This is a genomic window from Streptomyces sp. NPDC048664, from assembly GCF_040650555.1.
Classification (GTDB): Bacteria; Actinomycetota; Actinomycetes; order Streptomycetales; family Streptomycetaceae; genus Streptomyces.
The window spans coordinates 56,028-110,067 of the sequence record NZ_JBEZHK010000027.1 but is presented as its reverse complement, the minus strand read 5'-3'; the positions used below and the strand labels follow the sequence as shown (position 1 = coordinate 110,067).

General features: G+C 73.3%; 58 protein-coding genes, 1 pseudogene and 1 riboswitch (2 of these 60 only partly in view). Of the genes and pseudogenes, 33 read left to right on the top strand and 26 right to left on the bottom strand.

All coding sequences use genetic code 11. From position 1 onward, the window contains the following. From AB0C59_RS26270 to AB0C59_RS26255, 4 genes are all read right to left on the bottom strand, one after another. Window positions 1–1,203, bottom strand: the 5' portion of a protein-coding gene (locus AB0C59_RS26270) for an urease subunit alpha (protein ID WP_363008695.1). Its footprint begins 519 nt before the window's first position; the window shows 1,203 of its 1,722 coding nt (coding positions 1–1,203); the start codon lies at window positions 1,201–1,203; its stop codon lies beyond the left edge, outside the window. Further along, window positions 1,196–1,507, bottom strand: coding sequence for an urease subunit beta (locus AB0C59_RS26265; protein WP_363008693.1), 312 nt, complete (start codon window positions 1,505–1,507; stop codon window positions 1,196–1,198). Before AB0C59_RS26265 ends, AB0C59_RS26270 begins: the two co-directional genes overlap by 8 nt. A gap of 13 nt (window positions 1,508–1,520) precedes the next feature. Then, on the bottom strand, window positions 1,521–1,823 hold the full coding sequence (locus AB0C59_RS26260; protein WP_363008691.1) for an urease subunit gamma: 303 nt from the start codon (window positions 1,821–1,823) through the stop codon (window positions 1,521–1,523). A 68-nt stretch (window positions 1,824–1,891) separates the two neighbouring features. After that, entirely contained in the window at window positions 1,892–2,530 is a 639-nt protein-coding gene (locus AB0C59_RS26255; protein ID WP_363008689.1) for a TetR/AcrR family transcriptional regulator, read from the bottom strand. Window positions 2,531–2,630: 100 nt separating this feature from the next. Between AB0C59_RS26255 and AB0C59_RS26250 the strand changes: the two genes are divergently transcribed. Beyond that, entirely contained in the window at window positions 2,631–3,686 is a 1,056-nt protein-coding gene (locus AB0C59_RS26250; RefSeq protein WP_363008687.1) for an ABC transporter permease, read from the top strand. A 125-nt stretch (window positions 3,687–3,811) separates the two neighbouring features. Here AB0C59_RS26250 and AB0C59_RS26245 read toward each other — a convergent pair whose 3' ends face one another. Further along, entirely contained in the window at window positions 3,812–4,087 is a 276-nt protein-coding gene (locus tag AB0C59_RS26245) for a type II toxin-antitoxin system Phd/YefM family antitoxin (protein WP_363008685.1), read from the bottom strand. A gap of 164 nt (window positions 4,088–4,251) precedes the next feature. Here AB0C59_RS26245 and AB0C59_RS26240 point away from each other — a divergent pair, with 164 nt between their 5' ends. From AB0C59_RS26240 to AB0C59_RS26225, 4 genes are all read left to right on the top strand, one after another. Continuing rightward, window positions 4,252–4,890 (top strand): ATP-dependent Clp protease proteolytic subunit, encoded by a 639-nt coding sequence (locus tag AB0C59_RS26240; protein WP_363008683.1) that lies wholly within the window; start codon window positions 4,252–4,254, stop codon window positions 4,888–4,890. A 7-nt stretch (window positions 4,891–4,897) separates the two neighbouring features. Further along, on the top strand, window positions 4,898–5,212 hold the full coding sequence (locus AB0C59_RS26235; protein WP_363008681.1) for a hypothetical protein: 315 nt from the start codon (window positions 4,898–4,900) through the stop codon (window positions 5,210–5,212). Between the two features lie 343 nt (window positions 5,213–5,555). Further along, window positions 5,556–5,751: riboswitch (cyclic di-AMP (ydaO/yuaA leader) on the top strand. Window positions 5,752–5,754: 3 nt separating this feature from the next. Continuing rightward, entirely contained in the window at window positions 5,755–6,228 is a 474-nt protein-coding gene (locus AB0C59_RS26230) for a C40 family peptidase (RefSeq protein ID WP_363008679.1), read from the top strand. A 92-nt stretch (window positions 6,229–6,320) separates the two neighbouring features. Next, entirely contained in the window at window positions 6,321–6,857 is a 537-nt protein-coding gene (locus AB0C59_RS26225; RefSeq protein ID WP_363008677.1) for a DUF6328 family protein, read from the top strand. 9 nt (window positions 6,858–6,866) lie between these two features. Here the strand turns inward: AB0C59_RS26225 and AB0C59_RS26220 are convergent, their stop codons facing one another. Both AB0C59_RS26220 and AB0C59_RS26215 read right to left on the bottom strand, forming a co-directional pair. Further along, window positions 6,867–7,406 carry an ATP-binding protein gene (locus tag AB0C59_RS26220; protein WP_363008675.1) on the bottom strand — a complete coding sequence of 180 codons (540 nt, stop codon included), beginning with the start codon at window positions 7,404–7,406 and terminating at the stop codon, window positions 6,867–6,869. Between the two features lie 188 nt (window positions 7,407–7,594). After that, window positions 7,595–8,722 (bottom strand): 8-amino-7-oxononanoate synthase, encoded by a 1,128-nt coding sequence (locus tag AB0C59_RS26215; RefSeq protein ID WP_363008672.1) that lies wholly within the window; start codon window positions 8,720–8,722, stop codon window positions 7,595–7,597. A 147-nt stretch (window positions 8,723–8,869) separates the two neighbouring features. Between AB0C59_RS26215 and bioB the strand changes: the two genes are divergently transcribed. The 4 genes from bioB (at window position 8,870) to AB0C59_RS26195 (ending at window position 13,116) form a co-directional block, all read left to right on the top strand. Next, entirely contained in the window at window positions 8,870–10,129 is a 1,260-nt protein-coding gene (gene bioB, locus AB0C59_RS26210; protein ID WP_363008670.1) for a biotin synthase BioB, read from the top strand. Then, window positions 10,122–11,402 carry an adenosylmethionine--8-amino-7-oxononanoate transaminase gene (locus AB0C59_RS26205; RefSeq protein ID WP_363008668.1) on the top strand — a complete coding sequence of 427 codons (1,281 nt, stop codon included), beginning with the start codon at window positions 10,122–10,124 and terminating at the stop codon, window positions 11,400–11,402. Before bioB ends, AB0C59_RS26205 begins: the two co-directional genes overlap by 8 nt. 1 nt (window position 11,403) lies before the next feature. Then, window positions 11,404–12,120: a dethiobiotin synthase gene (gene bioD, locus AB0C59_RS26200; RefSeq protein ID WP_363008666.1), complete on the top strand. Its 717-nt coding sequence runs from the start codon at window positions 11,404–11,406 to the stop codon at window positions 12,118–12,120. A 345-nt stretch (window positions 12,121–12,465) separates the two neighbouring features. Further along, the gene (locus AB0C59_RS26195) at window positions 12,466–13,116 is read left to right on the top strand and encodes a class I SAM-dependent methyltransferase (protein WP_363008664.1); all 651 of its coding nucleotides are present in this window, start codon (window positions 12,466–12,468) and stop codon (window positions 13,114–13,116) included. A gap of 22 nt (window positions 13,117–13,138) precedes the next feature. Here AB0C59_RS26195 and AB0C59_RS26190 read toward each other — a convergent pair whose 3' ends face one another. Both AB0C59_RS26190 and AB0C59_RS26185 read right to left on the bottom strand, forming a co-directional pair. Next, window positions 13,139–13,513, bottom strand: a complete 375-nt coding sequence (locus AB0C59_RS26190) for a fic family toxin-antitoxin system, toxin component (RefSeq protein ID WP_363008662.1) — start codon at window positions 13,511–13,513, stop codon at window positions 13,139–13,141. Between the two features lie 4 nt (window positions 13,514–13,517). After that, window positions 13,518–13,781 (bottom strand): toxin-antitoxin system HicB family antitoxin, encoded by a 264-nt coding sequence (locus tag AB0C59_RS26185; RefSeq protein ID WP_363008660.1) that lies wholly within the window; start codon window positions 13,779–13,781, stop codon window positions 13,518–13,520. Window positions 13,782–13,919: 138 nt separating this feature from the next. On the opposite strand from AB0C59_RS26185, the gene AB0C59_RS26180 reads away from it, so the two are divergent. The 10 genes from AB0C59_RS26180 to AB0C59_RS26135 all read left to right on the top strand — a co-directional run bounded on the left by AB0C59_RS26180 (window position 13,920) and on the right by AB0C59_RS26135 (window position 24,950). Then, on the top strand, window positions 13,920–14,765 hold the full coding sequence (locus tag AB0C59_RS26180; RefSeq protein ID WP_363008658.1) for an ABC transporter ATP-binding protein: 846 nt from the start codon (window positions 13,920–13,922) through the stop codon (window positions 14,763–14,765). A gap of 7 nt (window positions 14,766–14,772) precedes the next feature. Then, the gene (locus AB0C59_RS26175) at window positions 14,773–17,340 is read left to right on the top strand and encodes an ABC transporter permease (RefSeq protein WP_363008656.1); all 2,568 of its coding nucleotides are present in this window, start codon (window positions 14,773–14,775) and stop codon (window positions 17,338–17,340) included. Between the two features lie 64 nt (window positions 17,341–17,404). Next, the gene (locus AB0C59_RS26170; protein ID WP_363008654.1) at window positions 17,405–17,833 is read left to right on the top strand and encodes a GNAT family N-acetyltransferase; all 429 of its coding nucleotides are present in this window, start codon (window positions 17,405–17,407) and stop codon (window positions 17,831–17,833) included. A gap of 198 nt (window positions 17,834–18,031) precedes the next feature. Further along, the gene (locus AB0C59_RS26165; protein WP_363008652.1) at window positions 18,032–19,363 is read left to right on the top strand and encodes a hemolysin family protein; all 1,332 of its coding nucleotides are present in this window, start codon (window positions 18,032–18,034) and stop codon (window positions 19,361–19,363) included. Beyond that, a complete protein-coding gene (locus AB0C59_RS26160; protein ID WP_363008650.1) occupies window positions 19,360–20,373 on the top strand; it encodes a hemolysin family protein in 1,014 nt (337 codons plus the stop codon). Before AB0C59_RS26165 ends, AB0C59_RS26160 begins: the two co-directional genes overlap by 4 nt. 54 nt (window positions 20,374–20,427) lie before the next feature. Further along, window positions 20,428–21,210, top strand: a complete 783-nt coding sequence (locus tag AB0C59_RS26155) for an SGNH/GDSL hydrolase family protein (protein ID WP_363008649.1) — start codon at window positions 20,428–20,430, stop codon at window positions 21,208–21,210. Between the two features lie 56 nt (window positions 21,211–21,266). Further along, complete coding sequence (locus tag AB0C59_RS26150; RefSeq protein WP_363008647.1) at window positions 21,267–21,614, top strand: DUF4326 domain-containing protein; 348 nt, start codon at window positions 21,267–21,269, stop codon at window positions 21,612–21,614. A 73-nt stretch (window positions 21,615–21,687) separates the two neighbouring features. Then, window positions 21,688–23,130 carry an adenylosuccinate lyase gene (gene purB / locus AB0C59_RS26145; protein ID WP_363008645.1) on the top strand — a complete coding sequence of 481 codons (1,443 nt, stop codon included), beginning with the start codon at window positions 21,688–21,690 and terminating at the stop codon, window positions 23,128–23,130. Beyond that, window positions 23,127–23,687 (top strand): G/U mismatch-specific DNA glycosylase, encoded by a 561-nt coding sequence (gene mug, locus AB0C59_RS26140; RefSeq protein ID WP_363008706.1) that lies wholly within the window; start codon window positions 23,127–23,129, stop codon window positions 23,685–23,687. Before purB ends, mug begins: the two co-directional genes overlap by 4 nt. A 105-nt stretch (window positions 23,688–23,792) precedes the next feature. Then, window positions 23,793–24,950, top strand: a complete 1,158-nt coding sequence (locus AB0C59_RS26135; RefSeq protein ID WP_363008643.1) for an ROK family protein — start codon at window positions 23,793–23,795, stop codon at window positions 24,948–24,950. 101 nt (window positions 24,951–25,051) lie between these two features. On the opposite strand, the gene AB0C59_RS26130 is transcribed toward AB0C59_RS26135, so the two are convergent. Next, window positions 25,052–25,813, bottom strand: coding sequence for a GntR family transcriptional regulator (locus AB0C59_RS26130; RefSeq protein ID WP_363008641.1), 762 nt, complete (start codon window positions 25,811–25,813; stop codon window positions 25,052–25,054). Window positions 25,814–26,050: 237 nt separating this feature from the next. Here AB0C59_RS26130 and AB0C59_RS26125 point away from each other — a divergent pair, with 237 nt between their 5' ends. Then, a complete protein-coding gene (locus AB0C59_RS26125) occupies window positions 26,051–26,881 on the top strand; it encodes an alpha/beta fold hydrolase (RefSeq protein WP_363008639.1) in 831 nt (276 codons plus the stop codon). A 134-nt stretch (window positions 26,882–27,015) separates the two neighbouring features. Continuing rightward, window positions 27,016–28,320, top strand: coding sequence for a GNAT family N-acetyltransferase (locus tag AB0C59_RS26120; RefSeq protein ID WP_363008637.1), 1,305 nt, complete (start codon window positions 27,016–27,018; stop codon window positions 28,318–28,320). Window positions 28,321–28,480: 160 nt separating this feature from the next. On the opposite strand, the gene AB0C59_RS26115 is transcribed toward AB0C59_RS26120, so the two are convergent. After that, entirely contained in the window at window positions 28,481–29,671 is a 1,191-nt protein-coding gene (locus AB0C59_RS26115) for a PLP-dependent transferase (protein WP_363008636.1), read from the bottom strand. A gap of 60 nt (window positions 29,672–29,731) precedes the next feature. Here AB0C59_RS26115 and AB0C59_RS26110 point away from each other — a divergent pair, with 60 nt between their 5' ends. Continuing rightward, a complete protein-coding gene (locus AB0C59_RS26110) occupies window positions 29,732–30,226 on the top strand; it encodes an Lrp/AsnC family transcriptional regulator (protein ID WP_363008634.1) in 495 nt (164 codons plus the stop codon). 64 nt (window positions 30,227–30,290) lie between these two features. After that, entirely contained in the window at window positions 30,291–31,982 is a 1,692-nt protein-coding gene (locus AB0C59_RS26105; RefSeq protein ID WP_363008632.1) for a DUF885 domain-containing protein, read from the top strand. 91 nt (window positions 31,983–32,073) lie between these two features. On the opposite strand, the gene AB0C59_RS26100 is transcribed toward AB0C59_RS26105, so the two are convergent. From AB0C59_RS26100 to AB0C59_RS26090, 3 genes are all read right to left on the bottom strand, one after another. Further along, on the bottom strand, window positions 32,074–35,073 hold the full coding sequence (locus AB0C59_RS26100) for an SMC family ATPase (RefSeq protein WP_363008630.1): 3,000 nt from the start codon (window positions 35,071–35,073) through the stop codon (window positions 32,074–32,076). After that, window positions 35,070–36,233, bottom strand: coding sequence for an exonuclease SbcCD subunit D (locus tag AB0C59_RS26095; RefSeq protein ID WP_363008628.1), 1,164 nt, complete (start codon window positions 36,231–36,233; stop codon window positions 35,070–35,072). The genes AB0C59_RS26100 and AB0C59_RS26095 overlap by 4 nt, the downstream gene beginning before the upstream one ends. A 105-nt stretch (window positions 36,234–36,338) precedes the next feature. Further along, entirely contained in the window at window positions 36,339–36,965 is a 627-nt protein-coding gene (locus AB0C59_RS26090) for a YigZ family protein (protein WP_363008626.1), read from the bottom strand. 190 nt (window positions 36,966–37,155) lie between these two features. Here AB0C59_RS26090 and AB0C59_RS26085 point away from each other — a divergent pair, with 190 nt between their 5' ends. After that, window positions 37,156–39,147: an amino acid transporter gene (locus AB0C59_RS26085; RefSeq protein ID WP_363008624.1), complete on the top strand. Its 1,992-nt coding sequence runs from the start codon at window positions 37,156–37,158 to the stop codon at window positions 39,145–39,147. A 114-nt stretch (window positions 39,148–39,261) separates the two neighbouring features. On the opposite strand, the gene AB0C59_RS26080 is transcribed toward AB0C59_RS26085, so the two are convergent. Together AB0C59_RS26080 and AB0C59_RS26075 are read right to left on the bottom strand one after the other, a co-directional pair. Further along, complete coding sequence (locus tag AB0C59_RS26080; RefSeq protein ID WP_363008622.1) at window positions 39,262–39,795, bottom strand: histidine phosphatase family protein; 534 nt, start codon at window positions 39,793–39,795, stop codon at window positions 39,262–39,264. Next, window positions 39,792–40,487, bottom strand: coding sequence for a hypothetical protein (locus tag AB0C59_RS26075; protein WP_363008620.1), 696 nt, complete (start codon window positions 40,485–40,487; stop codon window positions 39,792–39,794). The genes AB0C59_RS26080 and AB0C59_RS26075 overlap by 4 nt, the downstream gene beginning before the upstream one ends. Window positions 40,488–40,620: 133 nt before the next feature. On the opposite strand from AB0C59_RS26075, the gene AB0C59_RS26070 reads away from it, so the two are divergent. After that, window positions 40,621–41,034 carry a CoA-binding protein gene (locus tag AB0C59_RS26070; protein WP_363008618.1) on the top strand — a complete coding sequence of 138 codons (414 nt, stop codon included), beginning with the start codon at window positions 40,621–40,623 and terminating at the stop codon, window positions 41,032–41,034. Window positions 41,035–41,070: 36 nt separating this feature from the next. Here the strand turns inward: AB0C59_RS26070 and AB0C59_RS26065 are convergent, their stop codons facing one another. From AB0C59_RS26065 to AB0C59_RS26050, 4 genes are all read right to left on the bottom strand, one after another. Beyond that, window positions 41,071–41,931: an ABC transporter permease gene (locus AB0C59_RS26065; protein ID WP_363008616.1), complete on the bottom strand. Its 861-nt coding sequence runs from the start codon at window positions 41,929–41,931 to the stop codon at window positions 41,071–41,073. Beyond that, entirely contained in the window at window positions 41,891–42,760 is an 870-nt protein-coding gene (locus AB0C59_RS26060) for an ATP-binding cassette domain-containing protein (protein WP_363008614.1), read from the bottom strand. Before AB0C59_RS26060 ends, AB0C59_RS26065 begins: the two co-directional genes overlap by 41 nt. Continuing rightward, window positions 42,757–43,212 (bottom strand): MarR family transcriptional regulator, encoded by a 456-nt coding sequence (locus tag AB0C59_RS26055; RefSeq protein WP_363008612.1) that lies wholly within the window; start codon window positions 43,210–43,212, stop codon window positions 42,757–42,759. The genes AB0C59_RS26060 and AB0C59_RS26055 overlap by 4 nt, the downstream gene beginning before the upstream one ends. Window positions 43,213–43,284: 72 nt before the next feature. Continuing rightward, window positions 43,285–43,944, bottom strand: a complete 660-nt coding sequence (locus AB0C59_RS26050; RefSeq protein ID WP_363008610.1) for a helix-turn-helix domain-containing protein — start codon at window positions 43,942–43,944, stop codon at window positions 43,285–43,287. A 179-nt stretch (window positions 43,945–44,123) separates the two neighbouring features. Between AB0C59_RS26050 and AB0C59_RS26045 the strand changes: the two genes are divergently transcribed. The 4 genes and pseudogenes from AB0C59_RS26045 to ppk2 all read left to right on the top strand — a co-directional run bounded on the left by AB0C59_RS26045 (window position 44,124) and on the right by ppk2 (window position 47,227). Then, window positions 44,124–44,681: an NAD(P)H-dependent oxidoreductase gene (locus AB0C59_RS26045; protein ID WP_363008608.1), complete on the top strand. Its 558-nt coding sequence runs from the start codon at window positions 44,124–44,126 to the stop codon at window positions 44,679–44,681. 188 nt (window positions 44,682–44,869) lie between these two features. Continuing rightward, a pseudogene (locus AB0C59_RS26040) lies at window positions 44,870–46,023 on the top strand (inorganic phosphate transporter). Window positions 46,024–46,045: 22 nt separating this feature from the next. Then, entirely contained in the window at window positions 46,046–46,279 is a 234-nt protein-coding gene (locus AB0C59_RS26035; RefSeq protein ID WP_363008606.1) for a hypothetical protein, read from the top strand. 60 nt (window positions 46,280–46,339) lie between these two features. Further along, window positions 46,340–47,227, top strand: coding sequence for a polyphosphate kinase 2 (ppk2, locus tag AB0C59_RS26030; protein ID WP_363008604.1), 888 nt, complete (start codon window positions 46,340–46,342; stop codon window positions 47,225–47,227). A 15-nt stretch (window positions 47,228–47,242) separates the two neighbouring features. On the opposite strand, the gene AB0C59_RS26025 is transcribed toward ppk2, so the two are convergent. Beyond that, window positions 47,243–47,641, bottom strand: coding sequence for a metalloregulator ArsR/SmtB family transcription factor (locus AB0C59_RS26025; RefSeq protein WP_363008602.1), 399 nt, complete (start codon window positions 47,639–47,641; stop codon window positions 47,243–47,245). A gap of 63 nt (window positions 47,642–47,704) precedes the next feature. Between AB0C59_RS26025 and AB0C59_RS26020 the strand changes: the two genes are divergently transcribed. Beyond that, window positions 47,705–48,838: a cation diffusion facilitator family transporter gene (locus AB0C59_RS26020; protein ID WP_363008600.1), complete on the top strand. Its 1,134-nt coding sequence runs from the start codon at window positions 47,705–47,707 to the stop codon at window positions 48,836–48,838. Window positions 48,839–48,861: 23 nt separating this feature from the next. On the opposite strand, the gene AB0C59_RS26015 is transcribed toward AB0C59_RS26020, so the two are convergent. Both AB0C59_RS26015 and AB0C59_RS26010 read right to left on the bottom strand, forming a co-directional pair. Then, on the bottom strand, window positions 48,862–49,416 hold the full coding sequence (locus AB0C59_RS26015) for a YbaK/EbsC family protein (RefSeq protein ID WP_363008598.1): 555 nt from the start codon (window positions 49,414–49,416) through the stop codon (window positions 48,862–48,864). A 19-nt stretch (window positions 49,417–49,435) separates the two neighbouring features. Then, window positions 49,436–50,008 carry an XRE family transcriptional regulator gene (locus AB0C59_RS26010; RefSeq protein WP_363008596.1) on the bottom strand — a complete coding sequence of 191 codons (573 nt, stop codon included), beginning with the start codon at window positions 50,006–50,008 and terminating at the stop codon, window positions 49,436–49,438. A gap of 93 nt (window positions 50,009–50,101) precedes the next feature. On the opposite strand from AB0C59_RS26010, the gene AB0C59_RS26005 reads away from it, so the two are divergent. Further along, window positions 50,102–50,959 (top strand): DMT family transporter, encoded by an 858-nt coding sequence (locus tag AB0C59_RS26005; protein WP_363008594.1) that lies wholly within the window; start codon window positions 50,102–50,104, stop codon window positions 50,957–50,959. A gap of 28 nt (window positions 50,960–50,987) precedes the next feature. Here AB0C59_RS26005 and AB0C59_RS26000 read toward each other — a convergent pair whose 3' ends face one another. After that, window positions 50,988–51,824, bottom strand: coding sequence for an acyltransferase (locus AB0C59_RS26000; protein ID WP_363008592.1), 837 nt, complete (start codon window positions 51,822–51,824; stop codon window positions 50,988–50,990). Between the two features lie 134 nt (window positions 51,825–51,958). Here AB0C59_RS26000 and AB0C59_RS25995 point away from each other — a divergent pair, with 134 nt between their 5' ends. Then, entirely contained in the window at window positions 51,959–52,492 is a 534-nt protein-coding gene (locus tag AB0C59_RS25995; protein WP_363008590.1) for a gamma carbonic anhydrase family protein, read from the top strand. 49 nt (window positions 52,493–52,541) lie between these two features. Here AB0C59_RS25995 and AB0C59_RS25990 read toward each other — a convergent pair whose 3' ends face one another. Both AB0C59_RS25990 and AB0C59_RS25985 read right to left on the bottom strand, forming a co-directional pair. Next, the gene (locus AB0C59_RS25990; RefSeq protein WP_363008588.1) at window positions 52,542–53,192 is read right to left on the bottom strand and encodes a DedA family protein; all 651 of its coding nucleotides are present in this window, start codon (window positions 53,190–53,192) and stop codon (window positions 52,542–52,544) included. 277 nt (window positions 53,193–53,469) lie between these two features. Next, window positions 53,470–53,922, bottom strand: a complete 453-nt coding sequence (locus tag AB0C59_RS25985; protein ID WP_363008586.1) for a DUF4442 domain-containing protein — start codon at window positions 53,920–53,922, stop codon at window positions 53,470–53,472. A gap of 72 nt (window positions 53,923–53,994) precedes the next feature. Here AB0C59_RS25985 and AB0C59_RS25980 point away from each other — a divergent pair, with 72 nt between their 5' ends. Then, window positions 53,995–54,040: the start of a hypothetical protein gene (locus AB0C59_RS25980; RefSeq protein ID WP_363008584.1), read on the top strand. It continues 968 nt past the right edge of the window; the window shows 46 of its 1,014 coding nt (coding positions 1–46); it begins with the start codon at window positions 53,995–53,997; its stop codon lies off the right edge, out of view.

The following is a 54,040-nucleotide window of genomic DNA, read 5'->3' as shown; positions in this document are numbered from 1 at the left end:
CGCACGGCCGTCGCCCGGCAGCGCTCCCCGGCTCCGCTTCATCACATGAGCCGTCTGCCAGGTGCGCATCACGACCTCGCCGACCCGGCCCATGGCCTGGGAGTCGGAGGAGATGATCGAGATCGCGCCGAGGTCGTGCAGGATGTCCTCCGCGCCGATCGTGGAGGGCCTGATCCTGGACTCCGCGAAGGCCAGGTCCTCCGGCACCGCCGGGTTCAGGTGGTGGCACACCATCAGCATGTCGAGATGCTCCTCGACGGTGTTCACCGTGAACGGCCGGGTCGGGTTGGTGGAACTGGGCAGGACGTGCGGCTGCGACACCACGGTCATGATGTCCGGCGCGTGTCCACCGCCCGCGCCCTCGGTGTGGTACGCGTGGATGCCGCGCCCCTTGATGGCGGCGAGGGTGTCCGCGACGAATCCGGCCTCGTTGAGGGTGTCCGTGTGGATGGCGACCTGGACGCCCGTGCGATCGGCGACGGTGAGGGCGGCGTCGATGGCGGCCGGCGTGGAGCCCCAGTCCTCGTGCAGCTTCAGGCCCAGGGCGCCGCCGCGGATCTGGGAGAGCAGCGCCTCGTGCGAGACGGTGTTGCCCTTGCCCAGGAAGCCGATGTTCAGCGGGTGCTGCTCCATCGCCTCCAGCATGCGGGCCAGATGCCAGGGACCGGGGGTGACGGTGGTCGCCTTCGAGCCCTCCGCGGGGCCGGTGCCGCCGCCGACCAGGGTGGTGATGCCCGCGGCGAGCGCCTCGTCGGCGATCTGCGGGCAGATGAAGTGGACGTGCGCGTCGATGGCGCCGGCGGTGAGGATCCGGCCGTTGCCCGCGATGATCTCCGTCTCCGGTCCGATCACCAGGTCGGGATGGACACCGTCCATGGTGTCCGGGTTGCCCGCCTTGCCGAGGGCGACGATCCGTCCGTCGCGGATCCCGACGTCGGCCTTGACGATCCCCCAGTGGTCGATGACGACGGCGCCGGTGACGACGGTGTCGGGGGTGCCCTCCGCCCGGGTGGCCCGCGACTGGCCCATGGACTCGCGGATGACCTTGCCACCGCCGAACACGGCCTCGTCACCGGCCAGTCCGGGGCCGCCGCAGCGGTCCTCCTCGATCTCCACGAGCAGATCGGTGTCGGCGAGCCGGATCCGGTCCCCGGTGGTCGGGCCGAACAGGTCCGCGTACGCGGCACGGGAGAGCTCAGGCATCGAGGGCACCTCCGGTCTCCCCGCGCAGCCCGGGCACCACGCGGGCGCCGGCCAGCGGGACGAGTTCGACGTCGACGGGGATGCCCGGCTCGAAGCGGACCGCGGTGCCGGCGGCGATGTTCAGCCGCTTGCCTCGCGCGGCGGCCCGGTCGAGGTGCAGGCCGGGGTTGGCCTCGGCGAAGTGGTAGTGGGACCCGACCTGGACGGGCCGGTCGGCGGCGTTGAGCACGGTCAGCGTGGTGACCTCGCGGCCCTCGTTGAGGACGACCGCGTCGTCGGCGAACAGGATCTCTCCGGGAATCACGGCGCGGCCCCCGTCAGACGATCGGGTCGTGGACGGTGACGAGCTTGGTGCCGTCCGGGAAGGTCGCCTCGACCTGCACGTCGTGGATCATCTCGGGGATGCCCTCCATGACGTCGTCACGGGTGAGCAGTTCCCGTCCGGAGACCATGAGTTCGGCGACGGTGCGACCGTCCCGCGCGCCTTCGAGGAGGTGCGAGGTGATGAGCGCGACCGCCTCGGGGTGGTTCAGCCTGAGACCGCGGGCCCGCCGCTTCTCGGCCACGTCGGCGGCCACGTGGATCAGCAGCCTCTCTTGCTCGTGCGGAGTCAGGCGCACGTCCCACCTCACAGTCCTCGTCCCTGGCGGCTGGGTGGGCAGGCTAGTTGTGCCGCGTTTCCAGGACGTTAACCAACCTGTGACCGATCCAGGGGGTACCGCATGCTCATCAGCGCCCGCAGGCCCTCCCGCAGGGATTCCATGGGCACCTCGCCCACGACGGCCGACTGCGCGGCGAACCCCTGGGCGAGGGCGATCATCACCCGGGCCATGGCGTCGGCGTCGGCGTCGGCCGGGATCAGGCCCGCGTCCTTGTAGCTCTCCACCACCCGCTGCCAGGCGCCCCGGATGCGCTCGTAGCCCGTGTGCACGACGTCCCTGAGGTCCTCATTGCGCAGGATCTCCGTCCAGACCTGGATCAGCAGGCGGGAGAACACCCACTCGCCCTTGTCCAGGACGCCCGGCCTGATCTCCTTGAGGCGCTCCAGCGCGCGCGAGACCAGCGCGTCGGGCAGCGGCGGCGGGGACTCCACCGCCGCCGCCTCGTAGGTCTCGGTCAGCACGTCGAGCACCTCGCCGACGACCGCGGCGATCAGCTCCTCCTTGCCGCTGAAGTAGCGGTACACCGCACCCGCGGAGAGGCCGACCTCCTTCAGCACGTCCTGCATCGAGGTGGCGTGAAAACCGTTGCGGGCGAAGCAGAGCGCCGCGCCTTCGAGGATCTGCCGGCGTCGTGCGTCGAGGTGTTCCTGGGATACGCGGGCCATGGCCCCAACGTAGAACGAACATTCTTTCTTGACAAGCGGCACCGGACCCAGGACCGTGGGGGCGAATCCAAAACGAACGATCCTTCTTTTTTCCGAGGAGATGCCCCGCCTGCCCGCAGCCCCCGCCGCACCCACGCGGTCGCCCGTCCCGGAGGTCCGGCACGGCCGCCGCGTGGTCGCGATCGTCGTACTGATACCCGCGCTCGTCGCCCTGGCCCTGTGGTCGTTCGCCTGGCCCGCCGCCCGCACGGCACCGCACCACCTGCCGCTCGGCGTGGCCGGCCCGCCCGCGGCGGCCGCGCAGGCGGAGCAGGGGCTGACGCGGCACGAGGGCGCGTTCGAGATCCATCGCTACGCCGACGAGGCCGCCGCCCGGGACGCGATCGAGCACCGGACCGTGTACGGCGCGGTCGTCGTCACCGCGCGGGGGCCCGAACTGCTGACGGCGTCGGCGGCCGGTCCGGTCGTCGCGCAGGCGCTCCAGCAGGCGGTGACCCGGCAGGCCGCGAGCGAGGGCTCCCCGGTCCGGGTCCGCACGGTGGACGTGGTGGCCGCGCCCCCGACCGACCCTCGCGGCTCCGCCTTGGCGGCGAGCGTGCTGCCGATGGCGATGGTCGGTATCGGCGCGGGCGCGGCGGTCACCCTGCTCGGGCTGCGCGGCCGGCGCGCGGTCACGGCCCTGGTCGGCGCCTCGGCCCTGGTCGGCGTGGTCGCCGCCGCGATCGCGGACAGCTGGCTGGGGGTCGTCACGGGCGACTGGTGGGTCGAGACGGGGGCGCTCGGACTGTCGACGCTGGCGGTGGGGGCGGCGGTCGCCGGCGTGGCGGCGCTGGCCGGGCAGCGCGGTGTCGCCCTGGTGTCGCTGGTCGTCATGCTGCTGGGCAACCCGTTCTCCGGGGCGGCCTCGGCCCCGCAGATGCTCCCCGAGCCGGTCGGAACGATCGGTCAGTGGCTGCCGCCGGGCGCGGGGGCGTCCCTGCTCAGGTCGGTGGCGTTCTTCGACGGCGCCGCGGCGTCCGGGCCCGCCTTGACGCTGGCCTGGTGGGCGGTCATCGGTCTGGGCCTGGTGCTCCTGGGAAGCACGCTGCCCCGGCGCCGCCCGGCCGACACCCCCCGCCCCGCCGACGCCGAGCGGGCACCGGCCCTGGCCGGTTGATCACACGGTCGACTGATCACGCGGTCGACGCCCGCGCGAGGTCGCGCGATCGATCCGTACTCCGGTCCATGCGCCCGTCCCGCAGCGGCCACGGGCGCATGGAAGCGCTCTCCCGGCCCCCGCCGTCAGGGCGCGCCGGGGCCTCGGTGCTCGGCCGTGATCCCGAAACCGCTCCGGTCCCGCGGGCCGGAGGAGACGTCACGGATGCCGGAGACCGTGCTGACCACCTGGCCGTCGGCGGCGTCCAGCTCGGCGAGGCGCTCCAGGTCCGCTGCGGAGACCAGGGCCACGAGAGGCTTTCCGTGCCGCGTCACGACGACGCGTTCGCCGCCGTAGACCACGCGGTTGATCAGATCGGCGAGCTCAGCCCTGGCTTGCGTCACCGGAATCTCGTAGGCCATGCCGTCCAGCTTAGACCGCGGGTGCGACGGCCCCTCCGGAAGATCCCGGTTCGCCCCGGGTTGCCGACACGCCGCACCGCGACCTCGTTCGCTCTCAGCGGGACACCCTCCCCTTGTTACGTACGTCCTGTACATTTTTTACAGAGCGATCAAGAGGAGACGCCGTGCCGAAACGACCGTCCGCCCGTCACGTCCTGCCCGAGTCCACCGAACGCACCGACCACGGAGAGCGGGCGCACGATCCGTACGCGAAGCTGCTGGAGGAGCGGATCGTGCTCCTGGGCACCCGGGTCGACGACACGTGCGCGAGCGATGTGGCGGCTCAGCTCCTGCACCTCGAACACCTGGCCCCGGACCGGGACGTCTCGCTGTACATCAACTCGCCCGGCGGCTCCTTCACCGCGATGACCGCCATCCACGACACGATGCGCTACATCGCCTGCGACGTGGAGACGGTCTGCCTCGGCCGGGCGGCGTCCGCCGCGGTGGTGCTGCTCGCCGGCGGCACACCGGGCAAGCGGTTCGCGCTTCCCGGCGCGCGCGTGCTGATCGGTCAACCCTGCCTGCCCGAGCCCGTGCGGGGACAGAGCAGCGATCTCGTGATCCAGGCCGAGGAGTTGAACCGGACACGGGAGCGCCTGGAGGAGATGCTCGCGGAGCACACCGGGCAGAGCCGCGAGCGGATCAGCGCCGACATCGAGCGGGACACCGTCTTCGACGCGCCGGCCGCGCGGGCGTACGGGCTGGTGGACGGCATCGTCGCGAACCGCGGGGCCGGGCGCGGCGCGCCCGGCGCGAGGTGAGCCCCGGATGCTGCCGCCCGAGCTTCCCCCGCTGCCCGCACTGACCCGCGCCGAAGGTGAGCTGATCGACCGGTACCTCGAGGTGGTCGACCTCCTCGGCCGTATCAATCCCGCCGGATACGACGGCACCCACGGCACCTACCGCGGGCTGCGAGCCGCCCAGGCCCTGGTGGGCAGGGCGACGGCCCTGCGGGACGCGCTGGCGCTGATGCACCGGCGCGGCGAGAGCGAGTTGCACGGCCGCACGCTCGGCCGCGCGCTGCGCGTGCTGGACGGGGAACGCCGCACGGCCCGGATCGCCCTGCCGCCGGGAGCGGACTGAGAACCGTCCGGGCTCACCGTCACTTCCGGGTCCGGCACCGTGTGTTGACGCGTCCACCGCGACACGAACGGACCGAATGGTGGACCGTCGCGCGGAGTAGCCGCTGCGCCGTTCGAGGCCCGGATGCGGCCGCCCAACACGCCTGCCCGCAGGGCGCGATGAGGCCCTTCCGCGCAGGTCCGAGCCTCGGACGGTGCGTCAACATCCCTCGAACGCAGCACCGTCCACCCGAACGAGTGAGTGGTGAGTAACACCACAAATCACCGGTTCCATTGTGATTTTCCCATACCCGTAGGTGAAGATCCGGTGCTGACGACAAGCCCCCGCCACCGCGGCGGGGCGGTCCGGGCGGACGCCGAATCCTGCCGCTGCCCGGATGACCGGTCGACAGAAGTGGATCGGCAGGAGTGGAGGACCCAGCACGGCGGGCCGCCGGAGAGATCCGGGCGGTCCTTGGGGTGAAGCCGCGACAGCGGCCGGGCTACTTCGCCAGTCCGAATCCGACAGGTCATCCTTCACAGGCGGCTGACGAAGGGTTGCGCATGACTGCGCTCAATCGTGTCCCGTCGCTGCTGACCCGGGCCGGCACCGCCTCGGCCCTCACCCTCGCCGCCGTGGGCGGCAGCATCGTGGTCCCGGGCATGTCCAGTGACGCCTCCGCCGCGACCATGGCGTACAAGGCACTTCAGGTCGCCGCAGCCAAGAAGGGATCCCCCTACCAGTACGGCGCCACCGGACCGCGTCGCTTCGACTGCTCAGGGCTGACGCTCTACGCGTTCAAGAAGGTGGGCAAGCGCCTGCCGCGCACGGCCGCGGCCCAGTACAACCGGACGCACCACATCTCCTCCTCGCACCGCAGGGCGGGCGACCTGGTGTTCTTCCACTCGGGCCGGTACGTGTACCACGTCGGCATCTATGCCGGGAAGGGAAAGATCTGGCACTCCCCGCGGACCGGGTCCGTGGTCAGACTGGAGAGGATCTGGACGAAGTCCGTGTGGTACGGCAGGGTCGGCTGACCCGTGCGGCGGGGTGAGGCCCGGCCCTGCGGGCCGTCACCCCGCCGCACGCACGGGGCGTGAGGGCGCGCGGGATCGGATACTGGTACTCCATGGCCGACCGAGGACCCGACCGGGCACGCAACGAGACACCTCTGGAGCGCGCCGACCGCAACTTCGCCGAACTGCTCCAGGAACTGCGCGTCACCCAGACCGGGGTGCAGATCCTCTTCGCGTTCCTGCTCACCCTGGCCTTCACGCCCCGCTTCCCGTCCCTGGACACGGTGCAGCGCGCCACCTACGTCACCACGCTGCTGCTGGCGGTGCTGGCGGCCTCCCTGTTCACGGCACCGGCCGCACTGCATCGCACGCTCTTCCAGCAGCACGCCAAGCCCGCCGTCGTGCAGGTCTCCTCCCGCCTCGCCGGGCTCGGGATGGCCGTGCTGACGCTGGCGTTCACCGGATCCGTGCTGCTGGTGGTGGACGTGTCGCTCGGCCGGACGGCCGGCATCGCGGCGGGCGCCGCCACCCTCGCCGTGTGCGTCGGCCTGTGGGTGGTCCTGCCCCGGTTGGTGCGGCGGGCCGTCGTCACCGCGCCGGGGGCCGAGGGGGAGGCGGCGGGCCGGGAGCGGTCGGAGGGCTCGCGCTGACCCCGGGCCTCACGGCTCCTGGTGTCCGGCCGCCGCGCACGGGGGCACCGGAGTCGGCGGGTTCAGCGGGTCCACCGCGACCGTCGCGGTCACCGGAGTCGGGGCGGTCACCGGAGTCGGCGCGGCCGTCGGACCGGGCCACGGGAGCTCGATCTGGACCGTCTTGCCGCCCTCCCGTGTCGGCCGCACCCGCAGGGTGCCGCCCCGCTCCGCGGTCAGCCAGCGGATGATGACCATGCCGCGGCCGTTGTCCTGCTGCACCGCCGCCGGCAGGCGCTTGGGGAAGCGGGGATGGCTGTCGGTGACCCCGACCCGCAGTAACGCGTCGCGCTCCAGGGCGATGTCGACGGTGAACGTGGGCGACTGCCCCAGTGTGTGCTGCACGGCGTTGGTGGCTAGTTCGGACACGATCAGCCGTACGGCGTCGGTGACGTCGGCGTCGCCCGGCAGGCCCCACTCGGTGAGCACGTCGGACACGTACCTCCGGGCTGCGGCGACCGAGGCGGGATCGCTCGGCAGAGTGACGGAGGCTTCCTGGCGGTCTGCCATGGCGACGTCGTCCCCTTCCCACGGGACCGGGGTCCGACACGGAGCGAGCCGGTGCGCGTGACGGTCCCGGACTTGGTGCTGACGTCAGCCTGCCACCACCGGCGCCCGACCGGGTGCGATCCCCCGAGATATGCATATATCTGTCGCCCGAAGCGGTGAACTCTCCGGCGGCGGCCGCCGGGCGCGACTCAGGGCCTCGTCCGGCCGATCACCTCCACGGCGTGCCCGATCTGCTCGTCGCCGAGGTCGGCGCGGGCGGTCAGCCGCAGTCGGGAGATCCCATCGGGCACCGACGGGGGACGGAAGCACCCCACGGCCACGCCCGCGGCGCGGCAGTCCGCCGCCCATCGCACGGCGTCCTCGGGTGAGGGTGCCCGCACGGACACCACGGCGGCGTCCGGGCGCACGGCCTCATGGCCCTCGGCCGTCAGGCGGTCGTGCAGGGCCCCGGCCACGGCGCGGGCCCGCGCGGCGCGCTCCGGCTCGCGGCGCAGCAGTCGCAGCGCCGCGAGCGCGGCACCCGCCGCGGCCGGTGCCAGGCCCGTGTCGAAGATGAACGTACGGGCGACGTTGACGAGATGGTCGATCACATGGGCCGGGCCGAGGACCGCGCCGCCCTGGCTGCCGAGCGACTTCGACAGGGTCACCGTCGCCACCGTGTCCGGTGCCCCCGCCAGGCCCGCGGCGTGGGGAGCGCCCCGGCCGCCGGGGCCGAGCACCCCGAGCCCGTGCGCGTCGTCGACGACCAGACCGGCGCCGTGCTCGCGCGCGGCCGCCGCCAGCGCGGCCAGCGGGGCCGCGTCGCCGTCGACGGAGAAGACGGTGTCGCAGACCACGACGGCGGGTCCCTGATGGGTGCCGAGGGCCTTGTGGACCGCTTCCGGGTCGGAGTGCGCGACGACCTGCGTGGTGCCTCGTGCCAGCCGGCAGCCGTCGATGAGGGAGGCGTGGTTGCCCGCGTCGGAGACGATCAGGGAGCCGTGCGGGGCCAGTGCCGTGACCGCGGCGAGGTTGGCGGCGTACCCGGAGGACAGGACGAGGGCGGCCTCGAAGCCGCAGAAGTCCGCCAGTTCGCGTTCCAGGTCGGTGTGCAGCTCGGTGGTGCCGGTGACCAGCCGTGAGCCCGTGGCGCCGGCGCCCCACACCCGGGCCGCGTCCGCGGCGCCCGCGGTGACCTCCGGGTGGCGGGCCAGGCCCAGGTAGTCGTTGCTCGCGAGGTCCAGGAGGGGGGAGTCGGCGGGGCGGGGGCGCAGGGTGCGGACGAGCCCGGCCCGGCCGCGCGCGCGTGCCTGCTCGTCGATCCAGCCGAACGCCATGGGTCCTCCGGGGCTTTTGTAGGCAGTGCACAGACCCTAGCGGCCCGACCAGCGGCCCATGATGTGGCAATACCCACACGGAGAACTGTGCGCGTTGTGCAAACTCTCCTTGGCCCGGGGCCCTCCCGTAGGACAGGATCGGCTCTCATGGACCTGCTGAACACGCTGGTGGACAAGGGGTTGCGGCGCGAACTGCCGACCCGCGAGGAGGCTCTGGCCGTCCTCGCCACTTCCGACGACGATGTGCTCGATGTGGTGGCCGCGGCCGGGAAGGTGCGCCGCCACTGGTTCGGCCGACGGGTGAAACTCAACTATCTCGTCAACCTGAAGTCCGGACTGTGTCCGGAGGACTGCTCCTACTGCTCCCAGCGGCTGGGGTCGACGGCCGGGATCCTCAAGTACACCTGGCTGAAGCCCGACGAGGCCTCGGACGCGGCGGCGGCCGGTGTCGCGGGCGGTGCCAAGCGGGTCTGCCTGGTGGCGAGCGGCCGGGGGCCCACGGACCGGGACGTGGACCGGGTCTCCACCACCATCAAGGCCATCAAGGAGCAGAACGAGGACGTCGAGGTGTGCGCCTGCCTCGGGCTGCTGTCCGACGGCCAGGCGGAGCGGCTGCGCGAGGCGGGCGCCGACGCCTACAACCACAACCTGAACACGTCCGAGGCGACGTACGGGGACATCACCACCACCCACACGTACGCCGACCGTGTCGACACGGTCAACAAGGCGCACGCCGCCGGGCTGTCGGCCTGCTCCGGTCTGATCGCGGGCATGGGCGAGAGCGACGAGGACCTGGTCGACGTCGTCTACTCCCTGCGGGAGCTCGACCCTGACTCCGTTCCGGTGAACTTCCTGATCCCGTTCGAGGGCACCCCGCTCGCCAAGGAGTGGAACCTGACCCCGCAGCGCTGTCTGCGGATCCTCGCGATGGTCCGGTTCGTGTGCCCGGACGTGGAGGTGCGGATCGCGGGCGGCCGTGAGGTCCATCTGCGCTCGATGCAGCCGCTGGCCCTGAACCTGGCGAACTCCATCTTCCTGGGCGACTACCTCACCAGCGAGGGCCAGGCGGGCCGGGCCGACCTGGACATGATCGCGGACGCCGGGTTCGAGGTGGAGGGCGCGGACCAGGTGACGCTGCCGGACCACCGGGCGGCGGGTGGCGGCTGCGGCTCGCCCGCGAGCGGTGGGGGCTGCGGTTCGCACGAGGGCGCGGGCTGCGGCTCGCACGAGGGCGCGGGCTGTGGTGGGCACGAGGGCGGCGGCGTCTGCGGTTCCGCCCCCGCGGCCGCCGAGGTGCCCGAGTCCGCGCCCGAGGCCGCGTCCGCGCAGCAGACGAACGAGCCCCGCACGGACCTGGTCGCGGTACGGCGCCGGGGCGCGGGAACCGGTCTCGCCCCCAATGCCTGAGCTCGGCGTGGACGAGCTGCTGGCGCTCGACCGGCAGCATGTGTGGCACCCCTACGGGCCCATGCCCGGTCGGCAGGACCCGCTCGTCGTGGAGTCGGCGAGCGGGGTACGGCTGCGGCTGGCCGACGGGTCCGGCGAGCTGGTGGACGGCATGTCCTCCTGGTGGTCGGCCATCCACGGCTACAACCACCCGGTGCTCAACGAGGCCGCGCGCGGGCAGCTGGAGCGGATGAGCCATGTGATGTTCGGCGGGCTCACCCATGAGCCCGCCGTCCGGCTGGCGAAGCTCCTTGTCGACATGTCGCCCGAGGGCCTGGAGCATGTGTTCCTGGCGGACTCCGGCTCGGTGTCGGTCGAGGTCGCGGTCAAGATGTGCCTGCAGTACTGGCGTTCGCTCGGCCGTCCCGCCAAGCGGCGGCTGCTGACCTGGCGCGGCGGCTACCACGGTGACACGTGGCAGCCGATGTCGGTGTGCGACCCCGAGGGCGGCATGCACGAGCTGTGGCAGGGCGTCCTGCCCCGGCAGGTGTTCGTGGACGCGCCCCCGGCCGACTACGAGGAGGCGTACGCCGAGCGGCTTCGCTCGGCGGTCGCGGAGCACGCGGACGAACTGGCCGCGGTGATCGTGGAGCCGGTCGTGCAGGGAGCGGGCGGGATGCGGTTCCACTCCCCCGCCTATCTGCGGGTGCTGCGCGAGGTGTGCGACGCCCATGACGTGCTGCTCGTGTTCGACGAGATCGCCACCGGGTTCGGGCGCACGGGCGCGCTCTTCGCCGCGGACCACGCGGGGGTCGCGCCGGATGTGATGTGCGTGGGCAAGGCGCTGACCGGCGGCTACCTGACCATGGCGGCGACGCTGTGCACCGCGCGGGTGGCCGAGGGGATCTCGCGCGGGGAGGTGCCCGTCCTCGCGCACGGCCCCACGTTCATGGGCAACCCGCTGGCGGCGGCGGTCGCCTGCGCCTCGCTCGACCTGCTGCTCGGCCAGGACTGGCAGACGGAGGTCAAGCGGATCGAGACGGGCCTGGGGAACGGGCTCGCCGAGGCGGCCGACCTCCCCGGGGTCCGCGAGGTGCGGGTCCTGGGCGCCATCGGCGTCGTGCAGCTCGACCATCAGGTGGACATGGCGGCGGCGACGCGGGCCGCGATGCGGGAGGGCGTGTGGCTGCGGCCGTTCCGCGATCTGATCTACACGATGCCGCCGTATGTGACGGATGACGTGGACGTGGCCCGGATCGCGCGCGCGGTCCGCGCGGCCGCGCGGGAAGGCTGACATGTCCGTTCTGGTGATCACGGGGACCGGCACCGAGGTCGGGAAGACGGTCACGACGGCCGCCGTGGCGGCGGTCGCCGTCGCGGCGGGCCGGTCGGTCGCGGTCCTCAAACCGGCTCAGACCGGGGTGCGTCCCGGCGAGCGCGGCGACGCGGACGAGGTGGCCCGGCTCGCGGGCGCCGTCACGACGTGCGAACTGGGCCGGTACCCGGAGCCGTTGGCGCCCGCGACGGCGGCACGGCGGGTCGGGGCCGCGCCCGTGCGGCCGCAGGACGTCGCCGAGGCCGCGGCCAAGCTGGCCGTCGAGCACGACCTCGTCCTGGTGGAGGGGGCGGGCGGGCTGCTCGTCCGCTTCGACGACGAGGGCGGCACCCTGGCCGACGCGGCGCGGCTGCTGTCGGCGCCGGTCGTGGTGGTCGCGGCGGCGGGCCTCGGCACGCTCAACGCCACCGAGCTGACGGCCCGTGAACTCGGGCGCCGGCACCTGGATCTCGCGGGCGTCGTCGTCGGGAGCTGGCCCGCCGAGGCCGATCTGGCGTCCCGGTGCAACCTGGCCGACCTCCCGGTGGTGACCGGGGCGCCCCTGCTCGGGGCACTCCCCGAGGGCGCCGGCGCGCACCCGCCCGACCACTTCCGCGCCAAGGCTCCCGGCTGGCTGGCCGCTGAGCTGGGCGGCACCTGGAACGCGGACACGTTCACCTCGACGATGGCGCCCTGAGAGCCGTCCGACCCCTGGCGCCGCGGGCGTCCCGCGCGGCGGTCTCCGCACGCCGCGGGACGGCCCGCACCACGGTGCCGAGGCGCCGGGACGGCCGATGCCGCACGACAGGCGGAGAGGTTCACCCCCGCGGCGCGTCGCGGGGGCCCACTTGGTGCGGGGATGTCCGGCCGTCGGTGTCGCGGGGCGGGACGGCCGTCCGGGAAGGTCCGAGCCGGGCGCGGCCGGCGGCTGTCGAGGCGGGCGCGTGGGCGGCGCGTGCGTGTATGGCCGGGTATGCGTGGGTGGGGACGGCCCTGGGGAGGATTCCCCTGTCATCCGCCGCTCGCCTCAAGGAGGCCCGCCATGACGGCCCGTGCTCCCGGAGCAGCAGTACACCATCCCCTGTTCGCCCGTTTCTACGCCCGGTTCAGCGTGGCCACCGAAGGGGCCGTGGGTCCGCACCGGGAGGCACTCCTCGCCGGCCTGTCGGGGCGGGTGATCGAGGTGGGCTCGGGCAACGGCCTCAACTTCGCCCACTACCCCGGCACGGTGTCCGAGGTCGTCGCGATCGAGCCGGAACGCACCCTGCGGCGCCTCGCGGTGGACGCGGCCCTGCGGTCCGGGGTTCCCGTGGACGTGGTGCCCGGATCGGCGGAGAGGCTCCCGGTGAAGAGCGAGGCCTTCGACGCGGCGGTCGTGTCGCTGGTGCTGTGCAGTGTGCGGGACGTCGGGCGCTCCCTGTCCGAGCTGCGACGCGTGCTGCGGCCCGGCGGTGAGCTGCGGTTCTTCGAACACGGCCGGGGAGGGGGCCGGCTGATGGAAGCGACCCAGCGGACGCTGGACCGCACGGTGTGGCCCAGGGTGTTCGGCGGCTGCCATGTCGGCCGGGACCCGGTGGCCGCGATCAGGGCGGCCGGATTCGAGCTCGGCCCCTACCAGGTGGTGCGGGTGCCGGAGCGGGGCCCGCGCCTGCCCACGTCGTACTGCGTCCTGGGCACCGCGAAGGCTCCCTGACACGCGCGTCGCGGGCGCCGCCTCACCGGCTCCACCGCCGCAGCTCCTGCGCGATGTCCTGCACCGACGCCTGCCCGCCCTTCACCAGTCGGGCGAGATCGCGGACCTGCTCGGGGGACGGGACGACCTTGACGCCGCTGGCCACCAGGTAGCCGTAGGCGACGGCGGAGGCGAACAGCGCGTTGGCGCGCTCCAGCGCCGGGACGTGCAGCAGGATCTGGAGCAGCGCGGCGGCCCGGGCGTGCGGGGTGTCGTAGACGGGGACGCCGAATATCTCCGCCTGGTGCCGCGCGACCGCGGCGACGAGCGCGCCCCAGTCGCTGACCTGGGGATCTCCGGGTGTCTTCTGTTCCGCGACCATCAGCAGCCAGGCGAGGTCGATGCTCAGCTCGTCCAACGGTTCAGCGACGGCCTTCTCCTCGGTGCCCGCCCAGGCCCTCGTCCCGGCCCTCGCGGGCGGCGGCGAACTCCTCGGCGAAGACGGACTCGTACTGCCTCATGAAGTCGGCCGCGGACTCGACGAACATGTGGCCGACCTCTCCGGTGTCCTGCCGGACCAGCTCCTCGATGTAGCGGTTGACGCTCATGCCGCGCTCCAGGGCGCGCTCACGGGCGGCACGGGCCGTGCCCTCGTCCACCCGCACGTTCAGCTGGGTCTTCGCCATGCCTCGACGCTAGCGCCGTACCACTAGCAGCGGCAAGAGCCCCCGGTAAAGGGATACCGGCTGTGCGGCGCGCCACACTAGGCTCGGCCGGGACAGGGATGGCGGGACGCCGACGCGTCCCCGACCGAGGAGGCGGTCTTGTCCACTGCTGCTGCCGAGCACGCGCCGGGCCGGGCGGAGGCGGACGGGATCGCCGCTCGCGCCCGCGGCCTCACGAAGGCGTACGGCTCGGGTGAGACGACGGTGCTCGCGCTCGACTCCGTGGACGTGGACATCGCGCGGGGCCGGTTCACCGCGGTGATGGGTCCCTCGGGGTCGGGGAAGTCGACGCTGATGCACTGCCTGGCCGGTCTCGACTCCGTGTCGGCCGGGCAGGTGTGGCTGGGGGACACCGAGATCACCGGTCTGAAGGACCGGGAGCTGACGCGGTTGCGCCGCGATCGCGTCGGGTTCGTCTTCCAGTCGTTCAACCTGGTGCCGACGCTGAGCGCGGGCGAGAACATCACCCTGCCCATGGACATCGCGGGCCGCGCCCCCGATCAGGAGTGGCTGGACCGGGTGATCGACGCCCTCGGGCTGCGCGACCGGCTCACGCACCGTCCCGCCCAGCTGTCCGGCGGCCAGCAGCAGCGTGTCGCCTGCGCGCGGGCCCTCGCCTCCCGGCCCGAGCTGATCTTCGCGGACGAGCCGACGGGCAACCTGGACTCCCGCTCCGGCCTTGAGGTGCTGGGGTTTCTGCGGGAGGCGGTGGACGCGCTGGGGCAGACGGTCGTCATGGTCACCCACGACCCGAGCGCGGCGGCCCACTCCGACCTGGTGCTCTTCCTGGGGGACGGACGCATCGTGGACGAGATGCCGCGGCCGACGGCGCAGGCGGTGCTGGAGCGCCTGAAGCGGTTCGACCCGCTCCGGGCGACCGGGGGCGAGGGCGAGGCGTCCGCACCCGGCGACGCGCCCGGCGACGTGCCCGGAAGCGAGGGCTGAGGCGACCGTGCTGAAGGCGACTCTGCGCAGCTTCCTCGCGCACAAGGGACGGCTGCTCCTGTCGGCGCTGGCCGTCGTCCTGTCCGTGGCGTTCGTCGCGGGCAGCCTGATCTTCTCGGACACCGTCACCCGCACCTTCGACCGGCTGTTCGCCTCCACGGCGGCCGATGTGACGGTGAGCCCCAAGGAGGACCTCTCCTCCCGGATCCCCACCGGCACGACCCCCACCCTGCCCGCCTCCCTCGCCGGGCGGGTGACCTCGGTGGACGGCGTGGCGGCGGCCCATGTCAGCGCCGCCGTCACCGACATCACCGTCGTCGACAGCCACCACGCTCCCGTGGGGCCGACGACCGGCGCGCCGACGATCGCCCAGAACTGGTACGCGAGCCACCGCAGCCCGGTCGAGCTGAGCTCCGGGCACGCGCCGCACGGTGCCGCGGAGGCGCTCCTGGACGCGGACACGGCCGACCGTCGGCATGTGCGGATCGGTGACACGCTGACCGTGCTCGCGCGGCCGGGCTCGTTCAGGGTGCGGGTCGTCGGGATCGCGACCTTCACCACCACCAACCCGGGTGCGGCCCTCGTCTTCCTGGACACCCCGACCGCGCAGACCAGGCTGCTCGGCAGCGCCGCCGCGGCCACGAGCATCGCCGTCGACGCGCGGCCGGGCGTGGACGACGCGCGGCTCAAGCGGCGGATCGCCGCCGCGCTCGGGAACGGCCCCTACGACCTCAGGACGGCGAGCGAGCAGGCCAAGTCCAACACCGACCAGCTCGGCACGTTCCTCGACGTGATCAAGTACGTGATGCTGGGGTTCGCCGGGATCGCCGTCCTCGTGGGCGTGTTCCTCATCGTCAACACGTTCTCGATGCTGATCGCCCAGCGCACCCGCGAACTGGGCCTGCTGCGCGCGCTCGGCGCGGATCGGCGGCAGGTGCGGCGGTCGGTGCTCACGGAGGCCCTGCTGCTGGGCCTGGTCGGTTCGACGCTCGGACTCGCCGCGGGCATCGGGCTCGCGGCCGGGCTCATCCGGCTGATGAGCGCGTTCGGCATGAACCTGAAGTCCACGGAGATGGTGATCGGCTGGGCGACACCTGTCGCCGGTTACGTGGTCGGGGTCGGGGTGACCTTCGTCGCCGCCTATCTGCCGGCGCGGCGCGCGGCCGAGGTCTCCCCCATGGCCGCCCTCAGCGACGCGGAGGTCGCGGGTGTGGGGCGGCCGTTGAAGGTGCGGGCGGTGGCGGGCGCCGTCGTCGGCGCGCTGGGCGTGGCGGCACTGGCGGGCTGCGCGGGCGCGACGAGTACCGCGCCGGCCGCCTCGCTGCTGGGCCTCGGCGTGGTGCTCACGCTCGTGGCGACCGTGCTGGCGGGCCCGCTGCTGGTCCGTCCCGTGATCCGGGTGCTGGGCGCCGCCTTCCCCGTCGTGTTCGGTTCGGTCGGGCGGATGAGCCAGCGCAACGCCCTGCGCAACCCGCGCCGTACGGGTGCCACCGCGTCGGCCCTGATGGTCGGGCTCGCGCTGGTGGGCGGGATGTCGGTGGCGAGCGCGTCCATGTCGAAGTCGTTCGACCAGCAGATCGACAAGACCCTGGGTGCCGACTTCGTGGTGCAGAACAGCAACTTCCAGCCCTTCCCGCAGGAGATCACCGGCACGGTCCGCGCCACGGACGGGGCCGGGCTCGTCGTGCGCCAGCGGCTCACGCCCCTGGCGGTACGGCTGCCGGACGGCGCGCGGGTCGAGACGACCGGCGCGGGCTACGATCCCCGGCTCGACGACGTCGCGCACGTCACCTACGCGCGGGGCGACTCGGCCGCCGCGCTGGCGGACGGCGCCCTGGCCATGGACGTGACCTTCGCGAAGGACCACGGCGTCCGTGTCGGCAGCACGGTCCCGGTCCAGTTCCCGGCCGGACGCCACGGGGTCCTGAAGGTCGGCGCGCTCACCGACCAGGGCGGCTCGGACGGCTTCGGCACCCAGGGCGGCCTGTACTTCGGGATGGGGACCCTCCAGAAGTACGTTCCGGACGGACAGGACTCGGCGCTGTACGTGAACGCCGCGCCGGGCACGTCCAAGGACGTGCTGCGCTCCCGCCTGGAGAAGACCCTCGCCCCCTACCCCCAGGTCCAGGTGCGCGACCAGGCCGACTACAAGAAGCTCGTGCACGACCAGATCGCCGTGCTGCTCTACCTGGTGTACGCGCTGCTCGGCCTGGCGATCGTCATCGCGGTGCTCGGGGTGGTCAACACCCTGGCGCTGTCGGTCGTCGAGCGCACCCGCGAGATCGGACTGCTGCGCGCGATCGGGCTCAGCCGCCGGCAGCTGCGCCGGATGATCCGGCTGGAGTCCGTGGTGATCGCCGTGTTCGGGGCGGTGCTCGGGCTCGCGCTGGGGCTCGTGTGGGGGGTGTGCATCCAGCGGGTGCTGGCCCTGCAGGGCATGAAGGCGCTGGCGATCCCCTGGGGGACGATCGTGGCCGTGGTGGTGGGGGCGGCGGTCGTGGGCGTGGTGGCGGCCCTGCTGCCGGCCCTGCGCGCGTCCCGGATGAACGTGCTGACGGCGATCGCGCACGAGTGAGGGAAGAGGGTCCGCATGCCGGAACGCCGCCTCATCCGCCGGGCTCGCGTGATGGGCTCATGGCATGACTGACCTTCTGACACGACCCGCGCGACCGGAGGACCTGGACGCCGTCCTCGCCTTCTGGAAGGTCGCCGCCGAGGGCACGAGCATCAGCGACGACCGGGAGGGGCTGGAGCGGCTGGTCGACCGCGATCCGCAGGCGCTGATCCTGGCCGTGGAGGCCGACGGCACGCTGTCGGGCACCGTGATCGCGGGGTTCGACGGCTGGCGCTGCCATCTGTACCGGCTCGCGGTGCACCCCGATCGGCGGCGGCAGGGCATCGGCTCGGCGCTGCTGGAAGCTGCGGAGGAGCGGTTCGTGCGGCTCGGTGGACGTCGCGGGGACGCCATGGTCCTGCTCCGCAACGAGCGGGCCCAGCATGCCTGGCGGGCGGCGGGGTACGCACCCGAGGAGCACTGGAGACGCTGGGTCAAACCGCTGGCGCGGTGAGGTCGGCCCGGGGAGCGCCTGTGGACAACCCCGGGCCGACTTTGCCAATCCTTTACGATGGAGGGGTCGACCCACCGCTCGGCGGGTTCGGCTCGCCCCCACGGAAAGGTGTGAGCGCTCACCGATGGACGGCCCCGCCTGCGCACCCCCTCGCGCGGTCCCCGCGTCCCTGCCCGATCCTGGGACTGAGGTGACCCGATGACCGAAGTGCTCCTGCTGCTGGTGGCGATCCTGCTCTCGCTCGCCTGCGGCGTCTTCGTGGCGGCGGAGTTCTCGCTCACCACCGTCGAGCGCAGCGCCCTGGAACAGGCGGCGCTGCGCGGAGAGCACGGCGCGGCGGGCGCGCTCAAGGCCGTGCGCGGCCTGACCTTCCAGCTCTCCGGCGCCCAGCTCGGGATCACGGTCACCAATCTGGTGGTCGGCATGCTCTCCGAGCCCTCGATCGCCCGGCTGATCGCGGACCCCCTGCGGTCACTGGGGCTGTCACGCTCCGCGGCGTCCTCCCTCGCCCTGGCCATCGGCACCGCCCTGTCGACCGTGTTCCTCATGGTGGTGGGCGAGCTGGTGCCCAAGAACTGGGCGATCTCCTCGCCCCTGGCCGTGGCCAAGCGGGTGGGCACGCCGCAGCGCTTGTTCAGCGCGGCCTTCCGCCCGTTCATCACCCATCTCAACAACAGCGCCAACCGCGTCGTACGCCGCTTCGGCCTCGAACCCGCCGAGGAGCTGGCCTCGGCGCGCGGCCCGCAGGAGCTGGTGGCGCTCGCCAGGCACTCCGCGAAGGAGGGTGCCCTGGAGGCGGACACCGCCGAGTTGTTCGTCCGCACCCTGAACCTGGCCGATCTGACCGCGGAGAACGTGATGACACCGCGCGTGCAGGTCATCGCCCTCGACGTCCAGGCGACCTGCCAGGACGTGGCCAACGCGACGCGGGCGACGGGCCTGTCCCGCTTCCCCGTCTACCGGGGCGGCCTGGACTCCGTGGCCGGCATCGCGCACATCAAGGACGTGGTGGGCGTGCCCGCCGGGGAACGGCCGTACTGCTCGGTGACCCGGGCGATGCGCGAACCGCTGTTCGTGCCCGAGACCCTGACCGTCGACCGACTGCTCGACCGGTTGTCCGGCAAGAACACCATGGCCGTCGTGATCGACGAGTACGGCGGCATGGCCGGGGTCGTCACGCTGGAGGACATCGTCGAGGAGGTCGTCGGCGAGGTGCACGACGAGCACGACCCGCAGGAGGCGCCCGACCTGGCCCCGGCGGGCACCGACGACCACGGCCGCCGGCTGTACCTGGCGGACGGATCGGCCCGTATGGACCAGCTCGCCCGGGTCGGACTGAAGGCGCCGCACGGGCCCTACGAGACGCTGGCGGGCATCGTGGCGACCGCGCTCGGCCGGATACCGGTCGAGGGCGACAGCGTGGAGGTGGCCGGCTGGCGGCTGGAGGTGGCGGACGCGTCCGGGCACCGGGCCGCCCGACTGGTGATGCGCGCCCCGCTGGTCGTGCCGGAGGGGGAGCCGCGGACATGACGCTCGTCCAGTTGCTGATCGGTCTGCTGACCCTCGTGGCGAACGCCTTCTTCGTAGGGGGCGAGTTCGCGCTGATCTCGGTGCGCCGCAGCCAGATCGAGCCCCGCGCCGAGGCGGGCGAGCGGCGCGCGCGGAGCGTGCTGTGGGGTCTGGAGCATGTGTCGGCCCTCCTGGCGGCGGCGCAGCTGGGCATCACCCTGTGCACGCTGGTGCTCGGTGTGGTGGCCGAGCCCGCGATCGAGCACCTGCTGGAACCCGTGTTCCACGCGGTGGGGATCCCCTCGGGCGCGGGGCGCGTGGTGTCGTTCGTGATCGCGCTGGCCCTGGCCACCTATCTGCACATGCTGTTCGGCGAGATGGTGCCGAAGAACATCGCGCTCGCCGAGCCGGTACGCCTGGCGCTGCTGCTCGGCCCGTCCCTGGTCGGCCTCGCGCGGGCCCTGCGCCCGGTGATCTTCACCGTGAACACCTTCGCGAACACCCTGCTCGCCCTGTTGCGGGTGGAGACCAGGAACGAGGTCGCGGCGACCTTCTCGGACGACGAGCTGGCCCGGCTCGTCCAGGACTCCACCGCCGCGGGGCTGCTGGACGACCGCGCCCAGGAGCGGTTGCACGACGCCCTGGAGCTGGGCCGCCGTCCCGTGCGCGACGTGGTGGTTCCCCTGGAGCGGGTGGTCTACTCCCGGGTGGGCATCACCCCGGAAGGGCTGGAGCGGCTTGCGGGCGAGTCCGGGTTCTCGCGCTTCCCGGTCGTGGACGACAACCGGCGGATCATCGGGTATCTGCACGTCAAGGACGCGCTGGACGCTCCGGGCAGGGACAGCCCGTTCCGGTTGCGGGACATCAGACCCGTCGCCCGAGTGCGCGAGGACACCCCGCTGGACGACGTGCTGACCGCGATGCGCCGCAGCCGCACGCATCTGGCGGCGGTCAACGGCGAGGACGGACGGCTGTCGGGGCTGGTGACGATGGAGGACGTGCTGCGGGAGCTGTTCGGACAGCCGGCGTGAGCGCACGGGGCTACCGACCGCCGGGTATGTGCACGGGATACCATCGACGACGCCATGCAGACGAATCCCACCCACAGCAGCCTGGTCGCGGTCGGCGACTCCTTCACCGAGGGCATGTCGGACCTGCTGCCCGACGGCTCCTACCGCGGCTGGGCCGATGTCCTGGCCGCCCGGATGGCCGCGCGAACGCCCGGGTTCCGGTACGCCAACCTCGCCGTGCGCGGCAAGCTCATCGCGCAGATCGTCGACGAGCAGGTGGACCTCGCGGCCGCCATGCGGCCCGATGTGATCACCCTGGTCGGCGGGCTGAACGACACCTTGCGCCCCAAGTGCGACATGGGGCGGGTGAAAGGCCTGCTCACCGAGGCCGTGGAGCGGCTGGCGCCCTCCTGCGAGCAGCTCGTCCTGATGCGCAGTCCCGGCCGCCAGGGTCCGGTGCTGGAGCGGTTCCGCCCCCGCATGGAGGAGCTGTTCGCCTGTGTGGAGGAGCTCGCCGAGCGGCACGGGGCGCTGGTGGTCGACCTGTACGGGGCGCGGTCGCTCGCCGACCCGCGCCTGTGGGACGTGGACCGGCTGCATCTGACGACCGAGGGGCACCGCCGGGTGGCGGAGGCCGTGTGGCAGACGCTCGGGTACGAGGCGGAGGATACGCAGTGGCGCACCCCGCCGCCGCCGACCGCGCCCCCGGACTGGGTCGCCCGCCGCACCGCGGACGTGCGCTTCACCCGGCAGTACCTGCTGCCGTGGATAGGACGACGACTGACCGGCCGCTCCTCGGGCGACGGCCTCCCGGCCAAGCGGCCCGAGCTGCTGCCCTACGAGGGGCCAGCCGCCTGACCGGGGCGGCGGACCGACGACGGGGCGGCGTGGCGACGCCGCGGAAGGAGCTCCGAGTGACCACCGACGTGATCAACCTCAAGGGCCGGATCCAGGAGTTCGGCGCCCGCCTGGAGGTCGCCCCCTCGGGCGTCGTCTACATCGGCCGCCGGCTGACCCGCGGCGGCTGGAACCTGCCCCAGCATCCGCTGTACAACCCCTTCCAGATCGACACCGCGAAGAAGCGGCACGACGGGACACGGGCCGAGGTGATGGCCAAGTACCGCGCCTACCTGATGTCCCGGCCCGACCTGCTGGAACTGGTGCCGGCGCTGCGCGGCAGGACGCTCGCGTGCTGGTGCGCGCCCGAGCTGTGCCACGGGGACATCCTGGCGATGATCGCGGACGGGGCCCACCCGGGGTGACCGGGCTCTCGTAGGTTCCGCCGAACCGCCCCATGGCGCCGGCCTGCACGAACCGCCAGTAGAATCCGTGCACGTGACAGCTGCGCCCGCCAAGCCCCGTATCCCGAACGTCCTCGCCGGACGGTACGCCTCGCCCGAGCTCGCCACGCTCTGGTCGCCCGAGCAGAAGGTGAGGTTGGAGCGCCGGCTCTGGCTCGCCGTGCTGCGGGCCCAGAAGGACCTCGGCATCGAGGTGCCCGACACGGCGATCGCCGACTACGAGCGTGTCCTCGACCAGGTCGACCTCGCCTCGATCGCCGAGCGTGAGAAGGTCACGCGGCACGACGTGAAGGCGCGGATCGAGGAGTTCAACGCCCTCGCCGGGCACGAGCACGTGCACAAGGGCATGACCTCGCGCGACCTCACCGAGAACGTCGAGCAGCTGCAGATCAGGCTCTCGCTGGAGCTGACGCGGGACCGCGCCGTGTCCGTCCTGGCCCGCCTCGGCAAGCTCGCGGGCGAGTACGGCGAGCTGGTCATGGCCGGCCGCTCCCACAACGTCGCCGCGCAGGCCACCACTCTCGGCAAGCGCTTCGCCACCACCGCGGACGAACTGCTGGCAGCCTACGGCCGCGTCGAGGACCTGCTCGGCCGCTATCCGCTGCGCGGGATCAAGGGCCCCGTCGGCACGGCGCAGGACATGCTCGACCTCCTCGGCGGCGACGCGGCGAAGCTCGCCCAGCTGGAGAGCAGGGTCGCCGAGCACCTGGGCTTCTCGCAGGCGTTCACCTCGGTCGGCCAGGTCTACCCCCGCTCCCTCGACTACGAGGTGGTCACCGCCCTGGTGCAGCTGGCGGCGGCGCCCTCGTCCCTGGCGAAGACGATCCGGCTGATGGCCGGGCACGAGCTGGTCACCGAGGGCTTCAAGCCCGGCCAGGTCGGTTCCTCCGCCATGCCGCACAAGATGAACACCCGCTCCTGCGAGCGGGTCAACGGCCTGATGGTCATCCTGCGCGGCTACGCCTCGATGACCGGCGAGCTGGCGGGCGACCAGTGGAACGAGGGCGACGTGTCCTGCTCGGTGGTGCGCCGGGTCGCGCTGCCGGACGCGTTCTTCGCGCTGGACGGGCTCCTGGAGACGTTCCTGACGGTGCTCGACGAGTTCGGCGCCTTCCCCGCGGTCGTCGCGCGCGAGCTGGACCGCTATCTGCCGTTCCTGGCCACGACCAAGGTGCTGATGGCGGCGGTGCGCGCGGGAGTCGGCCGCGAGGTCGCCCACGAGGCCATCAAGGAGAACGCCGTCGCCTGCGCCCTCGCGATGCGTGAGCAGGGGGCCGAGCGCAACGAGCTGCTGGACAGGCTGGCGGCCGACGAGCGCATCCCGCTGGACCGCGCCGGCCTCGACGCGCTGATGGCCGACAAGCTGTCGTTCACGGGCGCGGCGAGCGCTCAGGTCCAGGCCGTGACCGGCCGGATCGAGGAGATCGTCAAGCAGCACCCGGAGGCCGCCGGGTACACCCCGGGGGCGATCCTCTGACCCGGTTCACCCGGGCGGAACTGGAGGCCGCCCGCGACCGGCCGGTGCCGGACGTGGTCGCGGACGGCCTTCGGGTGCTCTTCTGCGGTATCAACCCGGGGCTGATGACGGCGGCGACGGGCCACCACTTCGCGCGCCCGGGCAACCGCTTCTGGCCCGTACTGCATCTGTCGGGCTTCACCCCGCGTCTGCTGCTGCCGGCGGAGCAGTCCGTGTTGCCGACGCTCGGGCTCGGGATCACCAACGTGGTGGCGCGGGCGACCGCGCGGGCCGATGAGCTGACCACCGAGGAGTACCGGGAGGGCGGCCGGATCCTGAGGGACAAGGTCGAGCGGCTGCGGCCCCGCCTGCTCGCGGTGGTCGGCGTGACGGCGTACCGGACGGCCTTCGGTGACCGCCGTGCGGTCGTGGGGCCGCAGGAGCTCAGGATCGGGTCCAGCCGTGTCTGGGTCCTGCCCAACCCCAGTGGTCTCAACGCGCACTGGACGGCGGCGACGATGGCGGAGGAGTTCCGGCGGCTGCGGGAGGCCGCCGAGGACGGGGCCCGCACCGGCTGACCGCGCGGACCGGCCGGGCCGGTCCGTGTCGGTGACCGCCCTCGCGGGTGTGCCCGGCGCCGAGTACGATCCGGCCAACACGCGCACGAGCTGGGAGGACGGACCGTGGGGCGGCTGACCGGCGGGGACCCCTCTCTGCTGCGGAGGATCAACTCGGCGGTGGTGCTGCGCGCGCTGCGCACGGTCGACTGCGCGACCCTCACCGAGATCACCGGGGTGACCGGTCTGTCCCGTCCGACGGTCGAAGGCGTGGTCGAGGGCCTGATGGAGGCCGGGCTCGTGGTCGAGCAGGCGGCCGAGGAGGGCGCGGCACGGCGGCAGGGGCGGCCCGCGCGACGGTTCAGGTTCCGGGCGGAGGCGGGCCATCTGCTGGGGCTGGACGTCGGCGCGCACCGGGTGACCGCGGTGCTCGCCGATCTCGACGGCCGGGAGCTGGGCACCCTGAGCAAGGACGTCTCGGAGACGGCGCCGGCCGACGAGCGTCTGGAGCGGCTGCGGAGCACCGTCGCCGAACTGCTGCGCCGGGCGGACGTGTCCCGCGCCTCGCTGCGCGCGGTCGGCGTGGGCAGCCCCGGGATCGTCGAGGCGGGCGGCACGGTGCGCCTGGGCACGGCTCTGCCCCAGTGGACCGGGCTGAACCTCGGCGAGCGGCTCGGCAGGTCGTTCCGCTGCCCGGTGCTGGTGGAGAACGACGCCAACGCGGCGGCCCTGGCCGAGCACTGGAAGGGTGCCGCCACCGCGTCGGACGACATCGTGTTCGTGCTGGCCGGTCTGAGCCCCGGTGCCGGTGCGCTGATCGGCGGCCGGCTGCACCGGGGCTTCGGCGGGGCGGCCGGGGAGATCGGCGCGCTGCATCTGCTGGGGCGGGGGGCGAGTCCCGAGACGCTCCTGTCGACCACGGACGAGCCGCTGCACCCGCTGGACGAACAGCAGGTCGCCGATGTGTTCGCGCGCGCCCGTGAGGGCGAGAAGCGGGCGCGCGCCGCCGTGGACCGGTTCATCCAGCGGCTCGTCCACGACGTGGCGGCTCTCGTCCTCGCGCTCGACCCCGAACTGGTCGTCATCGGCGGGTGGGCGGCCGGCCTGGACGGCGTGCTGGATCCGCTGCGGGGGGAACTGGCCCGCTACTGCCTGCGGCCACCGCAGGTGGCGCTGTCCCGGCTGGGCGAGGCCGCGGTGGCCACGGGGGCGCTGCGACTGGCCCTGGACCACGTGGAGGAGCAGCTGTTCGCGGTGGAGGGCACGGTGGCGGCCCGACGCTGACCCGGGGCCCGGGCCACCTCGGAGGGGCGGCGCGGCCCAGCGGGCAGCGGTGGTCGGCCCGGAACGCGTCGGCGGGCAGGCGGCGTTCGGCCAGACGCCGGTCAGGAGGCGCGGCGCTCGGGGCCGTGGTGGATCTCGACGCCGCCACTCGCGCCGAAGGCGAGCCGGCAGGTGTCGGCGCGGTAGGTGGCGACGGACACGGCCGCCGTCAGTCCGTCCGCGTGGTAGCGGGTCGTGACGACGAGGACGGGAGCACCGGGCAGCCGGTCGAGTTCCTTGGCGTCCTCGGCGCCGGCGGAGCCCAGCTCGACGGTCCGGGACTGGCCCTCCAGGTCCAGACGCTGGAGTTCGCGCAGCACGGAACGGGCGCGGGCCGCCTCGGCGGCGGTGCCGATCACGGGGAGGTCGGGCACCGAGGCGTCCGGGACGTAGAGCAGTTCGGCGGCGACGGGCTGGCCGTGCGTCATCCGCGAGCGGCGTACGACGTGCAGCGACTCCTCGCGGTCGGTCTGCAGGAGGTCGGCCACCGCGCCGGGCGCGGTGGCGACCGTGCATCCCGACAGCTGCCAGGCGTCGTCGGCCGCGCTCGGCCACGCGTCCCGCTCGGAGCCCACGGCCACGCCCATGCGGGGCGGGGCGACAGTGGTGCCCACACCGCGGCGGCGCTGGAGCCGGCCCTCCAGTTCGAGCTGTTCGAGCGCCTGGCGCAGGGTGGCGCGGGCGACTCCGAAGCGGGCCGCGAGATCCCGTTCGTTCGGCAGGACCTCCCCCACGGAGAACTCGGAGTCCAGCGCCTGGGTGAGTACGCTCTTCAGCTGCCAGTACTTGGGCTCCGGCACCGATTCCAGCCGCGTGGTCCCCACCCTGTCCTCCGCAATCGCCAACCGCCGTGGTCCGGCGGCGTTTTATCGCCCTTGTTTATTAAAGGTTGTTGCACTTCTCTGCGACCATAGGGCGACCCCCACCCTTGGTCAAGACCAATCCTCGCCGCACACGGACTTCACTCAGGGGCTACCCGCGAGTAGCGGTTGCTGACAAGCTGTCCGCACCGGTGTCCGGTTCAGGCGTCCACCCCTGTGTCCCAGACGAGGAGCAGCACCATGACCGCCACGGTCTCCTTCAGCGTCCCCTCACCGCACGGCCCCAGGACCGCGACGGTCTCGTACGCGCGCAAGGGCGTTGGCGCACCGCTCCTGCTGCTGCACGGCATCGGGCACCACCGGCAGGCCTGGGACCCGGTCATGGACATCCTGGCGACCGAGCGCGACGTGATCGCCGTCGACCTCCCCGGCTTCGGCGCGTCGCCTGCCCTGCCGGAGGGTCTGACGTACGGCCTGTCGACCGTGGTGCCCACGCTCGGCGCCTTCTGCGCGGCCCTGGGCATCGACCGTCCGCACGTCGCGGGCAACTCCCTGGGGGGCCTGCTGGCGCTCGAACTGGGCCGGTCCAAGCTCGTACGGTCCGTCACCGCGCTGTCGCCCGCCGGGTTCTGGACCGAGGCCGAGCGCCGGTACGCCTTCGCGGTGCTGCTCACCATGCGCCGGGCCGCGCGCGGCCTGCCGGTGCCGCTCGTGGAACGGCTGTCGCGCACGGCGGCCGGGCGCACCCTGCTGACGAGCACCATCTACGCGCGCCCCGGGCGCCGTTCCCCCGAGGCGGTCACCGCCGAGACCCTGGCACTGGTCCACGCCACGGGCTTCGCCGACACGCTGCGCGCGGGAACGAACGTGCGGTTCACGGACGACGTGCCCGGGCTGCCGGTCACGGTCGCGTGGGGCACCCGGGACCGGATCCTGGTGCGCCGTCAGGGCGTACGCGCCAAGCGGGCGATACCCGGGGCCCGACTGATACGGCTGCCGGGCTGCGGACATGTCCCGATGAACGACGATCCGGCACTGGTCGCGCGGGTCCTCCTGGACGGCAGCCGCTGAGCGGATCGGGCGCCCGCGGACGCACCCGCGATCTCCGTTAGTCAAAAGAACAACAAAAACGGACAGAAGCATCTTTTACTCATCGGACACAAAGCGTTTGTGATCACGCAACACCCATCCCGCACAGTGATGACATGACTTCAGACATGTCCGACCTGACACGAACGACGCCGTGCCGCCCGGTGACCCGCCGCCGCGACCTGATCGAGCGCGCCGCGCAGTGGTGGTCACGCCGCCACGGTCACGCCCCACCCCCGAGCGATACCGGCGCCCGGCCGCCCGCCGAGGAGCGGCAGGCCGGGCCGTCCGGGACCGGCACGGGCGACGAGGCGAGGACCCTGTGGCGGATGCGGACGACGGTACGGGACGAGCCCGGTTCGCTGGCCGCGCTGTGCACGGCGCTGGCAGGGCTCGGAGTAGACATCCTGAGCCTGCAGACGCATCCGCTGGCACGGGGCACGGTCGACGAGTTCCTGCTGCGCGCGCCCGCCGAGGTGGAGGGGACGGCCCTCACCCGGGCCGTCTCCGGCGCCGGCGGCACGGACAACTGGTTCGAGCGGGCGGACACGCACGACCTCGTGGACGCCCCGACCCGGGTTCTGGGCCTGGCCACGCGCACCGCGCTCGATGCCGCGGAACTCCCCCTGGCACTGAGGCAGTTGCTCGGGCGGTGCACGATCCGGTCGCTGCCCTCCCACTCCCCCGGCTCCGGCCGCCCGCAGGAAGGCGCTCCCGTCGAGGGGGCGCTGGAGGAGACGGTCATGCGGCTGCGGGCCCCGGAGGGCGGGGTGATCACTGTCGAACGGCCCTATCTGCCGTTCACGCCCACGGAGTTCGCACGGGCCCGGGCGCTCGTGGAACTGGACGCCCGCCTCGGTCCGCGCGTCCCTCGCGGCCAGGACGTCCTGACGCTGCCGCAGGGGCCCGCCATCACCGTACGGCGTGCCGACATCGCCGATCTCCAGGCGGCCAAGGACATGCACGCGCGCTGCTCGGCGCGCACGCTCGGCATGCGCTACCACGGGCCGGTGGGTGACGCCGACCGCTATCTGCGGCATCTGCTCAGCCCGCGGTTCGGCCGGACCCTCGCGGTCCGGACGGCGTCGGGCGACGTCGTCGGCCTCGGGCACCTGCTGTGGGACGGTGACGAGACGGAGGTGGCGCTGCTCGTAGAGGACGAGTGGCAGCACCGCGGCATCGGCTCCGAACTCCTCGGCCGCCTGGTGGCGATGGCGGTCGAGGCGGGATGCGAGCACGTCTACGCCGTCACCCAGGCCTCCAACACCGCGATGGTCGCCGCGATGCGCGGCCTGGAGCTGCCCCTCGACTACCAGATCGAGGAGGGCACGCTCGTCATCACCGCGCGCCTGGACGCCACACCGGTGCCGTCGCACCGCCCGCAGGACGACACGGCCACGTCCGGCACCACCCGGAACTGACGGCGGACGGCCCGGCGGCGCGCCGGTGCCGCGCACCGGGCGGCGTACGCCCCGTCGCGGCGCCCGGCGCACCGGCCGGAAGTCCGCGTACCTCCCGTACGAGGGCTCCGGCCGCCACACCGCACACACGTCAGGCGCCGGGTCGTCCGACCGTGTTCGCTCAGCGGACCGCCGCGGGCTGCCTGAGCTCGACCGCGGTGCGCTCCGCGGCCAGCGCGCCGTCCAGGTCGGCCCAGAGGTCCTCGACGTGCTCCAGACCCACGGACATCCGCAGCAGCCGGTCGCTCACCCCCGCGCCCCGGCGGTCCGTCGGGTCCACGATGCGGTGGCTGATGGACGCCGGGTGCTGGATCAGGGTGTCGACGCTGCCGAGACTCACGGCGGGGGTGATCAGCCGGACCCCGCGGATCACCTCGTGCGGGTCGCCGTGCACCTCGAAGGCGACCATCGCGCCGCCGATGCGCGGGTAGTGCACCCGGGCCACCCGCGGATCGGCCGCGAGCCGCCGGGCGAGTTCGGCGGCGGTGGCGGACGCGGCCCTGACCCGCACCGGCAGCGTCGACAGTCCGCGCAGCAGCAGATAGCCGGCGAGCGGGTGCAGCACCCCGCCCGTCGCGAAGCGGACCTGACGCAGCCTGCGCGCCAGGTCCTCGTCACAGGCCACCACCCCGCCCATCACGTCGCCGTGACCGCCGAGGTACTTAGTGGCGCTGTGCAGCACCAGCCGGGCCCCCTGCTCCGCGGGGCGCTGGAGCACGGGCGTGGCGAACGTGTTGTCGGCCAGCAGCGGCACCGAACCGCAGGCGTGGGCCACGGCGGGCAGGTCGATCTCGGCGAGCGTCGGGTTGGCCGGGGACTCGACCATGACGAGGCCGGTGTCCGGGCGCAGGGCGTCCGCTATGCCCGCCGGGTCGGTCCAGGTCACCTCGGAACCGAGCAGCCCGGCGGTCAGCAGGTGGTCGCTGCATCCGTACAGCGGACGGACGGCGACGACATGGCGCAGGCCCATCGCGCCGCGGGCGAGCAGGACGGCACTCAGCGCGGCCATGCCGCTCGCGAACGCCACCGCGCTCTCGGTGCCCTCCAGGCGGGCGAGCGCGGTCTCGAACCGGGCGACGGTGGGATTGCCCAGCCGGGCGTAGACGGGCGGGCCGTCCAGTTCGGCGCCGTCGGCGGCGAAGGCGTCGATGCGCGCGGCCTCCTCACGGCTGTCGTAGGAGGGGTAGGTGGTGGAGAGGTCGAGGGGCGGGGCGTGCAGCCCGAGTCCGGCGAGGTCCTCACGGCCGGCGTGCACGGCCTCGGTGGCGAGGGCCCGGTGGGCGGGGGCGTCACTACGGGTGCGGGAATCCATGGACCGCAGACTGAACACCGACCGGGTACATGGCGCCGGATCCCGTGTTACGTTCGCCACATGGCCGAAAACGTCGTACTGGATCCGGTGGATCTTCATCTTCTGCGGCTTCTGCAGAACGACGCCCGGACGACCTACCGCGACCTCGCGGCGCAGGTCGGGGTGGCGCCGTCGACCTGCCTCGACCGCGTGACCAGGCTGCGGCGCACGGGCGTGATCCTCGGCCATCAGCTGCGGCTCGACCCGGCCAGGCTCGGGCGCGGCCTGGAGGCCCTGCTGCTGGTGCAGGTCCGACCGCACCGGCGGGAACTGGTGGGGCCCTTCGTGGACCGCATCCGAGCGCTGCCCGAATCCCGTACGGTCTTCCATCTCACCGGCCCCGACGACTACCTGGTGCACGTCGCGGTCGCGGACACGGCCGATCTCCAGCGGCTGGTCCTGGACGAGTTCACGGCGCGGCGCGAGGTGGCCCGGGTGGAGACCCGGCTGATCTTCCAGCAGTGGGACTGCGGCCCGCTGCTTCCGCCGGGCGCGGAGGCAGCCGAAACCCGTTGAAGCGGCGTAAGCCGAGCGCTGAATACACGTGACGTGGACCACGTCGGCGTATCAGGATGTGGCCATGTCAGACACCAGGAGCCTGTTGCCCCGTCAGGTCGCCGACGCCTACGTCGACGCCCTCGTCGCCCTCGATCCGATCATCGGTACCTATCTCGGGGTGAAGGAGAGTTCGGGCAGACTGCCCGACACCTCGCCCGCGGGCCAGGAGGCGCTCGCCGAGCTGGCGCGGACGACCCTCGGCCGGCTGGAGGAGGCCGAGCGCCTGCCGGGAGCGGACAGCGACATCGAGCGTCGCTGCGCCCGCCTGCTGCGGGAACGGCTGACCGCCGACATCGCCATGCACGAGGCCGACGAGGGCCTGCGGACCGTGGGCAACATGCACTCCGCGGTGCACTCGGTGCGGGAGATCTTCACGATCACGCCCGCCGAGACCGAGGAGGACTGGGCGGCGATCGCCGCACGGCTGCGCGCCGTGCCCGCCGCCGTGCGCGGCTACCAGGAGTCCCTCTCCCTGGGGCTGGAGCGCAAGCTGTACGCCGGGCCGCGGCCGACGGCCACGTTCATCGGGCAGCTCACCGAGTGGTCGGACACGGACGGCCGCGGCCACGGCTGGTTCGAGGGCTTCGTGTCCGCCGGTCCCGAGGCCCTGCGCGCCGAACTGGACGAGGCGGCCCGCGCGGCGACCGCCACCGTCGTGCGGCTGCGGGACTGGATGCGCGACGTGTACGCGCCGACGATCGAGGGCACGCCCAACACGGTGGGCCGCGAGCGCTACGCCCGCGCGGCCCGCTACTTCAACGGCGCGGACCTCGATCTCGACGAGGCGTACGCGTACGGCTGGTCCGAGTACCACCGGCTCCTCGGCGAGATGAAGGCGGAGGCCGAGAAGGTCCTGCCCGGCGCCAGGACCCCCTGGGTCGCGCTCGCCCATCTCGATGAGCACGGCACGCACATCGAGGGGGTGGACGAGGTGCGCGACTGGCTGCAGGGCCTGATGGACGAGGCCATCGACGCGCTCGACGGCACGCACTTCGAACTGGCCGAGCGGGTGCGCCGGGTGGAGTCCTGCATCGCGCCCGCCGGCAGCGCCGCCGCCCCCTACTACACGTCCCCGTCGAAGGACTTCTCCCGGCCGGGCCGGACCTGGCTGCCGACCATGGGACAGACCAGGTTCCCGGTGTACGACCTCGTCTCGACCTGGTACCACGAGGGTGTCCCGGGCCATCACCTCCAGCTCGCGCAGTGGACGCACGTGGCCGACGACCTCTCGCTCTACCAGGCGACGGTGGGGATCGTCAGCGCCAACGCGGAGGGCTGGGCCCTGTACGCGGAGCGCCTCATGGACGAGCTGGGCTTCCTGACCGACGCGGAGCGGCGGCTCGGCTATCTGGACGCCCAGATGATGCGGGCGGTGCGCGTCATCGTCGACATCGGTATGCATCTGGAGCTGGAGATCCCCGCCGACTCCCCCTTCCGCCCGGGCGAGCGCTGGACGCCCGAGCTGGCGCAGGAGTTCTTCGGCGCCCACAGCAGCCGTTCGGCGGACTTCGTGGAGAGCGAGCTGGTCCGCTATCTGTCGATGCCCGGTCAGGCGATCGGCTACAAGCTGGGGGAACGCGCCTGGCTGCTGGGCCGCGAGAAGGCCCGGCAACGGCACGGCGACTCCTTCGACGCGAAGGCCTGGCACATGGCGGCGCTGTCCCAGGGTTCCCTGGGACTGGACGACCTGGTGGACGAGCTCTCCCGCCTGTGAACCCCGTCGGCCGGGCCGGCACCGCCCGGCCCGGCCGACCAGGGCGCGAGGTCCGCACGGGCCGGGGCGGGAGCGCCGCCCCGGGCTCACGTCACGGGCCGCCGGTGCCCCGCCGCCGCACCACCGATCCCGTTCTGCCCTTCACGACCTCCAGTTGCGCGTGGACCCGGCGCCGCAGGTCGGCGACATGGCTGACGATGCCCACGCTGCGGTCGCGTGCGCGCAGCGAGTCCAGGACGTCCAGGACCTCGTCCAGGGTCTGGTCGTCCAGACTGCCGAAGCCCTCGTCGATGAAGAGGGTGTCCAGGCGCACGCCGCCCGCCTCGTCGGTGACGACGTCCGCGAGGCCGAGGGCGAGGGCGAGGGACGCGAAGAACGTCTCGCCCCCGGAGAGGGTCGACGTGTCGCGTTCCCGCCCGGTCCACGCGTCGACCACGTGCAGTCCCAGGCCGCTGCGCCCGCGCCCCGCGCGGTCGTCGGAGTGGACCAGGGTGTAGCGGCCCGAGGACATGTGCCGCAGGCGTACGGTCGCCGCCGCCGCGACCTGTTCGAGCCGCGCGGCGAGCACGTACGACTCCAGGCGCATGCGGCGTTCGTTGTCGGCGGACGTGCCGGCGGCCAGGGACGCCAGCCGCGCCACTCGGTCGTACTCCTCGCGCAGGGGGGCCAGGCGCCGAGCCGACAGGGTGGCCCGGGCGGAGAGGCGGTCGAGTTCCGCGCACCGGGCGGACGCCGCGTCCTGGGCGGAGAGCGCCTCCTGGAGCCGGCGGTCCGCCGCCTCGGCGGCCCGTGCGGCTCCCTGCGGGTCGGCCGGCGGCTGCTGCGCGGCGCTCGTCGTGTCCGGTTCGGCGAGCACCGCGCGGACGGCGGCGTCCTCCTGCTGCCAGGCGTCCAGGCGTCGTTGCAGTTCGCGGTGGGCCGTGTCGTCCAGGAGGGCGGCCGCCGCCTCCCGCGGGGTGGCGAAGCCGGCGCGGAATGCCTCGTCGGCGAGTCGCGCATCGGCGTCCTTCAGCCGCCGCGCGGCCTCCTCGGCGGCCCGTACGGCCTCGGCGGCCTCGGTGAACAGGGCGGCCCGGCGCTCCAGCTCGGCCGAGCGCGCGGACACGCTGACCGCGTCGTCCAGGGCCCGGGACAACTCCGCCTCCAGGGAGGTGCGTTCGCTCTCCAGGGTGTCGCGGCGGGAGGCGCGGGCCGCCGCGCGCAGCGCCGTGTCCTGCCGGTCGGCGTCCCGCCGCTCGCGCTCGTGCGCCCGCTGCCTCAGCTCCTCCTGCGCGGCGTGCAGCCGCGCGGCGCCGGTCCGCGCCGACGCGTACAGCCGCTCCAGCTCCTCCGCGTCCGCGGCCAGTCGCGCGGTGGGCGCCTCACCCGCCTCGGCGGTGGCGGCGGCCAGGGCCTCCCGTACGGCGCCCAGTCGCCGCTCGCCCTCGGCGTGCTCCTCGTCGGCGCGCCGGTGGGCGGCCAGCGCCTGCTCCTCGGCCCCGCGGTCGACGTGCCCGGCCGACCTCCGCGCGGGTGCGGGGTGTTCGACGGCGCCGCAGACGGCACAGGGCTCACCGTCGGCGAGTTCGGCGGCGAGTTCGGCGGCGATGCCCGCGAGGCGCTGCTCCCTGAGGTCGAGCCAGTGCTCGTGGGCCTGGGCGGCGCGTTCGCGGAGGCCGAGGACGCGCGCGCGGGCGGTGTCGGCCTCACGGGTCAGCTCGTCCCGTTCCCGGGCCGCGCGCAGCCGCCGCAGGGCGGGCTCGCGCCGCTCGGCGAGCTGCTCGGCCCGGGTCGCGTCCTGCTGCGCGCCGTCGATCCGCTGCCGGAGGGACGCCTCGGCCTCCTCCCAGCCGGACAGCCAGTCCTCCGCGTCCTGGCGGATCGCGTCGTCGGCGCGCTCCTCCCTCTCCAGGGCCGTGCGTTCGTCCGTGAGGGCGGTCAGCCGCTCCTCCGCGCGGCGGGCCGACTCCAGGCCGCCGAGCTCCTCGGCCGCCCGGCGCGCCGCGGTGGCGAGCCCCGCCGCACCGGCCTCGGCGACGGCGCGCGGGAGCCGGGCCCGCAGCCGCGCCTCCTCGTCGGTCGCACCGAGGTGTTCGCGCTCCGCGCTGTCGCGCAGGGCGAGGGCGGGGGCCACCCGCTCCGCCTTGCGCGCCCGCGCCATGCGGGCCCGGGCCTCCTCGTGGGCGCCCGCCCGCTCGGCCAGCAGCGCCGCGCGCCGCCGCGCCTCGGCGAACCTGCGCTGCAGACGGTCCTGTTCGCGGGTGTCGTCCAGGAGGCGCCCCGCACTCGCCCGCGCGGGCTCGGCCGCCCGCCGCGCGCAGTGCGCGTGGGCGAGCCGCTCACGGGCCGTGCTGCGGGCGACGGCCGCCCAGCCCAGGACGGCTTCGGCGAGCCCGGGATCACCCGGGGCCAGTCGCGGCAGGGGCAGGTCGTCGCCCGCCGCCTGCTGCATCCGGTGGGCGTCGGCGAGCAGGGCCGTGTCCCCCTCCCGGACCTCGGCCTCCGCCGTCCGCCGCCACTCGGCGAGGCGTTTTTCGACCTCGGCGAAGCGGTGGGTGTCGAAGAGGCGGCCCAGCAGCTTGCCGCGGGCCTCGGCGTCGGCGCGCAGAAAGCGGGCGAAGTCGCCCTGGGGCAGCAGGACGACCTGGCAGAACTGCTCGCGGCTCATCCCGAGCAGCTGGGTGATCTCCTCGCCGATCTCCTGATGGGAGCGGCTGAGGCTCTTCCAGGAGCCGGCGGTGACGTCGAACTCGCGCAGCGCGGTGTGCGCCTTGTCGACGGTGGTGCCCGCGCCGCGCTTCTTGGGCCGCTCCCACGGCGGCTGCCGGGTGATCTCCAGCCGGCGCCCGGCGACGGTCAGTTCGAGCCGTACCTCGGTACGGACGTCCGGTGCCGCGTGGTCGCTGCGCAGGGTCATGCCCTGGCCGCTGTGGCGGGCGCCGGGCACGGCCCCGTACAGCGCGTAGCACACCGCGTCCAGGATCGAGGTCTTCCCGGCGCCGGTGGGTCCGTGCAGCAGGAACAGCCCGGCGGTGGACAGCGCGTCGAAGTCGACGCTCTGGGCGGCACCGAAGGGCCCGAACGCGGTGATCTCCAACCGGTGCAGCCTCACCGGGCGACCTCCCCGGCGGCCGCGTCGGCGCGCACCGCGTCGAACGCGTCCTGGAGCACGCCGCGTTCGGGCCCGTCGGGCTGCGATCCGCGCACATGGGCCACGAAGTCCTCCGCGATCTCCTGGTCGGAGCGGCCCGCGAGCCGCCGCGCATAGGACAGGTCCGCCTCCTCCTCGGCGCCCTCGGGGGCGAAGACGAGGCTGAGCGTGTGCGGGAAGCGCTCGGTCAGCCGGGCCATCGGCTCGGGAGGGCGCACGGGGTCGGTCAGCGTGGCCTCCACCCACGCGTCCTGGTGGCGCTCCAGCTCAGGATCCGCGAGAAGGTCCTCCAACCGCCCCCTGATCCGGGCGAGGGCGCGGGGCGCCGGGCAGTCGACCTGCTCCGCCGTGACCGCGCCGTCGGGTCCCAGGTCGACCAGCCACATGCCCTTGCGGTGCCCGGCCTCCGAGAACGAGTACGCCAGCGGGGATCCGCTGTAGCGGACCCGGCCGGTGATGCTCTGGCTGCCGTGGAGGTGGCCGAGCGCCACGTAGTCGACGCCGTCGAAGACGTCCGCGGGCACGGCGGCCACCCCGCCCACGGTGATGTCGCGCTCGCTGTCGCTGGCCCGGCCGCCGGTGACGAACGCGTGGGCGAGGACGACGGAACGGGTGCCCGCCGGGCGGGTGGCGAGGTCGGCGCGGACCCGGTCCATCGCGGCCGTGAGCACCGCCTCGTGACTCGCTCTCGGGGCGCGGAACTCGTCCTTCACCAGGGCCGGTTCCAGATAGGGCAGGCCGTAGAAGGCGACGTCGCCCTGGGGGTGGGCCAGGACGACCGGGGTGCCGCAGGCAGCCGGATCGGTGCGCAGATGGATGCCCGCGCGGCCGATGAGCCCCGCGCCGACGCCGAGGCGGCGCGCCGAGTCGTGGTTCCCGGAGATCATGACCGTGGGCACGCCGAGGGCCGCGAGACGGTTGAGCGCGTCGTCGAACAGCTCGACGGCGGCCAGGGGCGGCACCGCTCTGTCGTACACGTCGCCCGACACGACCACGGCGTCCACGTCGCGCCCCCGCGCGGTGGCGACCAGGTGGTCGATGAATCCGGCCTGGGCGTCGAGCATTCCCACCCGGTGGAACGCCCGGCCCAGGTGCCAGTCGGACGTGTGCAGCAGCCTCATGCTTCCCGAGACTAACGGCCGGGTCCGACAGCGCGGCCGGCCGCTCGCGGCGCCTTGGCCCGGCCCCGCGTGGACCGCCCGCCGGACGACCATCCGATATGTCTGTTACGCGGCTCCGTACGCCTCTTCGCCCAGTTCCAGCTCGGCGGTGCCCGCGGTGGCGTCCGCGAGCCATGCCGTGAACGCCGGCACGTCGGCGTCGGGCAGGCCGATCTCGATCGCGACACGCTCCCCGTAGCGGACGTCCCGCACCGTGCGGCCGGTGGCCCTCAGGTCGTTCTGCACCTTCCCCGCGCGCTGGTGGTCGACCGTGACCGTGGCGATCCGGAAGCGGCGGCGGGTGAGGGTGCCGAGCGTGTCCAACGTCTCGCCCACCGCTCCGCCGTACGCCCGGATGAGCCCGCCCGCGCCGAGTTTCACCCCGCCGTAGTACCGGGTGACGACGGCGACGACGTACCGCATGTCCCGGCGCAGCAGCATCTGGAGCATGGGGACGCCCGCGGTGCCGCCCGGTTCGCCGTCGTCGCTCGCCTTCTGGACCTCGCCGTTGGCGCCGATGACGTACGCGAAGCAGTTGTGGGTGGCGGCGGCGTGCTCCGCGCGGACGGCGGCGACGAAGTCGGCCGCCTCCTGCTCGGTGGCGGCCGGTGCCAGGGAGCACAGGAAGCGGGAGCGGTTGACCTCGGTCTCGTGCACGCCGGCCCGGGCGACGGTGCGGTACTCGTCCTGCATCGGGCCAGCGTATGCGGCGCCGCCGGGGGTATCGAACCGGGGAGGACACCGGTCCGCCGTCCCCGGTGTCCGGCGCGCTCGCCCCGGCGCCGGTCCGGACGGGCGGGTAGGGGATACTCGCTCGTCGTCGTCCATACCAGGACAGCCTGGCCGCAGGGCCGCCCCGAACCGACAGCAGGGAGAGCGCAGCATGACCGGCACCCAGGTGGAGAGCCCGGACGCCGTCGGGCCCGGCCATACGGAGCCCTCCCCCGCCAAGGTCCGATGGCGGGCCTGGCTGCTGGAGGGCCTGAGCGAGCGGTCCGCCCGGCACCCGGGCCCCCACGCCACCCCGGACGCCGAGCACACGGGCCACACCTGGTGGCGGGTCATGTGCCTGACCGGTGTCGACTACTTCTCCACCCTCGGCTACCAGCCCGGCATCGCCGCGCTCGCCGCCGGGCTGCTGTCACCGCTGGCGACCCTGGTACTGATCGCGCTGACCCTGTTCGGCGCGCTCCCGGTCTACCGCCGGGTGGCCCACGAGAGCCCGCACGGCGAGGGCTCCATCGCGATGCTGGAGCGGCTGCTGCCCTGGTGGGCGGGGAAGCTCTTCGTCCTCGTCCTCCTCGGCTTCGCCGCGACCGACTTCCTGATCACCATGACCCTGTCGGCGGCGGACGCCTCCGCACACGTCGTGGAGAACCCCTTCGCTCCGCACTGGCTGGAGCACGGGAACACGTGGATCACCCTGCTCCTGCTGGCCGCCCTCGGCGCCGTGTTCCTCAAGGGGTTCAAGGAGGCCATCGGTATCGCCGTGGTGCTCGTGGGCACCTACCTGGCGCTGAACGTGGTCGTGCTGGTGGTCTCCGCCTGGGAGGTCCTCAGCCACCCCGTGAAGATCGGCGACTGGACGCAGGCGATGACCGTCGAGCACTCCTCACCGCTCGCGATGGCCGCCGTGGCACTGCTCGTCTTCCCCAAGCTGGCCCTCGGCATGTCCGGCTTCGAGACGGGCGTGGCGGTGATGCCGCAGGTCAAGGGCGAGCCGACGGACACGCACGCCGACCCGGTCGGCCGTGTCCGCGAGACCCGCAAGCTGCTCACCACCGCCGCCGTGATCATGAGTTGCCTGCTGCTGCTGTCCAGCCTGGCGACGACGATCCTGATCCCGCAGGACGCCTTCAAGAGCGGCGGCCCGGCCAACGGACGCGCGCTGGCGTATCTCGCCCACGAACACCTGGGCGGGGCGTTCGGCACGGTCTACGACGTGTCGACGATCGCCATCCTGTGGTTCGCGGGCGCGTCCGCGATGGCGGGTCTGCTCAACCTGGTGCCGCGCTACCTGCCCCGCTACGGCATGGCCCCGGAGTGGACGCGCGCGGTGCGCCCCCTGGTGCTGGTCTTCATGGGGGCCGCGGTCCTCATCACCCTGTGGTTCAACGCCAACGTGGACGACCAGAGCGGCGCGTACGCGACCGGCGTCCTGGTGCTGATGCTGTCCGCCGCGTTCGCCTCCACCGTGGCCGTGGGCCGGCGCGGCCACCGGGCGGCCGCGCTCGGATTCGGCGTGATCACCGCGGTCTTCGCGTACACCCTGGTCACCAATGTGATCGAGCGGCCCGACGGCATCAAGATCGCGCTCATCTTCATCGTCGCGATCCTGGCCACGTCGTTCGCCTCCCGGGTGCGCCGGGCGTTCGAACTGCGTGCCGCGGCGGTCACGTTCGACGAGGACGCGGCCCGGTTCATCGACGAGGCCGCCGCGGACGGGCCGCTGCGGGTGATCGCCAACGAGCCCCAGGAGCACAGCACCCGGGAGTACCGCGCCAAGGAGTACAGCCAGCGGGAGCAGACCCATATCCCGGGTGGCCGTCCGGTGCTGTTCCTGGAGGTCTTCGTCAAGGACTCCTCGGACTTCACCACCGATCTGTCCGTGCACGGAGACGAGAAGCACGGGGTGCGCAGGCTGCGGGTGGCGGGGGCGACGGTGCCCAACACCATCGCGGCCGTCCTGATGGAGCTGCGCGAGCGCACCGGCGAGGTGCCGCACGCCTACTTCAACTGGACCGAGGGCAACCCCTTCAGTCATCTGCTGCGCTTCCTGGTGTTCGGTGACGGCGAGGTGGCCCCCGTCGCCCGCGAGGTGCTGCGCCGCGCCGAGCCCGACCCGGACCGCCGGCCCCGGATCCACGTCGGCTGAGCCCCGGCCCGGGGCGGACGGGGGGCTCCGGTGCGGCACCGAGGGACCCTGCCGGAACGCCCGCTCGGGCGCGGGGACGCAACCCCGCTCGGGCGCCCGTTCCGCGAGGAGTCCTCAGCCTCTCGGGACGGTCACGTCGCTCAGGAGTGCCGTCGCGGGGGCGAGGGAGTTCCAGGTGCCGCCGGGCCAGTCGAGTCGGGCGAGGGCGGCGGTGGGGAACTTGACGCGGACCCGGTCCAGGGTGTCGCCTACCCCGTCCCCGGCGAGCCACAGGACCAGCTCCGCGAGCCCCGGGTTGTGCCCCACCAGGAGCAGCGTCCCCACCTCGTCGGGCACCTCGCGCAGGACCGCCAGCAGGTCGGGGACGCCCGCCGCGTACATGCGCGCGTCGAACCGGACGGCGGGCGGGGCCGCCCACTCGGCGCAGACCAGCTCCCAGGTCCGGCGGGCGCGGACGGCGGTGGAGCACAGCGCGAGGTCGGGCAGGCGGTCGGCGTGCGCGAGCGCGCGCCCGGCGGCGGGCGCGTCGCGCAGGCCGCGCGGCCCGAGCGGCCGCTCGTGGTCCTCGACTCCCTCGGGCCAGGCGGACTTGGCGTGCCGCAGGACGAGGAGCCTGCGCGGCGGGGCCGATCCGGGGCCGGGCGTCATGCCCCGGCCCCGATCCGCCGGGTGAGGTCCAGGCCGAGGAGGCGGTCGGCGTAGGCGTAGGTCTCGAACCGTGCCCCGTCCGGTACGTCGTCGTCGCCCTCCACGCGCCGCAGCACCTCCAGGACGGCCGGCAGGTCGAGATCGTCCTCCCAGGCGGCGCGCAGTGCGTCCCGTACCCGCTCGGGTACGGGCCTGGACGGGTGGGTGGCCCAGGCGGCGACGGCTTCGCGCCAGCGGCCGAGGGTGTCGCGCGCCTCGGCGAGGACGGCCGCGTCGAGCCGCACGGCCTCGCCGCGCGGACGGGCGAGCAGGGCGAGGCGTACCGCCGAGAAGTCGGCCCCGGCGTCGGGCGATCCGTCGTCGGGCCCGGACGCGGGGGCGACCTCGATGCGCGGCCCGTCGGGGGCGCCGCCGTGCTCCCCGAGGACGTACAGCACGCGCCCCACGCCCGGCGCGTCCGGTGCCATGGGCCGGATGCCGAGGCCGTCGGCGCGCGCCCGGAGCGCGTCGGGGACGTCGGCGACCGCGACCACGGGGGTTCCGGCCATCTCCAGGGCGCGGGCGAGCACATCCGCCACGAGCAGCGTGCGCAGAGCCGAGGTGTCCGTGCCGGACACCTGCGCGTGGACCCGGAGCAGGCCGGGACGGATCGCGGTGACGTCGCCGGTGCGGGCGTCGAGGATGCGGAGCACGGGGTGAGCGTAGGCCCCCGCGCACCCGTCCGCGCGGAGGCGGGACCCGGTTCGGGCCACCGCCGGGAATGGCGCACCGCCCGCGGCGGTTTCCCTCTGCGGCGATCCGATGGCCATCGAGCGGAGGCAGGGCATGGACAGCGAGACGGAGACGGAGACGGTCCGGAGGATCCTCACCGGACTGGGCGACACCTGGGCGATCGTGGGGCTCTCCTCGAACGAGCACCGCGCCGCCCACGGAGTCGCGAAGGTCCTCCAGCGCTACGGCAAGCGGATCGTGCCGGTGCATCCGAAGGCCGAGACGGTGCACGGGGAACAGGGCTACCCCTCGCTCGACGCGATTCCGTTCGACGTCGACGTGGTCGACGTGTTCGTGAACAGCGAGCTGGCGGGCGCGGTCGCCGACCAGGCCGTGGCCAAGGGGGCCAAGGGCGTCTGGTTCCAGCTCGGCGTGATCGACGAGTCCGCCCGCGAGCGGACGCTCGCCGCGGGGATCGACATGGTCATGGACCGCTGCCCCGCGATCGAGATCCCGCGACTGGGCTGACGCACGGCGAGAACGGGGCCGCACGGGCGGAGCGCCTCAGCGGGCGAGTCGCCCCAGCAGCGAGGAGGCCGACGCGATGCCCAGGGCCGCGGCGACGGCGAGGACCGCGAAGTCGGTCGGCAGATGGGCCGGTGTGCCCAGCAGCAGGCCGCGCAAGGCGTTCACCTGGTAGCTGAGCGGGTTGATCGTGCTGATGACCTGGAGCCAGCCGGGCATGACGGACACCGGGTACAGGGCGTTCGAACCGAAGAACAGCGGCATCGTGATCGCCTGGCCGATCCCCATGAGGCGGTCGCGGGTGAGCACGATGCCGGCGATCGTCATCGACAGGCACGAGAAGAAGGCCGAGCCGAGGACGACGGCGAGCGCCACGCCCAGCAGCCGCAGCGGGTTCCAGGTCATGGCGACCCCGAGCAGCGCCGCGATGACGATCACGACGACCGCCTGGATCAGCGCCTTGACGCCCGCGGCGAAGGCCTTGCCGGTGATGAGGGCCGTCCGCGGGGTCGGGGTGACCAGCAGCTTCGTCAGGATCCCGGCGTCGCGCTCCCAGATGATCATGATGCCGTAGAAGATGGCGATGAACATCGCGGACTGGGCGATGATGCCGGGTGCCAGGTAGTCGAGGTACGGGATGCCACCGGTCGGGATCGCCCTGATCCGGGTGAAGGTCTCGCCGAAGATCAGCAGCCACAGGGCGGGCTGGATCGCGCGGGTGTAGAGCTCGGTGCGGTCGTGGCGCAGCTTCTGCAGTTCGACCGCGCACATCGCGGCGACCCGGGCGGGCAGCACCCGCCATCCGGTGCGGGCCCGCGGCGGGGACACCAGGAGGTCGAGTTCGGCGGGGCGGGCGGGGTCAGCCGACACGGGACGCGGTGCGGCGGGTGCTTCGGACATCGCGGAAGTCTCCTGACTGGTCGTCGAGTCCACTGCCGGCGACATCGCGGAAGACGTCCTCCAGCGTCGGCAGCGGGCCCTGGCCGCCGCGGCGTTGCCTCAGGCCGTCGCGCAGTTCCGCGGGCGTGCCCAGGGCGCGGACCCGGCCGCGGTGCATGAGGGCGAGCCGGTCGCAGTACTGGTCGGCCTCGTCCATGTAGTGGGTGGTGACGAGGACGGTCATGCCGATGGCGGCGCGGACGGCGTTGATGTGCTCCCACACGGTGGTGCGCGCGATCGGGTCGAGGCCGATCGTCGGCTCGTCGAGGATCAGCAGCCGGGGCGCGCTGACCAGCGCCTGGGCGAGTTCGAGACGGCGGACCATGCCGCCGGAGTACGTCTTCGCGAGCCGGTCGGCCGCGGCCGTGAGGTCGACGGCCGCGAGCGCCTGGTCGACGCGCCGGGCCCGCTCGCGTCGGGGGACGTCGAAGACGCGGGCGAACAGGGCGACGTTCTCCCGGCCGGTGAGTCCGGAGTCGGCGGAGAGCTGCTGCGGCACGTAGCCCAGCAGACGGCGTACGGCCATGCGCTCGCGGGCCGCGTCGTGGCCGAAGACGCGGACGGTGCCGGCCGGGACCGGGAGCAGGGTGGTGATGCAGCGGATCGCGGTGGTCTTGCCGGCGCCGTTGGGGCCGAGCAGTCCGAACACCTCGCCGTCCCGCACGGTCAGGTCGAGCCCGTCGACCGCGGTCGTCTCCCCGAAGGAGTAGCGCAGTCCGTCACAGGTGACGGCATCGGCCACCGGGCCCTGATCGCCGTCGGCCACCGGCCGCGCCTCGTTGTCTGTCATGTGTCCTCGGCCTCCTCGTGCAGGTTGTCCGCCAGCTTGCGCAGGGCCGGAAGGGCCGCTTCGAGCGCCGCGAGGTCCGCCTGCGCGAGGCGGCCCACGTGGCGGCGGACGAGTTCCCTGCGCCGTTCGCGCCAGTCGTGCAGCCGTGCCGTCGCCGCCTCGGTCGGCAGCAGCCGGGCGGCCCGCCGGTCGGCCGGGTCGGTCTCGCGGATCAGATAGCCGTCGCGCACCAGGCGGTTGACGAGCGTCGAGACCGAGTTGCCCGCCAGGTACAGCTCCCTGGCCGCGTCGGAGACGCCGATGCCCGGCCGCGACCCGACCAGGCGCAGCAGTTCGACCTCGGCGCCGCGCAGCCGGGGCGAGGCCGTCCCGCTGCGCAGACGGCGCCGGATCGGCCGCTGCACTCCCAGAAGCGCGTCGGCCAGTTCGTCGGCGAGTCCCTCCGCATCCATATGAACAGATTAGCTCTGCCTCAGAGGTATTGCGGAAAAGAGAGGGTCAAGACGGGTGACGGGGTCCTCGGCTCAGCCCGTACATCGCCCCGTGAACCGGTCGACCAGGTCGTACCAGCCGACCTCCAGCCGGCTCAGGCTCATGCCGGGGCGGGTGAGGAGGTGGTCGACGAGCGCCGTCTCGACATAGCCGAGCAGCGTGTAGGCGACCAGGTCGACGTCCCCGTCGGCCCGCGCCTCGCGCAGCAGCATGGAGACGTGCGCCAGGCGGAACTGGAACGGCGGGCTCGTACGACTGCGGCCCGGCTCGGCGTGGGCCGCGAGGTACAGCTCCCGGTGGGCGTGCTCGTGCCGCATGACGGCCGAGCCGAAGGCGCGCAGCCGCTCCGCCGCGGGCGCGCCCGGGCCGACCGGTGGCGGACCGGACAGGAACAGGGTCTGGAGCTGCTGCTCCTGGTGGCTCAGCAGCTCGACCAGCAGGCCGGCCCGGTCGCCGAAGCGGCGGAAGACGGTCCCCTTGCCGACGCCCGCGCCGACGGCGATGTCCTCCATGGTCACGTTCGCGATGCCGCGCTCCGCCGCCAGCCGGGCGGCCACTTCCAGGAGGCGGGCCCGGTTGCGCGCCGCGTCGGCGCGCAGCGGCGCGACCTCGCCCAGGGGCACGAGGGCGAGGTCCGTCGGGCCGACCGAGCCGCGCTGCGGCGCCGGTGAGAGCGGAAGTGGCTCGTTCATGGCGCTCAGCGTAGCGCCTCGGGAAGACAATCGGACCCCGGTCCGTTTATCCGTGATAGAAAGTGGACCGCGGTCCGCTTGACCCGCTGGACACGGTGGACCCGAGCCCGACGAGAGTGGTACAACATTCAACGGACTCGAACGGTCCGCCTATCGATCTCACACTCTGGAGTTCCGCCATGTCCGTCCGCATCCTCGCCCTGGTCGGCAGCCTTCGCGCCGGTTCGCACAACCGTCAGCTCGCCGAGGCCGCCGCGAAGCACGCCCCCGAGGGCGTCGAGGTGGTCCTGTTCGAGGGGCTCGGCGAGATCCCCTTCTACAACGAGGACATCGACGTCGAGAGCACGGTCCCCGCCACCGCCACCGCCCTGCGGACCGCCGCGGGCGAGGCCGACGGCCTGCTGCTCTTCTCCCCCGAGTACAACGGCACCATCCCGGCCGTCCTGAAGAACGCCATCGACTGGCTGTCCCGCCCCTACGGCGCCGGCGCCCTGTCCGGCAAGCCGGTCGCCGTCGTCGGCACCGCGTTCGGCCAGTACGGTGGCGTGTGGGCGCAGGACGAGGCCCGCAAGGCCGTCGGCGTCGCCGGCGCCAAGGTCGTCGAGGAGGCCAAGCTCTCCATCGCCGGTTCCATGACCCGTTTCGCCGAGACCCACCCGGCCGACGACGCCGAGGTCGTCGAGGGCCTGGCCAAGGTCATCGAGCAGCTGTCGCAGGCCGCTCCCGCCGCCGCCTGATCACCCGGTCACCCGCCGCGGGCCAGGACGGAGCGTCCTGGCCCGCGGTCGTGTCCGGACGGCGCGCCGTCGCCGCCCGCCGCGATCAACCCCGGTGCACGGCCGCACGCCTGATCGCCCATCAGACACACGCCCGGGCTTCGCCCGCGCTTCTCCGCTCGTACGCCTCCGGCTGTTTATATCGGGGCATGGACCACATCACGTTCCTCGTGGCCGTCGTCATCGTCACGGCACTGGCCTTCGACTTCACGAACGGTTTCCACGACACCGCGAACGCGATGGCCACCTCCATCGCCACCGGCGCGCTGAGGCCGAAGGCGGCGGTGCTCATCAGCGGCGTGCTGAACATCGTCGGCGCCTTCCTCTCCACCGAGGTCGCGAAGACCATCTCCGGCGGCATCGTGGACGACTCCCTGGTGACTCCCGGGATGATCTTCGCCGGACTGGTGGGCGCCATCCTGTGGAATCTGCTCACCTGGCTCCTCGGGTTGCCGTCGAGTTCGTCGCACGCGTTGTTCGGTGGCCTCATCGGTGCCGTCTGGGTGGGTGCGGGCAGCAAGGGCGTCCATGTCGACAAGGTCGTCGAGAAGGTGCTCGTCCCCGCGGTGGCCTCGCCCGTGGTTGCCGGTCTCGCGGCGCTCGCGGCCACACCTACCTCGCCTACCGCGTCACCGCGCGGGCCCGCAAGGAGCATGTGACCCGGGGGTTTCGCGCCGGGCAGATCGCCTCGGCCTCGCTCGTGTCCCTCGCGCACGGCACCAACGACGCGCAGAAGACGATGGGCGTCATCACCCTCACCCTGGTCTCCGCGGGAGCGCTCGGCCATGACGCCGGTCCTCCCGTCTGGGTGATCGCCTCGGCCGGTCTGGCCATCGGCCTGGGCACCTACCTGGGCGGCTGGCGGATCATCCGCACCATGGGCAAGGGCCTCACCGACATCGAGTCGCCGCAGGGCTTCGCCGCGGAGACCGCCTCCACCACCGTCATCCTGGCCTCCGCCCACCTGGGCTTCGCACTGTCCACCACCCAGGTCTGCTCGGGCGGCATCCTCGGCGCGGGGCTCGGGCGACGGCTCGCGGAGGTGCGCTGGGGTACGGCGGGCCGCATGGCGGTCGCCTGGCTGATCACCCTCCCCTCCGCCGCACTGGTCGGCGGTGTCGCCGCGGGCGTCGTCAAGCACGGCGGGAACCTCGGCACCGCGGTGATCGCCCTGGTCGCCCTCGCTCTCGCCGTGTTCATCGTGATCGTCTCGCGCCGCAACCCGGTTCACGCCGACAATGTCAACGAGACCCACGAGGTCGCCCTCCGCCCCACCCGGACCCGCGTCGGCAGCGCCGCCTGAGCAGGGAGGGAGTCCCTGAGCCATGCATCTCGACTGGACCGCCCTCGGCAAGGTCACCGCGGTCAGCGTCTCGGCCACCGTCGCCGTGGTCGTCGTCTTCGCCCTCGGCGTGCTCGGCCTCTCCCGGAGCGAGGCCGCCCGCGCCGGGAACGGCGGCGCGCGAACCCTGGGAGTCGCGCAGGCCGCGCTCTGCTTCCTCGCGTGCGCGGCCGTGGTGACGTACGGCATCTATCTGATCGTGCCGCGGTTGCACTGAGTAGCCCCGGCGCGCACCGGGAATCCGAGTTCCATCGCGACACCGCGGGGAGGACCACGGATGACACCTCTGATCACGGAAGGGCTGCGGGTCGACTACACCGACGTCGACGACCCGGTCCTGCTCGGGCCCGACGGCAGCCCGGTGGACACCTGGCGGGAGAACTACCCGTACGCCCAGCGCATGGAGCGCAGGGAGTACGAGTGGCACAAGCGCCTGCAGCAGATAGAACTGCTCAAGCTGCAGAGCTGGATCAAGGCGACCGGCCGCCGGCTCGTGATCGTCTTCGAGGGGCGGGACGCGGCCGGCAAGGGGGGCACGATCAAGCGCTTCACCGAGCACCTCAACCCGCGCGGTGCCCGGGTGGTGGCCCTGGAGAGGCCCACCGAACGCGAGAACGGGCAGTGGTACTTCCAGCGGTACGTCCAGCACCTGCCGACCGAGGGCGAGATAGTGATGTTCGACCGGTCCTGGTACAACCGGGCCGGTGTCGAGCGCGTGATGGGCTTCTGCACCGACGACGAGTACCACCGCTTCATGCGCCAGGCGCCGCTGTTCGAGCGGATGCTCGTGGACGACGGGGTGGACCTGGTGAAGTTCTGGTTCTCGGTCTCCCAGAGCGAGCAGCGCACCCGTTTCACGATCCGGCAGGTCGATCCCGTGCGGCAGTGGAAGCTGAGCCCGATGGACCTGGCCTCCCTGGACCGCTGGGACGAGTACACCGTGGCCAAGGTCGCCATGTTCCACGCCACGGACACCGGCTACGCGCCCTGGACCGTGGTCAAGAGCAACGACAAGAAGCGGGCGCGGGTGGAGGCCATGCGCAGCGTCCTGGCGCGCTTCGACTACACCGACAAGGACGCGGAGGTCGTCGGCAGCCCCGATCCCCGCGTCGTGGGCGCGGCGGTGAACCTTCTGGAGGCGGGCGAGGACGACGCCGCCCGGTGAGCGGTGCGGCGGGGCTCAGTCGTGGGCCGGGCGGCCCGTCAGCCGGTGGTCGGCGACGCTGAGCGCCTCGTCCACCACCCGGCGCAGATGGCCGTCGCGCAGCGAGTAGACGACGCGACGGCCTTCCTTGCGCGTGTCGACCAGGCCGGCGAGCCGCAGCCGCGCCAGGTGCTGGCTGACGGCGGGCCGGGCCACGGCGCACACCTCCGTGAGCGTGGAGACGTCGGACTCCCCGCTCGCCAAGGCGTGCAGCAGAGTCAGGCGGGTGCGGTCCCCGAGCAGGGCGAGCAACTCGGCGGCCCACACGAACTGCTCCTCGGAGGGCGTCCGCACATGCTCCTCGGCCGCGTCGGACACGGTCCGCCGGGCCGGACGCGCCGGATCCGCCGCGGACAGGTGCATGCGTGCGCTCATACGCACATAATGGCTCCGTGGGGCGAACGCGTCCACCGCCGCGCGGCGAAAGGGGTCCTTCCCGTGAGCCATGAGCACGAAGGGCACAGGCAGGAGCCCGAGCACCCGCACACGCGGGGGCACGAGCACCCGCACGGCCATGACCACGCGCACGGTCGAGGCCGCACGCACGGTCAGGACCACGCGCACGATGCCGCCCACCGGGGCGGCCGGCTGTCCCGGCTGCGCCACGCCCTCGCGCCCCACTCGCACGAGACGGCCGACAAGCTGGATTCCGCCCTGGAGTCCTCGGCGCGCGGCCTCCGGGCCCTGTGGGTCTCGCTGGCCGTGCTCGGCGCGACCGCGCTGGCGCAGGCGGTGGTGGTCACGGTCTCCGGTTCGGTGGCGCTGCTCGGCGACACCGTGCACAACGCCGCGGACGCCCTGACCGCCCTCCCGCTCGGCGTCGCCTTCCTGCTGGGCCGGCGTGCGGCCACGCGCCGGTTCACCTACGGCTACGGCCGCGCCGAGGACCTCGCCGGCATCGCGGTCGTCCTGACCGTCGCCGCGTCCGCCGCGTTCACCGCCTGGGCGGCCGTGGAGCGGCTGCTGGAGCCGCGGCCCGTGCAGCACATCCCCGCCGTCGCCGTCGCGGCCGTCATCGGGTTCGCGGGCAACGAGTGGGTGGCGCGGCACCGTATCCGGGTGGGGCGTGCGATCGGATCGGCCGCGCTGGTCGCGGACGGCCTGCACGCGCGCACCGACGGGTTCACCTCGCTCGCCGTCCTGGTGGGAGCGGCGGGGGCGGCGCTCGGGCTGCCGCTCGCCGATCCGCTGGTGGGACTCGCGATCACGGCGGCGATCGTCCTCGTCCTGCGGGACGCCGCGCGCGAGGTGTTCCGCCGGGTGCTGGACGCCGTGGACCCGGTGCTGGTCGACCGGGCGGAGGCGGCGCTGCGCGAGGTGCCGGGCGTGCGCGAGGTGGGCGAGCTGCGGCTGCGCTGGATCGGGCACCGGCTGCGCGCCGAGGTGGCGGTGGTGGTCGACGGCGAGGTCAGCGTGCGCCGGGCGCACGGCATCGCGGTCGAGGCGGAACACGCGCTGCTGCACGCGGTGCCGGGGCTCACCGCGGCGCTGGTCCACGCCGACCCCGCCCCGGCGCCGGGGCAGCCGGACCCGCATCTGGTCCTGGCCCACCACGGCCGCTCGGGGGTCTGAACCGGGGCCCTCGGACCCCGCCCTCAGACCCCGAGGCCCGTGAGGACGACGGCGTTCGGAAGGTCGGCGAACGCCTTCCCCGGCACCAACAGCTTGCCCCTGCGCCGTCCGCTGCCGACCAGCACGTACGGCAGGTCCACCACCGCGGCGTCGACCAGCAGCGGCCAGGTGTCGGGCAGGCCGAGGGGCGTGATGCCCCCGTACTCCATACCGGTCTGCTCGGTCGCCACCTCCATCGACGCGAACGACGCCTTGCGGGCGCCCAGGTGACGGCGGACCAGGCCGTTGACGTCGGCCTTGGTCGTGGACAGCACCAGGCAGGCGGCCAGGGTCGTCACGCCGCCGCGCTTCGCCGCGACGACCACGCAGTTGGCGGACCGCTCCAGCAGATCCGCGCCGTAGTGCTCGACGAAGACCGCGGTGTCGGCCCATGCGGGATCGGTGTCGACATGGACGATCCGGTCGGCCGGCACGGCGCCGCTCCACCGGCGCACGGCGTCCGCCACCGGGGGGACCAGGTCGTCGAGGCAGTCGGGGGCGGGCGTCGCGTGCTCGAAGTCTCCGATGGGTGCGCGCATGACCGCACGCTACCCGGTGTCAGCGCACGGGCGGCACGGAGACCGTCATCACCATCTCCACCGGCAGGTCGCCCTCGTTGGCGTAGACGTGGGGGGTACTGGCTTCGAACGACGCGCTCGCCCCGGCGGGAACCAGGTGGTCGGCGCCCTCGACGGTGAGGGTCAGCGCGCCCGCGGTGACATGGACGAGTTCGACCGTGCCGGCGGGGTGCGGATCGGAGGCGCTGCGGTCGCCCGGCATCAGCCGCCAGTCCCACATCTCCAGCGGCCCGGGCGCCTCGGTGCCCGCGAGCAGGCGGTTGTAGCTGCCCGCGTCGGTGCTCCACAGCCGTACGGCCTGGTCGGCGGGGACGATCCGGACGGTCGGGCCCTGCTCGTAGTCGAGCAGGGTGGTGACGCTGACACCGAGGGCGTCGCCGATCTTGACCACCGTGCCGATGCTCGGGTTGGTGCGCGCCTGCTCGATCTGGATGAGCATGCCGCGACTGACTCCGGCGCGAGTGGCGAGCGCGTCCAGCGTGAAGCCGCGCTCCGTGCGCCAGCGCTTGACGTTGCGTGCCAGGGACTGGGTCAGCAGCTCGAGATCCGACACTTTCCATCCATTATTTTGAATGACTTAGTCTAATGAAGTGCACTAATGTGCGGTGCACCTGATTGTTCACCGCACTGTACTGCGAGGCACCCCATGACAGCACTCCTCGCCCTGGTCACAAGCCTCCTGTTGGGGCTGGCGGACTTCGGCGGAGGGCTGCTCACCCGGCGCATGCCCGCGCTGACGGTCGTCATCGCCTCCCAGGCCGTCGCCGCGGTGGTGCTCGGGGCCGTCGTGGTGGCCACCGGCGGCTGGAGCGAGGCCGAGCCGCGGCTGTGGTTCGCGCTCCTCGCGGGCCTGGTGGGACCGGTCGCACTGCTCTCCTTCTACGAGGCGCTGGCCCTCGGCCCGATGGGTGTCGTGTCCCCCCTGGCGACGCTGAGCGTGGCGGTCCCCGTCGGCGTCGGGATCGTCCTGGGCGAGCGCCCCGGCCCGACCCAGGTGGCGGGCATCGCGGTCGCGGTCCTCGGGGTCGTCCTCGCGGGCGGGCCCCAGCTCAGGGGAGCCCCGGTCCAGCGACGGGCCGTCCTGCTCACGCTGATCGCGGCGCTCGGCTTCGGCACCGCGTTCGCCCTGATCTCCGAGGCGTCGACCACGGTGACGGGGCTGTTCCTCGCGCTCTTCGTCCAGCGGGTGGCCAACGTGGCCGTCGGCGGTGCGGCCCTCGCTGCGGCGCTGCGCCGGGGCGCGCCCGCGCTGCCGGACGGGGGTGTGCCCTGGGGCACGCTGCCCGCGCTCGGCTTCGTGGGGCTCGCCGACGTCGCCGCCAACGGGACGTATGCCGTCGCCGCGCAGCACGGCCCGGTCGCGGTGGCCGCCGTCCTCGCGTCCCTCTACCCGGTCGTCACCGCGCTCGCGGCCCGAGGCCTCCTCAGCGAGCGGCTGCGCGCGGTCCAGGCGGCGGGCGCGGGTCTCGCGCTCATCGGCGCGGTACTGCTGGCAACGGGCTGACCGGGTACCGGCGGGTGGCCGGGAGGCCTCAGGCTTCGGTGGCCGGCTCCGCGAGTCGGGTCTCCTCCTCGGCGGCCGCTTCCGTGCCCCGCACCCCTTCCCCGGGTTCGGGGTCCAGTTCGGCGAGGCGGGCCACCTGCTCCTCGTCCAGCAGGGACAGCGCCCGCAGCTGGTCGGGGGTGACCCCGTCGGGGATCGGCACCGGGGCCGGCGTCCTCAGCGGTGGCTGCCAGCCCGCCTCGGGCGTCCAGCGGCGCACCACCCGCGCCGGGGCACCGGCCACCACCGCGTGGTCCGGCACCTGACCTCGTACGACGGCTCCGGCCGCCACCACCACGTTCCGCCCGATGCGCGCACCGGGCAGGATCACCGCCCCCGTGCCGATCCAGCACCCGGGGCCGATCTCCACCGGCTCCATCCGCGGCCACTGCCTGCCGATGGGCTCATGCGGATCGTCGTAGGAGTGATTGGTCGAGGTCACATAGACGTAGGGCCCGAAGTAGCAGTCGCTGCCGATGGTCACGGTGGTGTCGGCGATGACATGGCTGCCTCGGCCCAGCACGACGCCGTCACCGAGGCGCAGGATCGGGTCGGGCCCGAGGTCGAGGTCGGGCATGAGACCCGCGGTCAGCGTGACCTGTTCGCCGATGATGCAGTGGGAGCCCAGCTGGATCCACGGCTCACCGAACACCGTTCCCAGGGGGAAGGCGAGCCGGGTCCCCGCCCCCAGCGCGCCGAAGCGGAAGCCGCCCGGGTGCTCCGCGGTCACGGACCCGGTGCGCTGGACCCAGGCCCAGCCCGCGTGGACGGCACGCTGGGCGAGGCCACGACGCCATGATGAGAACGTGTTCTTGGTCCTGGGCACCCGCTCACGGTACTCAGCCCGGCCGCGCCCCAGGCGCCGGGCGCCTGTGATCTTCGCCCCACCCATGGCGTACCGTGCCGGGGAATCCGCCACGAGTGGACCCGTCGCGGCACGACACAGAAGGCAGGACGGCGATGACGCACCAGCCCCTGATCAAGGGCATCGGCGGCAAGGACCCCCAGATCGACGACGAGGCGTTCGCGGCGCCCACGTCCGTGCTGATCGGGGAGGTGACGCTGCACGCGGGCGCCAGCGTCTGGTACGGCGCGGTGCTGCGCGCCGACTTCGGGCCGATCGTGCTCGGCGCCGACAGCAATGTGCAGGACAACAGCACGCTGCACTCGGACCCGGGATTCCCCGTCTCCATCGGCGAGCGGGTCTCCATCGGGCACAACGCCGTGGTGCACGGGGCGACCGTCGAGGACGACTGCCTGATCGGCATGGGAGCCACGGTGCTCAACGGCGCGGTGATCGGCGCGGGTTCCCTGGTGGCCGCACAGGCTCTGGTGCCGCAGGGCATGCGGGTGCCCCCGGGCTCGCTCGTGGCGGGCGTCCCCGCGAAGGTCAAGCGGGAGCTGACGCCCGAGGAGCGGGAGGTCGTGACGCTGAACGGGACGGCGTACGTTGATCTGGCGCGGGAGCACCGCGAGGTGCACGAGAAGCCCTGAGGCTCGAACGGCGGGTGGGGCCCGGAGCCCCGCGCGACCTCTCCGGGGGTCAGTCGGCGGCCGGGACCCGCTCCGGTTCGGCCGCCTCGTTCCCGGTGGTCGCCCGCTTCGCCTTGCGCTTGACGATCAGCATGGAGACGAGGCCGATGAGCACCGCGGCCCCGAGGCCGACGAAGGAGAACTTCTTGAGATACGACTCGGCGACCAGGCCGACGTAGTAGACGGCGGCGGTCGTGCCACCGGCCCAGACCACACCGCCCAGGAAGTTGGCGATCAGGAACTTCCAGTACGGCATGTGCAGCACGCCGGCGAGCGGGCCGGCGAAGATCCGCAGCAGGGCGATGAAGCGGCCGAAGAAGACCGCCCACATGCCCCACTTCTGGAAGGATCGCTCGGCGGTGGCGACATGGCCTTCGCCGAAGTGCCTCGGGAACTTCCTCCCCAGCCAGGCCAGCAGTGGTCGTCCGCCCTTGCGGCCGATGGCGTAGCCGATGGAGTCGCCGACCACGGCGCCGAGGCTCGCGCAGGCGCCCAGGATCAGCGGGTTGACGTCGCTGTGCTGCGAGGACAGCAGCGCGGCCGACACGAGGACGATCTCGCCCGGCAGGGGGATGCCCAGGCTCTCCAGTCCGATGACCAGAGCCACCACGGCGTACACCGCGGCGGGGGGTACCGTGTCGAGCCACTCCTGGACGTGCACCGCCGGTTCCTCCACGATTCGGGTCCGCGTCTGGTCCTGCGGGGCCACGCCGTTCCGGCCGCCCCCCGGAAAGCGTACCCGCTCAGGCGCCGATGCGGCGGGGGGCGCCTTTGACTCATCCTTGACGAGGGCTTGACTCCGGCGAAAGACGACGCCGCGTCGCCGGGCGCCGCGGCACCCCCGGTCCGGGACGGCGAAGGGCCCCGGTCGCCGTGGACACACGTCCCGACCGGGGCCTCGCACACCGCGTCGACCGACGCTGCCGAACCGGCTCGGCTCAGCTGTTGGGGCGCAGCGTCCATACGACGGTCATCTCGCCGGTGACCGCGCCGTCCTCGCGCTGGAGGGAGATGGCGACGGGGAACTCGGGCCGCTGACCGGCGTCCAGCTCGGCCACGACCTCGGCGGCGGGGCGGCCGAGCGTGGCGGTCGCCGTCACCGGGCCCATCGCGAGCTTCTTGTAGGCGATCTCGGCGCGCACCGCGAGCGGCACGGCCCGCGACAGCTGGTCCCCGAACGCCGCGATCACGATCGCGCCGCTGGCCGACTCGCCCAGCGTGAACATCGCTCCGGCGTGCGGGCCGCCCACGTGGTTGTGGTACTCGCTCTGGTCCGGCAGGGCCAGCACGGCCTTCTCCGGCGTGGTCTCCAGGAACTCCAGGTTCAGGGTCCTGGCCATCGGCACCGTGGCGGCGAGCATCTCGCCGATCGACATCTGGTCTGCGCTCATGGCACCGATGTTACCCATGAGTAGCACCTCTGGCCAGAACCACTGGTTCCGGCCACCGTATTGTTACCGCCCATGTGGCCAGGACAGCAGCCGCCCGGGGGCGAGCAGAACCCGCAGA

What these genes read in the sequence shown, in the direction of transcription:
- AB0C59_RS26255 (WP_363008689.1), bottom strand. Translation starts at nt 2,530, where the DNA reads ATGGCCCGCGTATCCCAGGAACACCTCGACGCACGACGCCGGCAGATC.
- AB0C59_RS26250 (WP_363008687.1), top strand. Translation starts at nt 2,631, where the DNA reads ATGCCCCGCCTGCCCGCAGCCCCCGCCGCACCCACGCGGTCGCCCGTC.
- AB0C59_RS26245 (WP_363008685.1), bottom strand. Translation starts at nt 4,087, where the DNA reads ATGGCCTACGAGATTCCGGTGACGCAAGCCAGGGCTGAGCTCGCCGAT.
- AB0C59_RS26235 (WP_363008681.1), top strand. Translation starts at nt 4,898, where the DNA reads ATGCTGCCGCCCGAGCTTCCCCCGCTGCCCGCACTGACCCGCGCCGAA.
- AB0C59_RS26230 (WP_363008679.1), top strand. Translation starts at nt 5,755, where the DNA reads ATGACTGCGCTCAATCGTGTCCCGTCGCTGCTGACCCGGGCCGGCACC.
- AB0C59_RS26225 (WP_363008677.1), top strand. Translation starts at nt 6,321, where the DNA reads ATGGCCGACCGAGGACCCGACCGGGCACGCAACGAGACACCTCTGGAG.
- AB0C59_RS26220 (WP_363008675.1), bottom strand. Translation starts at nt 7,406, where the DNA reads ATGGCAGACCGCCAGGAAGCCTCCGTCACTCTGCCGAGCGATCCCGCC.
- AB0C59_RS26215 (WP_363008672.1), bottom strand. Translation starts at nt 8,722, where the DNA reads ATGGCGTTCGGCTGGATCGACGAGCAGGCACGCGCGCGCGGCCGGGCC.
- bioB (WP_363008670.1), top strand. Translation starts at nt 8,870, where the DNA reads ATGGACCTGCTGAACACGCTGGTGGACAAGGGGTTGCGGCGCGAACTG.
- AB0C59_RS26205 (WP_363008668.1), top strand. Translation starts at nt 10,122, where the DNA reads ATGCCTGAGCTCGGCGTGGACGAGCTGCTGGCGCTCGACCGGCAGCAT.
- bioD (WP_363008666.1), top strand. Translation starts at nt 11,404, where the DNA reads ATGTCCGTTCTGGTGATCACGGGGACCGGCACCGAGGTCGGGAAGACG.
- AB0C59_RS26195 (WP_363008664.1), top strand. Translation starts at nt 12,466, where the DNA reads ATGACGGCCCGTGCTCCCGGAGCAGCAGTACACCATCCCCTGTTCGCC.
- AB0C59_RS26185 (WP_363008660.1), bottom strand. Translation starts at nt 13,781, where the DNA reads ATGGCGAAGACCCAGCTGAACGTGCGGGTGGACGAGGGCACGGCCCGT.
- AB0C59_RS26170 (WP_363008654.1), top strand. Translation starts at nt 17,405, where the DNA reads ATGACTGACCTTCTGACACGACCCGCGCGACCGGAGGACCTGGACGCC.
- AB0C59_RS26165 (WP_363008652.1), top strand. Translation starts at nt 18,032, where the DNA reads ATGACCGAAGTGCTCCTGCTGCTGGTGGCGATCCTGCTCTCGCTCGCC.
- AB0C59_RS26160 (WP_363008650.1), top strand. Translation starts at nt 19,360, where the DNA reads ATGACGCTCGTCCAGTTGCTGATCGGTCTGCTGACCCTCGTGGCGAAC.
- AB0C59_RS26155 (WP_363008649.1), top strand. Translation starts at nt 20,428, where the DNA reads ATGCAGACGAATCCCACCCACAGCAGCCTGGTCGCGGTCGGCGACTCC.
- AB0C59_RS26125 (WP_363008639.1), top strand. Translation starts at nt 26,051, where the DNA reads ATGACCGCCACGGTCTCCTTCAGCGTCCCCTCACCGCACGGCCCCAGG.
- AB0C59_RS26120 (WP_363008637.1), top strand. Translation starts at nt 27,016, where the DNA reads ATGACTTCAGACATGTCCGACCTGACACGAACGACGCCGTGCCGCCCG.
- AB0C59_RS26115 (WP_363008636.1), bottom strand. Translation starts at nt 29,671, where the DNA reads ATGGATTCCCGCACCCGTAGTGACGCCCCCGCCCACCGGGCCCTCGCC.
- AB0C59_RS26110 (WP_363008634.1), top strand. Translation starts at nt 29,732, where the DNA reads ATGGCCGAAAACGTCGTACTGGATCCGGTGGATCTTCATCTTCTGCGG.
- AB0C59_RS26105 (WP_363008632.1), top strand. Translation starts at nt 30,291, where the DNA reads ATGTCAGACACCAGGAGCCTGTTGCCCCGTCAGGTCGCCGACGCCTAC.
- AB0C59_RS26095 (WP_363008628.1), bottom strand. Translation starts at nt 36,233, where the DNA reads ATGAGGCTGCTGCACACGTCCGACTGGCACCTGGGCCGGGCGTTCCAC.
- AB0C59_RS26090 (WP_363008626.1), bottom strand. Translation starts at nt 36,965, where the DNA reads ATGCAGGACGAGTACCGCACCGTCGCCCGGGCCGGCGTGCACGAGACC.
- AB0C59_RS26085 (WP_363008624.1), top strand. Translation starts at nt 37,156, where the DNA reads ATGACCGGCACCCAGGTGGAGAGCCCGGACGCCGTCGGGCCCGGCCAT.
- AB0C59_RS26080 (WP_363008622.1), bottom strand. Translation starts at nt 39,795, where the DNA reads ATGACGCCCGGCCCCGGATCGGCCCCGCCGCGCAGGCTCCTCGTCCTG.
- AB0C59_RS26070 (WP_363008618.1), top strand. Translation starts at nt 40,621, where the DNA reads ATGGACAGCGAGACGGAGACGGAGACGGTCCGGAGGATCCTCACCGGA.
- AB0C59_RS26065 (WP_363008616.1), bottom strand. Translation starts at nt 41,931, where the DNA reads ATGTCCGAAGCACCCGCCGCACCGCGTCCCGTGTCGGCTGACCCCGCC.
- AB0C59_RS26060 (WP_363008614.1), bottom strand. Translation starts at nt 42,760, where the DNA reads ATGACAGACAACGAGGCGCGGCCGGTGGCCGACGGCGATCAGGGCCCG.
- AB0C59_RS26055 (WP_363008612.1), bottom strand. Translation starts at nt 43,212, where the DNA reads ATGGATGCGGAGGGACTCGCCGACGAACTGGCCGACGCGCTTCTGGGA.
- AB0C59_RS26050 (WP_363008610.1), bottom strand. Translation starts at nt 43,944, where the DNA reads ATGAACGAGCCACTTCCGCTCTCACCGGCGCCGCAGCGCGGCTCGGTC.
- AB0C59_RS26045 (WP_363008608.1), top strand. Translation starts at nt 44,124, where the DNA reads ATGTCCGTCCGCATCCTCGCCCTGGTCGGCAGCCTTCGCGCCGGTTCG.
- AB0C59_RS26035 (WP_363008606.1), top strand. Translation starts at nt 46,046, where the DNA reads ATGCATCTCGACTGGACCGCCCTCGGCAAGGTCACCGCGGTCAGCGTC.
- ppk2 (WP_363008604.1), top strand. Translation starts at nt 46,340, where the DNA reads ATGACACCTCTGATCACGGAAGGGCTGCGGGTCGACTACACCGACGTC.
- AB0C59_RS26025 (WP_363008602.1), bottom strand. Translation starts at nt 47,641, where the DNA reads ATGAGCGCACGCATGCACCTGTCCGCGGCGGATCCGGCGCGTCCGGCC.
- AB0C59_RS26015 (WP_363008598.1), bottom strand. Translation starts at nt 49,416, where the DNA reads ATGCGCGCACCCATCGGAGACTTCGAGCACGCGACGCCCGCCCCCGAC.
- AB0C59_RS26005 (WP_363008594.1), top strand. Translation starts at nt 50,102, where the DNA reads ATGACAGCACTCCTCGCCCTGGTCACAAGCCTCCTGTTGGGGCTGGCG.
- AB0C59_RS25995 (WP_363008590.1), top strand. Translation starts at nt 51,959, where the DNA reads ATGACGCACCAGCCCCTGATCAAGGGCATCGGCGGCAAGGACCCCCAG.
- AB0C59_RS25985 (WP_363008586.1), bottom strand. Translation starts at nt 53,922, where the DNA reads ATGAGCGCAGACCAGATGTCGATCGGCGAGATGCTCGCCGCCACGGTG.